Origin of the sequence: Chryseobacterium phosphatilyticum (assembly GCF_002899825.2) — a bacterium.
In the GTDB taxonomy this organism is placed as follows: domain Bacteria; phylum Bacteroidota; class Bacteroidia; order Flavobacteriales; family Weeksellaceae; genus Chryseobacterium; species Chryseobacterium phosphatilyticum.
In genome coordinates this window covers 588,481-646,151 of the sequence record NZ_PPED02000004.1, presented here as the reverse complement: position 1 = coordinate 646,151, position 57,671 = coordinate 588,481, and the positions used below count along the sequence as shown (strand labels likewise).

The following is a 57,671-nucleotide window of genomic DNA, read 5'->3' as shown; positions in this document are numbered from 1 at the left end:
CACTGAAAGCAATTAATAAGTACTCAGTTACCAGAAACGGTGAAGAGAAGAATAAACAAATCTTTGATGCTTATATCATCCTTGCGCAGTCAAGAATTTATCAAAATAAGCCGCTTCAGGCACTGGATGCCCTCAATTATGTTTTCACTCATATGAAAGATGATAAGAGAGTTCCATTGGCCAGAATATACCAGGGAGTTGCTTTTGATAAAATCAAAGATTATCACAGAGCCCATGAAACTTTTGCTAAACTGAAAGGGGAAAATATCAATAAAAGCTATGCAAAACTACTGAGTATCTACTATTCAGAATCCTTGTTGGATGCAGGGAAAAAAGAAGAGGCAGCCAAAGAGCTTGATGTGGCTTTTGACCTGAACTCTGATAGAAAACTCAAAAGTAGAATTGCGTATCTGAGGGGCCAGGTAGCAGAAAACCTGGGACAAAATGATAAAGCAAGAGAAAGCTATACTGCTGCCTACAAATATGCGAATGATTTTGAATTTGAAGTAAAATCTCAAATTGCCATTGCGAAAACTTTCAATGGAAAAGGGGATTATAATGGGGCAAAAAGTTATCTGGAGGGAATCAGCAAAAAAGGAACTTATGCTTCCCGAAAAAACGAGTTTTACTATGCTCTGGGACTGATGGCCAATAAAGCAGGAAAAAAGGACGAGGCACAGGATTTCTTCAGAAAATCCTTATTTGAAAAGGTTTCAGATCCGCAAATACGTGGATTGGCTTATTATGAAATCGGGAAAAGCTACCTTGAGAAAAATGATTATATCGGTGCCGGTGCTTACTATGATTCTGCACTTGTTGTGATGACCTATGAGCCGTCTAAGATTCTATTGAAAGATCAGTCCGAATACATCAAGAAAATATCAAAAAATTATTATCTGATCAAAAAGAATGATAGTATTCTTTCTCTGGCTAAGATGAATGATAGCCAAAGAACTGATTTCTTTGCCAAATACATTACGAAACTTAAAGCCAAAGAAGAAAAAGAAGAATTGGAAAGAAAACGTGCAGAACGAAGCAAAGGTTTTGATACCGGAGACTACAATGCCAATTCCCTTTTTGCTAAAAGCGGTAATTCATTCGAAGATTTTGGGGTGACCACTAAAGGTTTTTATTTCAGTAATATCGGAACGGTAAGCAAAGGAACTTCTTCGTTTAAACAAATCTGGGGAGAAAGAGGGCTTTCGGATAACTGGCGATATTCTAAAAAAATGGCGTCTATTGAAGATCTGAAAAATGAAGCTTTGGGAGTAACTTCTGCTCCTAATCCAAGACGTTTTGAGCCGGCTTTTTATATTGAGCAGATTCCTACAGATCAGGGAAAACTGAGCCAGTTAAAAAAGGATAGAGATACGGCTTCTCTGGGGCTTGGTATTATGTATCAGAATTATTTTACCAATACTCCCCTGGCGACAAAAACGTTATATGATCTTGTAGATGTAAAACCGGAAGAAAAGGTAATGCTTCAGGCTTTATATGAGATTTTTGCCATGAACTACGAGAAAAACCCGCAAATTTCCGAGCGGGCCAAACAAATTCTTTTAACCGATTATCCTTATACTTCATATGCAGAGTTTGCAAGAAATCCTAAGAATAACTCTTTCGTAAAATCAACAGAAGAGGTAGAAAATGAGTATAAAAAAGCATATGCATTATATGAATCGGAAAAATTCGGGGAAAGCATACAGGTAATAGATCAGGTTCTTCAAAAGTATCCGAAAGATGCACTGGTTCCTAAACTTAATTTATTGAATGCTTTCAATGCGGGTAAATCCAGTGGCAAAGAAGTCATGATATTACAGCTTGAGCAAATTGCCCTCAATTATTCAAAGACACCTGAAGGCATAAGGGCTAAGGAAATGCTCAACTATCTGAAAAGTGATCTTAGCTTCCAGGCAACCGATAATAAGGGAAATACTATACCTCAACAACCCGGAATGCCAAATCAGCCGAATCAGAATCAGCAGCTCAATAATAATTCCCAGATGATGAATAATTCTCCTCAAAAACCGGGAGAAGCAAACAATTCGCAGATTTTGGATCCAAGTTATCAACAGGGACAAAAACCAAATAATAATCAACAGCAGGCACCAAAAAAACCTAATAATTCGAATGCTCCTGCTAAACCACAATAAAATAAAAAGCGAAGAAAAAATCTTCGCTTTTTATTTTTATAGACAATACCTCTACCCTACTTTATGATTTCTTTTTTACCCCATGGAAGTCTTTTAAATAAAATGGCTCAAAATAGGCCATATCCTCCACTTCCTTATTCTCAATTTTTTCAAGAGTTCTTTTGATGAGATATTGGGCAGAAGGATAAACATCCTCTTTAAAATCTGCATCCGGGAGGTTCAGAATTTCTTTAGCCTTCCTGGCACCATCTCCCAAGAATACCACTTTTTTATCTTTGAGTTCTTCAAAAGAAGTTTCGTCCAGAATTTTGGCTTCGGTCTCAGAAATTTCTTTTCCTGTCTGACCGTCATACGTGGCCGTATACACCTCCATTCTCCTCGCGTCGACTAATGGCACTATCAAATCATAGTTTTGTCCTAAAAAAGGCTCTATCATGCTTTCCAGAGAATTTACCGCAATCAGAGGAACTTTCAGTCCATAGCAGAAACCTTTTGCAGAAGAGGCACCGATTCTTAATCCGGTGTAGGAACCTGGCCCTTTTCCCAAAGAAACAGCCTCAATTTCTTTAAGTGAAATTCCTGCTCCTTCCAGTGCCCATTCCACATAGGTGTGCAGGCTTTCAGACTGTTTATAATTTTCAGAAACTTCCTCACAGAGGCACAGTAGTCTTTCATTATCTGATACTGCTACTGAACAGTTTTTTGAAGAGGTTTCAAGATATAGAATTTTCATTTTTTTGTTTTAAGCTAAATCGTGAAATTGGTATAGACAAAATCACTTTCTAATTTTTGCAAATTTAATCCTTTATTTTGATACTACTTTCGGTAGATTGTTCTGGGCTCAGCCTGTGCGCTTGGATAGATTGTCATATCAGCAATGGTAACGTGTTTTGGGGCATTGATGCAATAGGCAATAGCATCAGCAATATCTTCTGCCTTCAGAGGTTCATATCCTGCATATACATGGGCTGCTTTTTCGCTGTCTCCCTTGAACCTGATCATCGAAAAGTCTGTTTCCACAGCTCCTGGCTGAATATTGGTTACTTTGATTCCAAACTCGGTAAGCTCAAGTCTCATTCCTTCCGAAATTACATCTACTGCTTTTTTAGAAGCACAATACACCACACCGTTTGCATAAGTTTGTCTTGCTGCCACAGAACTGATGTTAACGACATGACCTAAATTCTTAGTTTTCATGAGTGGGATGATCATTTTGGAAACATACAAAAGTCCTTTAACATTTCCATCGATCATAGAATCCCAGTCATCCGTCTTTCCCGCAGAAAGAGGATCTAAACCATGTGCATTACCTGCATTATTGATCAGAACATCAATATCTTTCCAGTTCTCAGGAAGGGAGTTAATGGCAGCTTCAACTTCTTCCAGATTTCTAACGTCAAACACTAAACTAAATATTTCGGTATATTGAGATAACTCTGCTTTCAATGATTCCAACACTTCAATTCTTCTTCCACAAAGGATGATTCTGTTTCCCTGTTTAGCTAATAATTCTGCGGTGGATTTTCCTATTCCGGAAGTCGCTCCGGTGATTAATATTGTCTTCATAAAACGAATTAATTATTTGATGTAATAATGTGTGATCATTATTGTAACACTTATAGATTGCTAAACTGATACATTATTTACTATATTTTTTAAGGTCAATTTGCGTCGAATGCCTGAAAAGCATCGGCAATATGATCAATACTTAAATTTTTATTTTCATCCGGCAGAACGGAAATAATATCAAACCTCACTTCATTATCTTTTTTAAATTCTTCCATATAATGGTTAGCAGCCAAAACAATTGATCTTATTTTGGTTTTGGTAACCGCTTCATGCGGTAGCATAAATACATCTGTAGATCTGGCTTTCACTTCTATAACAATAATCAGATTATCTTTTTCAGCAATAATATCGATTTCTGCTTTTTGAAAACGAAAATTTCTGGCCAGAATTCTATAGCCATTTTTTTGAAGATACTCCGCAGCCATATCTTCTGCAATTTTTCCAAAATCATTATGATCTGCCATAGCTGAAGTGGGAGAGTTATTGAGTTTGAAAGCAGGAGTGAGCTACCATTCGATTTTTACTTTTGAAGCGATATTCAACTTCGTTTTGCTACCAATAACAAGAGGCCTGTTATCTTTAATATGCCCATTAGGGAAACCAAAAACAACAGGGAATTTATATCTGGAAAGTCTTTCTGATATTAGTTTATAGGCAAATTTATCAAAGCTAGATTCAAAGTCTTTATTGTCTTTTTCATCCCCCATATTGGTCATCCCACCAACAATAAGTCCCTTAATTTTTTTAAAAACCCCAGCGAGCTCAAGGCTCATGATCATTCGGTCTAATGCATAATAATTTTCTCCAATATCTTCAATGAATAAAATCTTATCCTTAAACTCAAAAGAGTAGGAGGTTCCTAAAAGGGCATAGATAAGGGCTAAATTTCCTCCGATAAGTTCTCCCTCAATATTTCCTTTTTTATTAAGTGCATGAGATGGTAAGCTGTATTTTAGCGTTTTCCCTTTCAGGATATCAAAGATGAGATTGTAACTTTCGTCAGTCACTCCAAAGCTTGATGTTTTTATGGTTTGTCCGTGAATGGAAGCAACGCCTTTTTTCAACAGGTAACTTTGTATAACGGTATTGTCAGAATATCCGATATACCATTTTGGGTTTTCAATAAAATTTTTCAGCTTCAGATGCTGAATCAGGTGCTGGCAACCATAGCCTCCTCTTGAGGCCCAGACTGCACTGATTTCTTTATCATTTAAAGCCCAGTTGATATCCTTTATTCTTTCCTTTTCTGTACCTGCATAATTGTAGCCGTTTGAAAATCTGGTGTAAAGATGTTCTCCCAAAACGGGTTCGAATCCCTTGTTTTTAATCATTTTTATTCCCTTTTCCAGCTGAGAAGGTTCTACTGCTCCCGCGGGAGAAATTACGGCAATTTTGGCCCCTTTTTTCAGGGGTTTTGGAAAGATTATTTTTTTCATTTTGTTTTTTGATATTTTACTTCTTTTTTCTCGGCTTCTTCAAGTCTTCTATCAAATTGATTGAACTTTTTGAAACTCTGTAAAAAGATAAAGAAACTGAAAATAATAAGAATCACACCAACAATTCTTCTGATCCGGTTGGCCAGTTTCTGGGTAAGTTTATCGTGAAATTGTTTTGCAAGAAATATTTTAGCAAGATCAATACAAAGATAGGTTCCGATCACAATGCCTATATATAAAATAAAACTACTGGTGTCCGGATATTGATTCCTTACAGAAATAACCGTTACCAGCCAGAAAAGAATGACTCCAACATTTAAAAGATTAAAGAAAAAACCATTGAAAAAAGTTTTAATATAATTTTGGCTTATGATCTTATCTTCACCGGGCATGTGCATCTTGGTTTTAGTGACCAGCATTACAATTCCGTATACGAAAATAAGGATAGAAGTAATCCTGTAAAACCCCGGATGTTTATCAATTAAAGTAACAATATCAGCACTGGCATAATAGGCTGCTACAATACATAGTAAATCTGCAGTGATAACTCCAAGATCCAGTGATAAGGCATGTTTTGGGCCTCGGGAAAAGCTGGTTTCAATTAAAAGGAAAAAAATAGGTCCTATAAAAACCAGACTCAGCATGAATCCTAATATAATGGCAGATAGTACAAGTTCAAGCATTTAATAAATTTTAAAATGAAAAAAAATTCATTTCGTTTCATACAAAGTTATACTTTATGATTTAATTATTCAATAAAGATGTGATATATCAACTTTATTTTGACCCGGGATCAGGAAAAGATTTTTTGGAAGGAAGGCGGAATCCCGGAAAGGGAAGGAGTTATAGAAAATGAAACAGAGATAAGATATCTAATCAGTCTAAAGCTCATTAATAACAAAGAGGTCATTCCTGTTTTGGAACAACCTCTTGTATAGTTAAACTTGATTGTTAATTTAATCAACAATCTTAAAGTCCAATTGCTTTTGAATTAAATTGGCTTTCACCACTTTAATCTGTACTTCATCTCCCAACTGGTATTTATTTCCATGTCTTATTCCGTATACAGCATGAGTTTTTGCATCATACATATATGAATCATCTACCAGGTCTCTCAACTTGATCAGACCTTCAGCACCATTTTCAGGGATTTCTACCCAGAAACCAAATTCAGCAACCCCGGAAATAACACCCTTAAATGTTTCACCAAGGTGTTTTTCCATGAATTTTACCTGCATATACTTAATAGAATCTCTTTCTGCATCTGCCGCAAGTCTTTCCATAGCACTGCAGTGTTTTGCCTTTTCTTCAAGCTCCTGTTTTGCCGGAGATTTTCCTCCATCCAGATAATGCTGAAGAAGACGATGGGCAAGTAAATCGGGATAACGGCGGATAGGAGAGGTGAAGTGGCTATAATACTCGAATCCAAGACCATAATGTCCGATAGGTTCTGTGGAATACACCGCCTTACTCATACTTCTCATCGCCAGTGTTTCAATCATATTTTCCTCACCTTTACCTTTTACGTCATGAAGTAATTTATTCAGGGACTCTGCTACTTTTTTGGTATTGGCAAGGTCCATTTTATATCCGAAGGTAGAAACAAAGTCTCTTAACGCTTCTAATTTTGCAGGATCCGGATCATCATGAACTCTATAGATAAATGTATTATTGGTAATCTCACCTTTTCTGGTCAAAGAAACAAATTCAGATACTTTTTTATTGGCTAGAAGCATGAATTCTTCAATCAGGTGGTTAGAGTCTTTACTTACTTTAAAATATACCCCGATCGGTTGATTATTTTCATCCAGATTGAATCGTACTTCACTTCTGTCGAATGTGATTGCCCCTTTTCTGATCCGCTCGTTACGCATGATCTTCGCAAGTCCGTCAAGAGTGTTAATCTCCTCAGCCAGATCTCCTTGCCCTGTCTCAATGCGCTCCTGTGCTTCCTCATAAGTAAACCTTCTGTCAGAATGAATGACTGTTCTTCCAAACCATTGTTTCTGAATCTCCGCCTTATCATTCAGTTCAAAAACCGCAGAGAAAGTGTATTTATCCTCATTGGGACGAAGTGAACATACATCATTACTCAGCACCTCCGGCAACATAGGTACCACTCGGTCTACCAAATATACCGATGTAGCTCTCTGATATGCTTCATCATCCAGAATTGTTCCCGGAACTACATAATGAGAAACATCGGCAATATGGACACCGATTTCCCAGTTTCCGTTTTCCAGTTTTCTCATAGACAGGGCATCATCAAAGTCTTTCGCATCTTTCGGGTCTATGGTAAAAGTACAGATGTCACGCATATCCCAACGTTTTGCGACTTCCTCATCCGTGATACTTCTGTCGATCTTATCTGCATCCAGCTCCACCTCCTGTGGAAATTCGTAAGGAAGTCCATATTCAGCGAGGATAGAGTGGATCTCTGTTTCATGTTCTCCCGGAGCCCCCAATACCTGGATAATTTCTCCTTCAGGGTTTTTATCTCCCGGTCTCCATTCGGTCATTTTTACGATAACCTTGTCACCATCTTCGGCATTATTAAACTTTGTTTTGGGAATAAAAATGTCGGTATTGATTGATTTTTTATCACAAACAACAAAGCCAAAATCTTTGTGGGCAACCTTTTGAAAAGTTCCTACAAATTCAGTTCTGGTTCTCTCCAAAACTTCTAAAACGGAACCTTCCAGTTTCTTTCCTTTATAATGATAAGTTATAATAAGAACCTTATCTCCTTGTAAAGCATCCTTTACATTTTTCGCATGAATGAAGACATCGTCTTCCAGTCCTTCCACCTTAACGTAGGCATTGCCACTTTGATTGAAATCGATAATTCCGGTAAGGGTTCCGGCGATTTTCAAATTCACAATATATTTTCCTTTTTCGACTTCCTTAATTTTTTCGGAACCCTGAAGTTTATGCAGTGCCTGGATGACAAGTTCCCGCTGTCTTGGGTTCTTGTAATCTATCCCATCTGCGATCTGTTTATAATTATAAATCTTGGATGAATTTGCATTCATAAAACGGAGAATCAGTCTCCCGATCTCCATCATCTTTAAATCATTTTTATGACTTATATATTTTCTTTTTTTTGGCATTCTAAATTTTTTAAATTGTTTTAGGTCCTTTTCAAAATTGAACCCAGTCTGAATTTTTTCTCTCTATAATAATATAAAGGTAATTCAATTTTTATTATTTGATTTGCTATCGTAATTCATTAGCAATTTCCTTGCTATTTATTTATAACGGGAGCTTTAGTTTTGTATAAATTTACTACAAATATGGAGAAGTAAAGAGAAAAACCTTCTATTAAATATCCTTTAAATTGAAGAAGGGTTCTGTAGAATAATAGACTGTAATTTCTATTGGACACTGCAAATGTACAAATAAAAAATAAATAAGGCCTGTAAATCGATTTACAAGCCTTAGTATATTTAGCAAACTGCAATTTTGTCAACCCTGTTCTGGTGTCTTCCACCTTCGAAATCCGTTGACAGAAATTTATCTACAATTTCAATAGCCAGTTCCTTTGATATAAACCTTGCCGGCATTGAAATCATATTGGCATCATTATGTTGTCTTGCCAGTGTTGCAATCTCCGGCATCCAGCAAAGAGCACATCTGATCTTTTGATGTTTGTTCGCAGTGATCTGAACACCGTTTCCGCTTCCGCAGATCAAAATTCCCAATTCATTTTCTCCGTTTTCAACAGAAGTTGCCGCAGGGTGTACAAAGTCCGGATAATCCACACTGTTTGTGGAAAACGTTCCAAAATCCTGAACTTCAAACTTTTCTGAAAGGTAGTTTTTAACAATCTCCTTATATTCATAGCCTGCATGGTCCGCTGCAATAGCAATTTTTCTTTTCATAATACTTGTATTAAGCCTTTTTAGATTTTATTTCCTTACAAAGGTAAGAATAATAACAATTCGTGTTAGTAAACCGGGGATTAATTGTGAAAAGCGATGTTAGTAAGTGTGGAAAACTTTTACCAACTTTCTATTTTTAAACTTCAATTTATTTCGTAATAGAAATCTTTTCCGGAATTTTTAACCACAACTTTCCGGATGTTTTCTTCAGCTATCCCCAGGCTTTTCCATAATAAAATAACTAATATTATCATTTATCTTAAGTTATCCACAATTGTTAATAAGTGCCTGAAAATGCAGGTTTACAAGGATTTATGTTGTGAATTAAATATGAATTGAGTACGAGTTGAGTATGGTAAACTTTAAGCCTAAAACTTATCCCCGATACTAACAATACATAACAACAACAGCATTATTCTTTTTTTAAAGAGATAAAAAATGTTGATTAGTGAATGACTGACTTCGGGGAAAGTTTTTGAAAACTTTTAATTTAATCAATCTGTTGAAAAAGTTTAAAACCTTACATTTGTGAAACGAAAATTCAATGAAATGTATGAAATCGCGATGGAGAAAAATCCTGCAAAAGGAAACAAGTTGGATGGCAGCGATGATATATGATCTTTGAGAAAAATAAATCTACAGTATGAAAACAATCAATGATTTTAATTTTAGAGACAAGAAAGCTCTGGTAAGAGTGGACTTTAATGTTCCGCAGGATGATCAATTCAAAGTAACCGATAACACAAGAATCGTAGCAGTGAAACCTACGGTTGAGAAAATTCTTAAAGATGGCGGTTCCGTTATCTTAATGACTCACCTGGGGAGACCAAAAGGTGAAGCTAAAGATGAGTTTTCTCTTAAACATATTGTAGGTGAAGTTTCTGCAGTTCTGGGTCAGGAAGTTAAATTTGTTGATGAATGTGTAGGAGAAAAAGCTGAGAAAGCCGCTTCTGAATTGAAAACCGGGGAAATTTTATTGTTAGAAAATATGCGTTTCCACAATGAAGAAGAAAAAGGAGATGAAGGGTTTGCTGAGCAACTTTCTAAACTGGGAGACGCTTATGTAAATGATGCCTTTGGTACTGCTCACAGGGCTCATGCTTCTACAGCGGTTATAGCTAAGTTCTTTAATTCAACTAAGTTTTTCGGTTTATTAATGGAGAAAGAATTGAAAGCAATAGATAAAGTCCTTAAAAGTGGTGAAAGACCTATTACAGCTATTCTGGGTGGATCTAAAGTTTCAACTAAAATTACCATTATAGAAAATATTCTTCCTGCAATAGACAATTTGATCATTGGAGGTGGTATGGCATTTACTTTTATTAAAGCTCTTGGTGGTAAAATAGGAAACTCTTTAGTTGAAGAAGATAAGCTTCCGTTAGCTTTAGAGATTTTAGGAAAGGCTAAAGAAAATAAAGTAAAAGTATATCTTCCTTCTGATGCAATTATTGCCGAAAGTTTCAGTAATGATGTGGAAAGAAAAGAAGTTGATATTTATGCGATACCCGAAGGTTGGATGGGATTGGATGCTGGTCACAAATCCAGAGACCAGTTCAATGATGTGCTATTGAACTCAAGAACAATACTTTGGAACGGACCAATCGGTGTTTTTGAAATGTCAAACTTTGCCGGAGGAACCATTGCATTAGGTGAAAGCATTGCAGAAGCAACAAGATTAGGAGCTTTTTCTTTAGTAGGAGGGGGTGACAGTGTTGCTTTCGTTAAGCAATTTGGATATGCCGATCAGGTGAGTTATGTTTCTACTGGTGGTGGAGCAATGCTTGAAAGTCTGGAAGGACTCGAGCTTCCCGGGGTAGCCGCAATCAACAATTAATAAAAGAATTTCTATAGATAAAACCTGCTAATTAAATTAGCAGGTTTTTTTTATTTTCCATCTTATTTTTAGGATTCATTTACGATCGTTTACAGTGGATTTTCCACCATATTATCTTTAGAATATTTCATTTTTTCATCAATTTTGGCCAGTTATCCTGTTGTTTAGAATCAGGTAATTATTATTATATTAATTGTATTTGGTATTATTATTTGTCATTTGTATAATGATTAAATCATTTTTTAAAGATACTAATTGATACTAATTCCATGTGCTGGTAGAGAATTTCGTAAAATATTTTGGTGATAAGGATTTCTTTTTTACTGTTATTTTAGAGATATGCTATTTGATTTCCCTTTATTTTTCCGGCTCATCTGCTAGTAGCATTGACAGGTCATAACGTATAGTTATAATTAAAAGTTATAACATTTGTAAGTTAGATTTTTAGTAAGAACGTCTTATTCGCCTGGATTTTTCTTGTAAAATTTAATTTTTTTGCGAAGATGAAATTTTTTTTATATCAGTTTTATTTGTTTCTCTGCAGAATTTAAAAGTATTTTTTCACGTTTTTTTTAAGTCGGAATGTTTGTTACAAGGATTTTTCTTGGGGAAATTTTTCATTCAAGATAAAAAAGTTTGTGAAGTATTTTTGAAATTGGCAACCAGAGAATTTTATGAAGTTTTTTATTTTTTTTTAATAATGACTTTTTGATAAGATTTTTTTTGACAGGAAATGAGATTATTTTTTAAAAGTTATTTGGTATCTGATATTAATTTTAAAAAAGAGTAGGGGAGTGCATTGTTTTTCTATCTTAATATTTTTATGTTACTAAAAAAATGGTTTGCGAAGATATTTTCTTTTGGAATTTCTATTTTCTTATATTTTGACGTGTTTGATTTGCTTGAATTAATTATACTGGATTTTGTAGCATAATTTATTTGCTTAATTTTTACTCTGAGATGTTTTTCTAAAATCATAAATCAAGCAATAGTCTTCAGATATTTTTCTGGTCATGTTTTGATCGTTGTGTCTTATTCATTTTGTTTTTTTATTTTTCTTAGGTAGAGTAGGAGGAGAAAAAATATTTAACTCCTTGATTTAAAATTATTTTTTGTTCATGGTTATATTTTTTGAGAAAATACATTATATGCATAAAATAAAAAACTCAGGACAAATTCCTGAGTTTTTGTTTTTTTTGAAGAAAATGCCGAAAATTGACCATCAGAAATGGCTCAAAAATCAACTTTCTATCTTTTTTCAATAATATATATCAAACTTGAAAATTCGTTTGAAAAAAGAGCTTTTATGTTCGAAATCGTTCCGTAGATCGTCGCCTTAAGCCAAAAAAGAGGTGATTTTTTATATTTTTCGCTCAACATAGAGATATAATACGAGTCCAGAATCAATGGTTTGATTTTTCTCATTTTCCAGTGTGAATTTTTGGAAATTAAATTTTCCATTCCATTTTTTGAGAAATGATAGATATGTCTGGGTACATCATATGCTGCCCAATATTCTTTATAATGTATAGCATCATATGAAGTTGGGTTAGGAACTGCTATAATGAGTAATCCTTTTTCTTTTAACTTTCTGTGAAAAATATCGAGCATCTCATCTTGATTTTCGATATGTTCAAATACATGCCATAAGGTGATAGCATCCAGGCTATGATCTTCGATTTTTTGAATATTATCCAGAATTTGAGCTTTGGTTATCTTACTCTCCGCGGCTTTTCTTGCATTTGTATTGGGTTCGAAACCGAATGTTTCAAAATCTGTTTCTATGTATTTTACAAATTCTCCCGCACCACATCCATAATCGAGAACTTTGGATCCCTTTTTTATTCTATCTACCAGTATATTTTTTTTATACTGAAGATTAAAAGACTGAAGAAATTTATATAATTTTTCTTTTAGGCTTCCTGAATCTTGATGGTGAGAAATATAATCTTCACTTTCATAGTACCTGGAAATATTGGATGGAATAGGGGAGGTTTTGAATACACCTTTCGTTTCTGTTTCTTTGATTTCAAATATTTCCTGTGAAAGAAAATGATCTTTTATTTTCATTAGAACTCGTTATCTTTTATATTAAAAAATTAAGATATTCAAAAGCAATTTTAACGCTTGTAAATACCTTAATTTTTGTTTTAAATTATAAAATGTTTCACGTGAAACATTTCTTTTTTAACGTCCTAAATACACTAGTAAAACGTTTATATCGGCTGGTGAAACTCCGCTTATTCTTCCTGCTTGTGCAATAGTCTTTGGACGTACGTTTGTCATTTTCTGTTTTGCTTCTGCAGAAAGGCTGGATAGCTTCGTATAATCAAAGTCATCCGGAATTTTAATGTTTTCCAGTCGGTTTAGTTTGGCAACATTTTCTTTTTCCTTCTCGATATAGCCTCTGTATTTGATATTAATTTCAGTTTGCTCCCTTACTTCATCGTTGTATTTTGATGAAGCTTCTTTAATAAAGTCAATTTCATCGAGTTTTTCTAAAGTCATATTAGGTCTGGTAAGAATCTGGGAGGCTCTATATGCCTGGTCTACGGGTCTGCTTTCTATAGATTCTAATATAGGATTAATGACTCCTGGTTTTAAAGAAGTTTCACGTAAAAATTCTTCAAGTAGTTGACTTTCAGATATTTTAGATTCTACTTTGCGTAATCTATCTTCTTTTGCGAGTCCTAACTGGTATGCTTTCTCCGTTAATCTGATGTCTGCATTGTCTTGTCTTAAAAGAAGTCTGTACTCGGCACGTGAAGTAAACATTCTATAGGGCTCTTCTGTTCCTTTTGTAATAAGATCATCAATTAATACTCCAATATAGGCTTCGTCTCTGTTCAGAATAAAATCACCTTTTTCATGAACTTTATTATGAGCATTGATACCAGCGATTAATCCTTGACCTGCAGCTTCCTCATATCCGGTTGTTCCATTGATTTGGCCCGCGAAATACAAATTATCGATTAATTTTGTTTCTAAGGTATGTTTCAATTGGGTAGGAGGGAAGTAGTCATACTCGATAGCATAACCTGGTCTGAAAACTTTCACGTTTTCAAATCCTGGAATATGTTTCATTGCTTTGATCTGTACATCTTCAGGAAGGGAAGAGCTGAATCCGTTTACATAAATTTCAACTGTTTTCCATCCTTCAGGTTCTACGAAAAGCTGGTGTCTGTTTCTTTCTGCAAAACGGTTAATTTTATCTTCGATACTTGGGCAATATCTTGGCCCTAAACTTTGAATTGTTCCGTTGAACATTGGACTCCTGTCGAAACCTTCTCTTAAAATATCATGTACTGTTTCATTCGTATAAACGATATGACAACTTAATTGTTTAGTTAATTTAGGAGTATCAAGATAACTGAACTTTTGAGGATTTTCATCTCCTTTTTGTTCTTCCATTTTGGAGTAATCTAAACTTCTTCCATCTACTCTTGGGGGAGTACCTGTTTTCATTCTTCCGGCTTCAAATCCTAAAGAAACTAATTGTTCAGTTATTCCAAAAGCTCTCGGTTCACCCATTCTTCCTCCACCTAGTTGCTTATCTCCAACATGAATTAATCCATTAAGGAAAGTTCCGTTGGTGAGTACAACAGATTTTGCTTTGATCTCAATTCCTAAAGAAGTAACAACTCCGGTTACTTTATTATTTTCAACAATTAACTGTTTTACCATATCCTGAAAGAAATCAAGATTGGGAGTATTCTCTAATGCTAAACGCCATTCTTCGGCAAAAAGCATTCTGTCATTTTGGGTTCTTGGTGACCACATTGCAGGACCTTTTGAAAGATTCAGCATTTTGAATTGGATGGCAGATTTGTCTGCTACAATTCCGGAATATCCTCCCATTGCATCTATCTCTCTTACGATTTGTCCTTTTGCGATTCCACCCATTGCGGGGTTGCAACTCATCTGTCCGATGGTCTGCATATTCATTGTAATTAAGAGTGTTTTTGAACCCAGATTGGCGGCAGCTGCTGCTGCTTCACAACCGGCATGTCCGGCACCTACTACAATGACATCATATATTTCTGAAATCATTTTTATCTCGCTTGTTAAGCTTTAAACTTTATCTTTTTTAAACCAATGTTTCACGTGAAACATTTTTGGAGAATGCACTGTAAGTAAACTTATATTGTTGCTATATTTGAGTACTTTACATCAGGGACTTTAAGTGATTGTTCAATTTTAAATCGCTGAATTCCGATATTTGGTTAAGTACAAATCCTCCATTCTTCGCATCTCTTTTTCCTCTTCTTCTGTCTTGTCTTTATAGCCTGCTAGGTGTAAAATTCCATGGGCTAAGACTCTTCTTAGTTCTTCTTCATAATCTCTTGAAAGGGTAGAGGCGTTATCAGAAATGCGCTGCAAAGATACAAAAATCTCGGCGCTTATTGTTTTACCTTTTACATAATCAAAAGTGATGATGTCGGTATAATAATCATGCTGTAAATAATCCTGATTGATCTTTAGAAGATATTCATCATCGCAGAAAATATAATTGATTTCACCTAGTTTTTTTCCTTCTGAAAGAATGAGATCTTCCAACCATTTTTTGTAATCTGTATTTACCGACTCTGGTAAATTTTCGTAAAAGAATTGTATCATTTTTTTAAAACCAGTGCCCTAATATAACACTGAATATACCTTTTTGATTGTTTTTAAGTGAGTGGCTAAAGTTTACCTTAATCTGCCCGAAAGGAGATTTGTACCCTGCAGTAATTCCTAATGAGCTATAATTTACTTTAACTGCATCCTCAAATTTGATGTCGTTGGAAAGATTGGCAAAGCTAAAGTTTCCGCTGATAAAATAGTTTTTATTAAACCTGAACTGGATATCATTTGAGGCAATAATCACATTATTAGTATGAAGCTGGGCAAAATAAAACCCACCAAAGCTTTTAAAATTAATAATATTTTGCTCAAAGATCCCTCCCAGTCTATATTGGTAGAATTGAGGAAGATTTTCACCAATAGTTATTCCTCCGAATAAATTAAGACGATAGGTAAATTGTTTCCAAAGCGGAATATTTATTCTAAGATCTGCTTTTATTTGAATGATCCTTTTATCTACTTCCGATTTTAAAAGATCAATTACTTTTCCTTCAGCTGAAAAATAAACCCCTTTTGTAGGGAATTCTTTATCGTCCTGGGTATCGCTCTTTAAGAATATGTAGGGGTTTAGAAAGCGTCCGTTACGCTTATTATCGCCATTAATTTCCGCTGTAAAGTAATCGTGGCTTATTCCACCTCCAATAGCGAATTTGTCCTTCCAGATTGACTGTATATAGGCCTCATTTCTGGTCCATGACCATTTATCGGAAACATTATTGTCTACATTTTTAAGATCAAAGCTCATTCCGGAAGAATAAATCCCAAATCCCGGAATATATCCGTTATCAATAAAGTAATTCAGGTAATATCTGAGTCGGTCTCCTACAATAACATCCACGGATAAATTCGAATTTTTAAACAAAAGTCTCTTGGCTGAATAATTCAGAAGAAGTCCTGTTTTGAAAACTTCATCATAATGTAACCCGAATTTTAAAAAGTGTCGGTCATCGTCTTCGGTGACATAGAGCTTTAAATAATTGGCATCATTTTCCTGAACGATATCATAGTTGATGAATTTGTAGTTGTTGGTAGCAACCAGCTTATCTACCATTTTATTGACATTACCATAGGTCTGAAGAGAGGGGAGACGGAGCCCCATTTTCCCTAAAACATAGTTTTTTCCGTATATTTTGCTTCCTTCAATAGAAATACTGTCTATTTTATAAACATTGGAATAAATAGGGTTTACACGCTGTCTCAGGCGGTCAAAAGGACGTTTTGGGAGCTCATCCAGTATTTTGGTGTATTTTAAGCCTTCCGCATAGCCGCTATCGAGGATCTTTTTCTTATCATCATAGCTGGTGGCAGACATGCCCTTCAGGTTAGGTTTGATGTTGATATCTGTATATTTATACTGTTTTCTGGTATCTTTTTTTATTCCAAAATCGATAACCTGGTTCAGAATAGATATAATATTATTTAAATCTTCTCTTTTTGAAAGATCCTGATTCAGATCAACACCGATGACAATATCAATGCCTTTGTCTTTTAAAGGTTTTGATGGATAATTTACCGTCATTGCACCATCAATATAAATACTGTCACCAATTTTAACAGGATCCATTAAAGATGGAAAAGCGGAACTGGCCATAATGGACTGTACCAGATCTCCTTTCTCAAAAATCTGCATATTTCCACTTTCAAGGTTAGTAGCAACGCATAAGAAAGGAATAGGCATTTTAGAAAAGTCGTCAATATTGGCAACATTTTTAAAAAGCTCCTTTAATAAATATACGTTTCTTTGTCCTGTGCTGATGGAAGAGGGCAGTGATATCTTTCCATTTTTAAGGGGAATGGATAAAAGATATTTATCTACAGATTTATTGAAAAAACTTGCTTCCTGTCGGGATTTGGGATCCATAATTAATGAATAGAAATCGGTATCCATCACAATTTTTTCAATTTCTTTTCCTGAATATCCCGATGCATAGAGTCCGCCAACAATGGCTCCCATACTGGTTCCTGCAATATAATCTACTTTTACTCCTAAAGAATCCAATACCTTAAGTACTCCTACATGCGAGAAACCCTTGGCACCACCACCGGCAAGCGACAGTCCTATTTTTGGATTTTTCGGTATTACTAAATTCTTTTTTACCTGAGAATGGATCAAAAGCAGCTGGAATACAAAAAGTAGAATCAGGAGTTTTCTCATAGTTAATCTTTTATATAGATCCTTTTCACCCGGGGCGAAATGGAAGTTAAAACTTCATAGGTTATTGTTTTGCAATAATCTGCAAATTCTTTTAAACTTGGTTTTGAGTTGAAAACAGTTACCGTATCACCTTCCTTTATGTTGGGAACATTTTCTACATTAATCATCATCATATCCATACAGATATTTCCTACGATAGGTGCCAATGTTTTATTGACTCCCAGATGTCCAATCTGGTTTCCGATCAATCTTGGAATACCATCTGCATAGCCTACAGGAACAGTGGCAATTTTTGTCAGATGATCTGCTTTATATCTTCTGCTGTAACCCACGGATTCTCCACTTTCAACCATTGATATCTGTGAAATTACGGTTTTAAAGCTTACCACAGATTGTAATTGTTTCTGAATTTCAGGATTTGAAGATTCTCCCAACATTCCGATTCCGATTCTTACCATGTCATATTGATGATCAGTATAGCTGGTAATTCCTGAAGAGTTCAAAATATGACGGATAGGAGTGTACCCCAACTTTTCTATTAAGTCGCTTGAATTTTTTTCAAAGACCTCAAACTGTTTCAAAGTAAAATCTTTTTCTTCAGGCATGTCTGATGAAGATAAATGAGTAAACAGGCTCTGTACTTTAAGGTTTTTGTCACTTAAAGTTTCGCTGAGCTGATCCAATTCAAAATCTTTAAAACCAAGACGGTGCATTCCTGTCTCCAGTTTAATATGAATAGGGTATTTTTTATCATATCCGGATTTTTGTACAGCTTCGTAGAATAATTCCAACACTCTGAAGCTATAAATTTCAGGTTCCAGATTGTATTCAATAATAGTTTGATAGCTGTGTTGCTCAGGATTCATTACAATGATTGGAGTTGTGATTCCCTTTTTACGAAGTTCAACTCCTTCGTCAACATAAGCCACCCCCAGATAATCTATATGATGGTGTTGTAAGAATTCTGAAATTTCATAACTGCCCAATCCGTAAGCATTGGCTTTTACCATCGCCATCATTTTGGTGTTGGGTTGCAATAATGATTTATGATAGTTAATATTATGAAGAATTGCATTAAGGTTAACTTCCAACACGGTATCATGTTTTCTGAGCTCAAGAATATCTTTAAGCTTTTCGATTTCAAATTTACGGGCTCCTTTCAGAAGGATAATCTGATTTTCTAATTCAGTAAGATGTTTACTTTCGATGAGTTCTCTGGTATCAATAAAAGTATATGTTTCAGATTTAAATAATTCACTAAACTTTGAAATCTCATCACCAATGAGAAACACCGAATCAAAATGCTGTTCATTTACCAGCTCAGAAACTTCTTCGTACAATTCTTGTGAGTTGGCATTCACTCCTACAATATCTGTCAGTACCAAAGATTTTTTAGATTTGTTGTACTCGTTCAAAAACTGAAGGGCAGTCTTTAAAGAGTCAAGATCTAAATTGAAAGAATCGTTGATGATAATATTGCCTTTAATTCCTTCGATGGATTCAAGCCTCATTTCAACGGCTTTTAAAAGGTTGATTTTTTCGACGATCTTTTTATTTTCGATGTTCAATACCTTAAGGATGGTAATAAGCGCCAGAGCATTGGTTAACGTGGCTTCGTCTCTCTGATGAGCCGGAAAACTGATTTCTTCCCCAAAATATTCAACAATAATATTTTCATCTTTGGAAATATTGTTTTTGATGAATACGTTGTTCTCTTTTTGTAAGCCGTAAGAAATTAATTTTCTCCCGGCATATAATTTTTTTATTTTTTGGTCTACTATCGGATGGTCCCCATTATAGATGATGACTTTGGAATCTTTAAAAAGTTTAATTTTTTCATCAATCAACTCTTCTTCGGAAGAAAAGTTGGCGGCATGTGCCGTTCCGATGTGAGTCAGCAATCCGATCTCGGGATGGAAAATATGTTCAAGTTTTTCCATTTCTTTCGGATGAGAAATTCCTACTTCAAAAATTCCCAGCTGATGAGAATTATTAATTTGAAGTAAAGAAAGGGGAAGACCAATCTGAGAATTAAAACTCTTAGGGCTTTTTACCGTCGGAAATTCGTTCCATAAACATTGGTACAACCATTCTTTTAAAATAGTCTTTCCATTACTTCCGGTAATTCCTATCGATTGTAAATGAGAATTCTCGAAATGATACTTTGCTAATTTTTGAAGAAAAGCTATCGAATTTTCAACGATAATCCAGGTAATATTTTCAAACTGAGGATATTGATGTTCCGAAATAATCACATTGATTCCCCTATCGATTGCAGCTTCAATAAATTTTTCACCGGAATTTTTATGTGTATTGATGGCGATAAAAGCAGTATTTTTTATCGAGTAAATAATCCTGCTATCATAAGCAATATTTTTGATCAATACATTTTTATCACCAATAATCTGGCTATGGGTGATTTCTGCAATTTGTTGTACTGTATAGTTCATTGGTGCCCTTTCTGCTTTATTTTTTTTGGTGAAATTGCAAAAAGGTAAAATCACAAAGAGATTGGAACCGATCAAATGAAATGAGGTCTCCTTTTTGAAATTCTACAATATTGCTTTTTCGTTTTTCATTAATATTGAGTATATATTCTATAGTCTTAATCCGGCTTTTTGCCATATAACGCTCTACTTCCTTTTCGAAAGGACCTCGTCAATAAAAACACGGCGGCTTACTGCCTCATAACTTTCTGTTTCTCCCAGCTCTACAAGATTATCTCCCTGCGAAGTTCTCATAGAATAATTGGCCAGATTACCTGTTCTCTTACAAATAGCATGCACTTTTGTTACATATTCTGCGGTGGCCATCAGATTTGGCATTGGTCCGAACGGACGGCCCAGAAAGTCCATATCCAATCCGGCAATAACCACTCTTACTCCACTATTGGCAAGCTGGTTGGCAACATCAATAATACTATCGTCAAAAAATTGAGCTTCATCAATAGCAACTACATCACAATTGGAGGCTAACAGAAGAATTTCGTTGGGATTTTCTACTGCTGTACTGCGTATTTTATTCTGATTATGAGAAACAACATCCTCTTCAGAATACCGGATATCCAGTTTCGGTTTAAAAATTTCTACATTCTGTCCCGCCATTTCTGCTCTTCGTAATCTTCGGATCAGCTCTTCGGTTTTACCGGAAAACATAGAGCCGCAGATCACTTCCATCCAACCGCTTTGTTTGGAATGATTAATTGTATTTTCTAAAAACATTTGTTAAATTAGCCGTATATTTTTAACATCAAAAGTAAGCAATTTTAATAAGAATCTTATTATGCAGAATATCCAAGATTTAAAGGAAAAGATTTTTTTTGAATCCATGAATATCATTGATAATCTGGACAAAATAAATAACGTAGACGAATTACTTTCCAAGCAAGATCTTGTAGATGAGCTTGCTAACAGGATTTCTTTTTTAAAACTCCTGGAAAAAAATATTGAATATTTCGTCACAGATGAACATCAGGTACATCATGAAAATACTCCTGTTTCTTTTGTTGCCGGAGAGGCAGATCATCATCATGAACATCATCATGAAGTGACAGAAGAAGAAGCTATTTTTAATAATGAGCTGAACGAGATTGATGAGCATGAAAATGATCATTTTATTAATGAAGCCGATGAAGAAGCGATATTCAATAACCAGCTCAATGAAATTGTTGAAAATGAATTCCACGAAAATGTCATGAGTTTTGTGGAAGAAAATCAGGAAGATAAAACCCCTGAAAATAACCAAAACCCATCTTCTCACGAAAGAACAGAAGATGAAGATGTTTTTAATAGTCAGTTGGATGAAATTGAAAATGAGCCTCTTGAAACCCATGAGATTGTTTTCAGTTTTGTAGAAGAAGAGAAAATTCTTGCTGATGCCCAACCTGATTCAGATGAAGATATCAACGAAGATATGTTTAATGATGATGTGACAGAAGAAGAAGCGATATTCAATAACCAACTGAATGAAATAGACCATGAAGATAACATTTCCGAGCAGGAAAAAGATACAGCTGATTATGCAGCAGTAAACAATGTAAAAGAGAACGGGGTTACAGAGACTATTCCAAGTATTTTTGATACGGAAATGCTGGAAGATGAAATCCTGATTGAAGAAGATGAAGCGAAATTTGTTGCTTCAGTTTCCTCAATAGAACAGGGTGAACTGGCTACGGATACTTCCAATGTAGAAAATGTTTTGAATGAGATTAAAAATGATCATTCTGAAGAAAATAAAAAGGAAGAAAGTATCCTGGCAGAAGTATATGACAGAAGAAAAATCGTAGAAATTGACAAGCCGGTTCCCGAAGAAACAGAAAAACATCCTTCTGATGAAAGTTTTGAAAATGTAGACGAATATCATCAGGAGAGAAAAATAAAATTATCCAATATCAAAGGATTGAAAGCAGTTCAGTCACTTTTTGATGATGATCCTTTGGAAAGAGAAATACCAACGGAAAATCAGAAACCGATAGTAAAGGAAGATTCCGGGACGATTCTTAAATCAAATATTCCAACAAATCTGATGGAAGCTGAGAAGCAGAAACCGGAATTTAAACTGGATCTTAATGACAGGATTGCATTCTCAAAAATGTTGTTTGAGGGAAGCCAGACTGATCTCAATGATACAGTAGCTCAGCTAAATCAATTTAAAACGCTGGAAGAAGCAAAAGAATATCTGAGTGATCTTTATTACGATAGAAAATGGAGTAAGGTGGATGAATATGCACAGAGACTTTGGATATTGGTGGAAAATAAATTTTTATAATTTTGAGCGGAATCTTATATTTTGTTCCTACACCGGTTGGGAACCTGGAAGATATGACTTTCAGGGCAGTCAATGTCCTTAAAGAAGTTGATTATATTTTATGTGAAGACACGAGAACTTCCGGAATACTGTTGAAGCATTTCGAGATTTCCAAGCCTTTAAAATCCTATCATTTACATAATGAGCATCAGGCTACTGAAAAAGTTATTACAGACCTTAAAAGTGGCCAGAACATTGCCATTATTACGGATGCGGGAACCCCGGGGATTTCAGATCCTGGTTACCTTTTGGCAAAAGCGGGTGCAGATCATTCTATTGAAATGATTTGTCTTCCCGGAGCAACAGCGCTGATTCCCGCTTTGGTGGTTTCAGGACTTCCGAATAATGAATTTTTATTTGCCGGGTTCTTGCCTCAGAAAAAGGGAAGACAAACCAAACTGAAACAGCTTGCTGAAGAAAAGAAAACAATTGTTCTTTATGAAAGCCCGCATAAAATCAATACAACATTAGAGCAAATCAAAGAATTTTTCGGGGAAGAAACCAAAGCGAGTTTAAGCCGTGAAATTTCTAAAAAATTTGAAGAAACGAAACGCGGAACAATCAATGAACTGATTGAATTTTCCAAAACCAAGACTTTAAAGGGAGAGATTGTTCTTATTGTCAATAATGCTATTTAATTTTCATTGAAAAGATTAATTCTGGTTATGTGCTCTACGGTTTGTACAGCACAGACTAACCAATATATGAAGATTCTTTTGTCTGATAAAACAGGGAAGGAGGTTATTTCCTATGCAGATGGGTATGGAACTACTTACGATGTCAATTCAAAAAAACAGGGAATTGTAGACTCATTGGGTGTTGTTACCTTTGAATCTCCTTATAAAGGCAATATTTTTCATGTTTTTAAAAACAGATTTGTTCTCTATTCAGATGATGTGGGAAGCAATAGAAAATCTGCGATTATTGATGAAAAAGGAAATGAGCTTATTCCTTTGGATCATCAGGATTTTAATACCCCATGGTGGCATAAAGAACGTATTATTTCTTCCAAAGGAGGAAAGGAGGCTGTGTACGATTATAGTGGAAAGGAAATTATCGCGTATTCAGACAGAATCCGATTTTCCGGAAAAAACAGATTTTTTGTTTTAAAAGATAAAAAGTGGTTTTTGTATGACCTGAACGGAAAGCAAATCAGTGATAGAGAATTTAAAGATGATTATAGTTTTGAAGATGGCAGAGCACTTATTTTTAATCAGGATAATCAAAGTGAGATCATTGATCAAAACGGAAAAACTCTTCATAATTTTTCACAGCAGATTTCAGATATTAATGCGTATCCTTATTTGATTACCAGAAATAAAATTTCCGGAAAATATGGGTTGATAGATTCAGCAGGAAACACCATTGCTGAAGAAATTTTCACTGAGATCACCCCGGAATATTTTGGAAAAAAAGAATTTATTTATCTTAGAAAAGGCAGTAAAACAACAGTTTTCAATAAAAAAGACCAACAGCTTTATTCTGTTAATTTTAAATATCTCGATGCCTTATTTAATAATCTTTTTACCGTTTATAGCGATAAATCACAAAAATCGGGTATTGTCGATTTAAAGGGAAATATCATAGTCCCTCAGGAATATGATTTTATAAAGAGTTTTACGGTTTCCGGAAGCGAAGTTATTTATCTTAAAAATGGGAATGAGGAAAAATTATTGGATAAGGATTTTAAAAATCTAATAGAAGATGGTGTCCAGGTGTTGGGGATCTATCCTCAAAACCTTATTATCAGAAAGCAGGAACAGTACTATGTGTTTTCTGTATTGAACAGGTCAATGACCGAATTGAAACAGGTAAGCCATATTAAAGCCCACACCACAGATTATTTTAATCCTTTAAACAGGTATTCAAAACCTCTTGTTTGTAAAAATAAGACTAATCTTTATGGAGTTCTGGATGGGAGGGGCTTTGAAATTGTTCCCTTCGAATATGATGATATAATAGCATTTGATAATGCAGAAAATGAAATCGTCGTAAAAAAAGAAGGAAAATATGGGGTCATCAACTTTCAAAACGAGCCTTTGAAGGAAGTTGTTTATGATAGCTTTTTTTGGGAGAAAGAAGTATTAAGATTGGAGAAAAATAAAAAATGGGATCTCATTTATTTCACCAGATTTCGAAATAATTTATAATAAATTTAAAAAAAATCATAAAAAAGTCTTAAAAAAGGAAGGTATTTTATTCATTTAAATGTATTGAATAACAATTTATAATATCTTTGCACACCGTTTAATTCCGGTAACGAATTATATATACCGGATCAGTCAGCTGTCATGAGCTGAACAAGTTATAAAGAAAATAATTGTTAAGACATATGAAATTATTAGAAGGAAAAGTAGCACTAATTACCGGCGCTACAAGAGGAATTGGGAAAGGTATTGCTGAAATGTTTGCTCAACAAGGAGCAAAAGTGGCATTTACCTACGCAGGCTCTGTAGAAAAAGCTAAAGAATTAGAAGCAGCTTTAAGTTCTGTAACCCAAATTAAAGGATATCAGTCCGACGCATCAGACTATGATGCTGCTCAGAAGTTGGTAGAAGAAGTAATGACGGAATTCGGGCAGATTGATATTTTGGTAAACAATGCAGGGATTACAAAAGATAACCTGTTATTGAGAATGTCCAAAGATGACTGGGATAAAGTAATCAAAGTGAATTTAGATTCAGTTTTCAACCTTACAAAAGCGGTAATTAAGCCAATGATGAAGGCAAGATCAGGATCTATCATCAATATGACTTCTGTAGTTGGAGTAAAAGGAAATGCTGGACAGGCAAATTATGCTGCCTCTAAGGCTGGTGTGATTGGATTTACAAAATCTGTAGCATTGGAATTAGGTTCCAGAAATATCAGATGTAATGCTATTGCTCCGGGATTCATTGAAACAGAAATGACTGCTGTTTTAGACGAAAAAACCGTTCAGGGATGGAGAGAAGAAATTCCTATGAAGAGAGGAGGACAGCCTGCAGATATTGCCAATGCATGTGTATTCTTTGGGAGTGATATGTCTGCATATGTTACAGGGCAGACCTTAAACGTTGACGGAGGAATGCTTACTTAAAAAATGAAGACAGTACAGAATATACTATTATTCTTGTCGATTATATTATGCATCGGTCTGGTTTACATTAATTTGTTTAATGTATACCAGACCGATGATTATATATGGTCGTACTCAACCCGAAAACTGGGACTTCTCGGAAGTTTTAAAGAAACATATATGCATTGGGGAGGGAGGTATTTCGGATACTCCATCAATATGTTTAATCCTGTTTTTTATGATAAAAATGGAATTTTTCCGAAAATTTATCCTGTTTTTTTAATCCTTTCCTTTATCGGAGTTACCACCCTTAATTGTAAAGAATACTTCAAATATTCATTAGGAGAATCTTTAAAAAAAGCTTTTATCTTTTTTTTCTTTTATACCATTCTTTTGATCAGTATTCCTGAACATTATTTTTGGATTACAGGTTCCAATATATATTTCATTCCCGTTATCCTAGCCGGTTTTTTGCTTTATTTCTTTAAGAAAAATGAAGAAACCGGACGCAAAATATGGTTTTACCTTTCGGTATTACTCATTATAGTTTTGATGGGATCTAATGAAATTTTAGCGTTGATTCTTCAAGGTTTACTGATGATACTATATGATCAGAAACGAAATAAACAGAATCTGATTTTTCTAGGGGTAGGAAGTCTTTTCTTACTTGCAAGTTTTCTGGCTCCCGGAAATTTCAGCAGAATGGGAGAAACAGAAGAAGGAATTGTAAAATGGATAAAAAGAGCTGGTATTTTTGGAGCAAATACAATGTATATAGTTTTTAAAACACTTTTAGTAATTCCATTATTTATAAAAGTTTTTGAGAAAGAGCTTCATGAGATCAGAGAAAAAATAACATTCAGAAAAGCTGTGGTAATCTGGGCGGTCTCCTTACTTCCATTGTTGTTTACAGGTTATATTGCCAATACCATTGCCAGGCAATTTGAAAGTGTTCTTTTTTACTTTTTTATTACTTTTTCATTGATCTTTGTATTTAAGTTTGAAGAAATTAAAAAGTTCTGGTGGGTTTCTGTGATGGTTATTTTTCTTCCTGAATTCAAAGTTTTTCCTAAGAAATATTCGAATTTCGATGTTGATTATAATCTGACAAATATTGCAAAAGAGATTACTGAAACAGATCTGAAGGGGTACGAAAATCAAGTGAATAATAGAATAAAACTGATTGAGAAGACTCCCGGGGACTCTGTGGTGGTTGACAGAATAAAAGCAGTTCCCGGTGTTTTATATTTTGATGAAATGGCTTCTGTGAACGAAGATGAAACCTATGTGAATGACCAGCTTCAAAAATATTTCAATAAAAAATATATCAGAACAAAAGAGTAGAATGATAAAAAAGCCTTTAGATATTCTATCCAAAGGCTTTCTTATTTTTAATCTTTAAAAATCTGATTTTCCTGTTCCTGAACCCTGATAAAGGTGGTTCTCTTGGATAATTCTTTAAGCTTTGAAGCACCTACATAGGTACATGTGGAACGCACACCTCCCAAAATATCTTTTACTGTGTCGGAAACAGGTCCCTTATAAGCTACCTTTACTGTTTTACCTTCAGAGGCACGATATTCTGCAACCCCTCCGGAATGTTTATCCATGGCAGTTTTTGAGCTCATTCCATAGAATAGGCGGTATTTTTTACCATTTTCCTCGATCATTTCGCCACCACTTTCATCATGGCCGGCAAACATTCCGCCCAGCATGACAAAATCTGCTCCACCACCGAAAGCTTTGGCAACATCTCCCGGAACTTTACAACCCCCATCTGCAATAATATGTCCTCCTAATCCGTGAGCGGCATCAGAGCATTCAATAATAGCAGATAACTGAGGGTAGCCAACTCCTGTTTTTACTCTGGTAGTGCAAACTGAACCCGGGCCAATACCGACTTTGATAATATCTGCACCTACCAAAAGAAGTTCTTCTACCATTTCTCCCGTTACCACATTTCCGGCAATGATAATTTTATCAGGAAAATTAGCCCTTGCATTCTTCACAAATTCAACAAAGTGCTCAGAATAGCCATTGGCTACGTCAATACAAAGAAACTCGATTTTTGGATGCTTTTCAACGATCTGTCTGATCTTTTCTTCATCCGCTTTTCCGGTTCCGGTACTTAAAGCAATATATTGATAGATACTTTCAGGTTGACTCTCAAGAAACCGGCTCCATTCTTCAACGGTGTAGTGTTTGTGGACCGCGGTTATGATTTTATCTTTTGCCAGTTCTACAGCCATTTCAAAAGTACCAACCGTATCCATATTAGCTGCAATAACCGGAACGCCATTCCATTTCTTTTTGGTATGCTTGAAAGTAAATTCTCTGTCAAGATCTACCTCGGAACGAGATTTTAATGTGGAACGTTTCGGGCGGAACATTACATCCTTAAAGCCCAGCTTTATGTCATTTTCTATACGCATTTTGTAATTATTTGTCAGAATAAAGGTAGTAAATAATATGAAATAGAGTATTTTTGAAATAATGGATTTTCCTGTAACTTTTGATATTTTCGGCAAAACAATCCTCGCACATCCTCTTTTTGAGGCTGTTGGAATGTTTTTGGGGATGAGATATTATTTTTATCTGAAACGTAAATCCAGAGAAAAACTCTCTTTCAACACTTCTGCTGCAGTGTTAATAGGAGCTACTGCGGGTGCGCTGATAGGTTCCAAACTGATTGGGAATCTGGAAAATCCCTACACATTATTTGAGAATTTTAATATTAAAACATTCTGGTCAAACAATACCATTGTCGGCGGGCTTGCCTTTGGTTTACTGGGAGTTGAATTGGCAAAAAAAATAGTACATCATAAAGAAAGCACAGGGGATCTTATTGTTTTTCCATTGATGTTTGCCATTATTATTGGGAGAATAGGATGTTTTCTTACAGGAATCTATGAGGAGACCTACGGCGTTCCTACTGATTCTATCTTTGGAATGTACCTTGGAGATGAGTATCTCAGGCATCCGGTTGCCTTGTATGAGATTGGCTTCTTAATTGTCCTTTGGTTGGGTTTAAAATATATTCAACATAAAAGAAACTATCCGTCAGGTTTTCTTTTTCAACTATTTATGCTGAGCTATTTTACCTTCAGATTCTCTTTAGATTTTATTAAACCAAGGGTAGAAATTGCAGGGAATCTTGGAACCATCCAACTTGTCTGTATATGTATAATTATTTACTACATTTATAGTATTAAAAAAAACAAATATTTATAGTAAAATATTCAAAATGAAAACTTTAACCATTTTAGAAGTAGGCAACCTGGCAGGTGTGGTCGTTATGATCGTTGGGATGATTATCCTGGGAGCCCTCTTTATTTCCCTGATTGTCGCCTTTGTAGCCAAAATCATCTACGAATGGAAAGGAGACAGAAAATTCAGTAAAAAACAATTTATCCAAACGATGCTTATATGCCTTTTGATCTGTGGATTGATCAGCGGTTATATTTGTGGAGGAGGATTTTAAAACTTTGCCATGCCAGTAAGAAATTATACCTACTACGATTATACCATTAGCCTTTGCCCCGAATGTCTTAAAAGAGTTGGTGCCAAGATAATCATTGAAGATGAAGCTGTTTTTATGACCAAAAGATGTCCTGATCATGGCTTTTTTAAAACAAAAATAGCTTCCGATGTTCACTACTATAAAAACATAAGAAACTATAATAAAGCTTCGGAAATGCCTCTGCATTTCGGAACTGATGTTGAATATGGCTGTCCTTATGATTGTGGACTTTGTGTAGATCATGAGCAGCATAGTTGTCTTTCTATTGTGGAAGTAACAGATCGTTGTAATCTTACTTGCCCCACATGTTATGCCATGTCTTCTCCACATTATGGAAGTCATAGAAGCCTGGAAGAGATTGAAGCAATGTTTGATGTCATTGTGAAAAATGAAGGCGAACCGGATGTCGTTCAGATCAGTGGAGGAGAGCCTACTATTCATCCTGAGTTTTTCAAAATTATGGATATTGCAAAGTCTAAACCGATTAAGCATCTGATGCTGAATACCAACGGGGTCAGAATTGCCAATGATCCGGGATTTGCAGAGCAGCTCGCAACCTATGCTCCTGAATTTGAAATATACCTTCAGTTTGATTCTTTTAAACCGGAAGTACTGGAAGATTTCAGGGGAAAAGATCTCACAGCGGTCCGAATGAAAGCTTTGGAAAAGCTCAACGAACTTAATCTCTCTACAACGCTGGTTATTGTCCTTCAAAAAGGTAAAAATATTGATGAAATTGGGAAAATCATAGAATTTGCCCTGAAGCAGAAATGCGTAAGGGGGATCACGTTCCAACCTGTAGAAATTGCAGGAAGAAACAGGGAAGATTCAGCTCACGAAAAGATTACATTGACTGAGGTAAGACAAGAAATTATCAATCAGTTTCCTTTATTGAATTCTGATGATATGATCCCTGTTCCGTGTAATCCGGATGCTTTGGCTATGGGATATATATTAAAGCTTCAGGGAGAAATAATTCCCTTAACCCGATACATCAATCCTGCTGACCTGCTGAATAATGAATCAAGAAATACCATCGTATATGAACAGGATAAAGGACTTCATATGCAATTGCTGGATATATTCAGTACAGGAATCTCCGTTGATAAAGTAAAACCTAAAGTAAACCAGTTACTTTGCTGTTTACCGGAAGTTTGTGCTCCTGATCTTGATTATGATAATTTGTTTAGAATTATTATTATGAATTTTATGGATGCTCATGATTTTGATGTAAGAGCAGTAAAAAAATCCTGTGTTCATATTGTCAATAAAGATCTGAAGTTAATTCCTTTTGAAACAATGAATCTATTCTATAGAGATGATAAGAAAACTTATCTGGAAGAACTGAGAAAAGAAGATAAGGTACTATTTTAAAGAAGTATTCTTAAGGCTCGGTCATCTTAATTTGCGAAAATAATGAGTTGTTTTTTATCATACAAATGAGCAGATATAGATAAGTCTGCTCAGTCTGTGAGAGGTAAACAATAAAAAAAGTGTGAAAGGTAATTTCACACTTTTTTATTCTTCAACAGAATTTTATTTAGTCTCTTTTACAGTATCAAAAGCCATTGTTTCTTCTAATGTTTTCATGTATTCGTAAGCCGTAAGGTCAAACTTAACAGGGACAATAGAAATATATCCGTTGGCCAAAGCCGTTTCATCAGCATCATCAGAATCATCCATATTGTTGAAGTATCCTGTCAGCCAATAATATTTTTTACCATGCGGGTTTACTCTTTCGTCAAAGCTTTCTTCCCATTTGGCATGAGCTTGTTTACAAACCTTAACCCCTTTTATTTCTTCTGCCGGAAGTTTTGGAATGTTAACATTCAGAACAATTCCTTTTGGCATTGGATTTTCAAGAGTTCTTCTAACAATATTCTGAATATATTCTTTGGCTTGAGTAAAATCTGCTTCCCAGCTGAAATCCAGTAAAGAGAAACCGATAGCAGGAATTCCTTCCACACCTGCTTCCACAGCAGCAGACATCGTCCCCGAATAGATGACATTGATGGAAGAGTTTGCCCCGTGATTAATTCCGGAAACAACAATATCCGGTCTTCTTTTGAGAATTTTGTCAAGAGCAATTTTCACACAATCTACAGGAGTTCCGCTACATGAAAAATCAATTTGAGGACCTTCCAGATTTACTTCTTCATAGCTTAGGGTAGAGTTAATAGTAATAGCGTGGCCTTTTCCGCTTTGCGGAGAGTCTGGTGCTACCACAATAACTTCTCCGATTTCATTCATAAAACTGATAAGATTTCTGATACCAGGAGCTGTGATTCCGTCATCATTCGTCACCAGAATAAGTGGTCTTTCCATAAATTAATTTAATTTTTTAATAAAGTACAGTGCAGTTTGTCCATTCAAAAAATGGAACAAAAAGAATTTTCAACACATCAAATGTAGTTAAAAATAACATGTTATAAAACAATAGATTTATTATTAATTGATGTGAAGATCGCTGCACTTTAACCCACAAAACAGACCGGAGAGCGAAAAAAAATATGTTTCCTCTTTCAGATAGAGTCAAATTGAAGTAGCAATTTTTTGTACCGGATCACTACAATTTTGTGCAAACTTAATCTAAGGGTTTTCTTCCTGTAATAATATTATAAAGAACAACAATAATAGCAATAACCAGTAAAACATGAACCAAATAGCCAGTACTGATCCCCGGAATAATTCCTAACATACCTAAAAGCCATACGACGATGCAGATGACTGCGACTAACCATAATAAACTTCTCATAATAATATATTTTAAAGTGATTTGATTAAATATTAGCATATTTTATGCCTTTTTGTAAGATAATTGCTTGATGTGGTATCTGTTTTTTAGATGTTAAAGAAAATTTGACATTTTAACAAATGCAGAAAAAATACAGATGATTTCCATAATATTTCAATAAAAGCATTGACAATCGGGGAATATCAGAATTCTGTTTTAGTATTTATGAGTCTCTTTTAATAAAAATGTTCAAAACTATTCGATATTTGTAAATAAGGTATTAAATTTGATCGTTTGTAACAGTCTGGTAGTTCTTGCTACTTATTACAATACTACTTTTTTAAAAAATTAATAAATAAAGGCAGTTTATGTGGAAAAATTTCAAACTGAATAAATTTTTACTCCTAATTCCATTAACCAGTCTAATGTTTTGTTTCAACTCGCCAAAGAATGACGATGAAAAGATGCAAACAATAATGGTGAGCGTAAAAAATACACTTTCTTATCTTCATTATAGCCCAAAACCTATCAATGATGCTTACTCAAAAGATGTTTACAAGCATTATTTTGAATTGGTAGATCCGGCCAAAAGATACTTCCTGCAATCCGATATGGATGAATTCAGCAAGCATGAAACCAAACTGGATGATTATATCAATCTTGGAGATCTTACTTTTTATAAACTTACGATTGACAGACTTTACCAAAGGGTAGATGAAATCGATAAAATCACTCAGGATATTTTCAGTAAGCCAATTAACCTTCAGGAAGATGAAACTCTTACGTTAGAACCGAAACTTAAAAAGGTACCTGCCAACAAACAGGAACAGTATAACGAGTGGAAGAAATTTATCAAATACAATATCCTTCAGGAGATTGAATCGATGAACAGCAAGGAAGAAGCACAGAAAGTAAAGAAAGACTCTGTTCAGAAATATAAATTAAAGGATACCATCAAGTTTAAAGCTCTTACTCAGGACGAGAAGATCAAAAAGGCTACCGATGAGGTAAAAGACCTTGTAAAGGATACTTTCACAAGATTCAAAAAGAGAAAGAAAATGGATTGGTTTACGGTGTATATGAATGCATATACGGAAGTATTCGACCCACATACCAACTACTATTCTCCAAAAGATAAAGAGGATTTTGATACCCAGTTTACCGGAAAAGTAATTGGTATAGGAGCTATTATTCAGGAGAAAAAAGGGAATCTGTATTTAGGTGCTCTTACTATTGGAGCTCCGGCATGGAAATCTAAGCAGCTTTCGGAAGGAGATAAGATCTTAAAAGTAAAATCCAAACCGAAAGATGACGCCGTAAACGTTGTAGGAATGCTTTCTGATGAGGCTGTACGATTAATCAGAGGAGAAAAAGGAACTCCGGTTACCTTAACTGTTCAGAAGAAAGACGGGTCTATTAAAGATGTAACCATGATTCGTGAGGAGGTAGCTATTGAAGATACATTTGCAAGAAGTATCGTGGTAAATGCTCCTAACGGAAAGAAGTATGGCTTTATTAATCTTCCAAGCTTTAATGCCGATTTTGAAAATTCTAAAGGTAGAAATGCTTCCGATGATATTAAAAATGAAATCATAAAGCTTAAATCTCAGAACATCGAAGGAATTGTTCTGGACCTTAGAAATAATGGAGGCGGATCTTTAACAGAAGTAGGGGATATTATGGGGCTTTTCATGGAGGCAGGTCCTTATGTTCAGGTAAAAGACGGAAACGGGAAAATTCAGACTTTAAAGAATAAAAATGAAACTCCTATTTGGACAGGGCCATTGGTGATTATGCAAAACGAGCTTTCTGCATCAGCTTCTGAAATTTTAGCCGGCGTAATGCAAGATAACGGAAGAGCAATGATTATCGGATCACCACAGTCTTTCGGAAAGGGAACAGTTCAGACATTCGTAGACTTAAATAGATTTTTAAATACGGAAGATGACTTTGGATCTTTAAAACTGACGATTCAAAAATTTTATAGAATTACCGGAGAATCTACACAGAGAAAAGGAATTGTTTCTGATATTCAGATGAAAGATTTCTTTACCTATGCAGAAGTGGGAGAGCGATATGACGACTATGCATTGGCTTGGGATAAAATACCCCCAACAAAATTCCAGAAACTGAACTATTTTAATACTCAGGCTCTTGAAAAAGCAAGTGCAGACAGAATGGCAAAAAATAACAATTACCAGTTATTATTAGAATCTGCTCAATGGAGAGAGAAATTGGATAAAGAAGAAAATATTACATTGAATATTAATAAATTCAATGATCTGATGAAACACCGGAAATCTCAGATTGAAAAGTTCAAAGCCTTAACTAAATTTGAGAATGGACTTCAATTTATTATGTATCCGGCTGAGGTTGAAAGAGAGAAAAAAGATGAAGCTTTCAAGAAAAAATCTGAAATGTGGATCAAGAATCTGAAGAAAGACCTTTATCTGCAGGAAGCAATGAATATTGTTTCGGAAATGGGAACAAAATCATAAACATAAAAAACCGCTAAAGAAGAATTAGCGGTTTTTTTATTGTGTAAAAAATGATTACTTAATTTCTATACATCCCACTCTTCCTCCGGCATTTCCGGTAGGCTGAGTATGGAAATCGTCTGCTGCTGCGTGTACAATAAGACCTTTTCCTATAATGTTTTTGGATTCATCAGTACAGCCAAGACACCATTTCTCTGTTTTGAAGATAAGGGTTGCATTACCGCTTTGGTCTGCCACTAAATTTCCTATATCTCCCATATGGAAGTGTTCCGCACCCCATTTTCCATGATCATCTTTGCCCGGATTCCAGTGACCGCCTGTAGAGGTTCCGTCTGCAGCAGAACAGTCTCCTTTTTCATGAATATGTACTGCATGGATCCCAGGAGTAAGGTGCGTCACATCAAGTTTCATAATTACATTGTTTCCCTGCTGAGTAAACTTTGCTGTTCCCCCTGTTTCTGTTCCGCTCTTGGCGTTTACGGCGTACGTTTTTGTGGTTCCACATGATGCGGCTAAAAATGCACATCCCGCCAGTAATGCTAATGTTTGTACTTTCATTTTTTAAATGATTTAAAGTGATTTTATGATAAATTTAAAAAAGATTTTTCAAAGAGCTTTATGATTTCAATCTTTTTTCTGAACCAACCAGAGGTAAGAACTGAAAATCACTTTGTTTGGTACCTCTATTTTTGAATGGACCTAAAATGCATACAAATAGCATAGTGGATGGTAAAAAAAATGTATTTTTAAACGTAATGCTAAACAAAAAATTATACCTTACTTTAATCAAAAATAGCATCATCGGATATGATAGTTTTGCATACCCTTATTAACGAAGAAAGACATCAGGCGATTTTAGATCAATATCTGGATACATTTTCTGAAGACTTTAGATCCCATATTCTTAACTACAGAAGATGGCAGGATGCACAACTGTCGCTGTCAGGAAGAATTCTTTTGCAACATGGACTCAAAACATATTTTCACATATCAGAGCCTGATATTCGCGTATCGCCCAATAAAAAACCTTATTTGCGAGGAAATCCGGTTTATTTTAACATCTCGCATTCCCGGGATCGGGTTGTATGTGCTATTGCAGAATTTCCTATAGGAATAGATATCGAATTTTTAGATCGCACAATTAATTACTATGACTTTCAATTTCAAATGACAAAGGGGGAATTTGAACAGATTGAGCACGCTGAAGATAAGATAAAAAGCTTTTTCAACTACTGGACAAGAAAGGAAGCGGTAATAAAAGCTCATGGTGACGGAATGATGATTCCATTAGATACTTTTGAAATTTTGAATGATGAGTGTACGATTATGGAGAAGAATTTTTTCATAAAAGACCTTTTTTTGGATGAAAATTATCAATGTTGCATAGCTTCTGATGATAAAAATATTAAAAATGTGGTACCTTTTTTCGTTCCTGTAAAAGTTTGAGTTAATTTTATTTTAACGTTTACTAGTCTCTTATGTAGATGAATTTCAGTTATTTAAAATTTATTTAAAAGTCCTTTTTTGGTGAGTAAACTTGGATTTTTTTTCTTTTTTTTTTTGCAAATTCAAAATTAACATATATCTTTACTCGGAGAAAAAAATTATTTTAGAACACAACACTAAGATTTTAACAAATGATAAAAAAAGTATTTCTACTGCTTACCATCGGTATCAGTGCATTTTCCTTTGCGCAGGTTGGAATTAAGACAGATAACCCTTATCCTAGTGCTGATCTTGAACTAGGTTCAACCAACAAAACTTTAATTTTAAACAGAGTTCCTAACACTAGTGCCGTTGCCAATGCGATTGATGGGATGATGATTTATGACATCTCGGAAGAATGTGTAAAAGCCTATCAAGCCAATAAATGGTCTAAATGTCTTGGAAAAGGTCTTAATAGCCGTACTGCTGTAAGTCCTGTTTCTTTTTCATGTAATTCCGCCACTATTTCTCCTGTTCCAACTTCCGGAAAAACCTACAGAGGTACTTTATCGATCCCTTATACGGGAGGAAATGGAAGTACTTACGAAGCGCAGTCAGTCCGGAGCAGTGGATTGAATGCTGTCTTACCGGCAGGAACATTTGCTCTGGGAAATGGAAGTTTAGAATATTCGGTTACCGGTACTCCTGACCAGACCGGAAATATCACATTTAATATCAATGTCTCCGGAAACACGTGTTCAGTGACGTTAAAATAAGGTGATAGATATTTCCTGTGACCAGCTTTTATCATAAAAACAAAGTATGATCTCTAAATTTCATGTGGCCTTTGAAATGCAGGCTTTGTATTACTTTTGCCCATAATCTTTGTAATTATTACTGTTATCGTAGTCCAGATTGAGGGTGATCCATATCTGTTTTTTTGGTATACATGCTGTTAGCATATTTTAAACCTGCTCGTAGGATTTTCTGCCCTTTCATTTTCATTGAACCTTAATGAGAAAAAATTTTTATAAATAAACCTTAATAAACCACAACAACATCAACATGAAAAAAAAATTATTTCTATCTATCTATTTTAGTATTAGCTCGTTTGCTGTTGCTCAGGTAGGGATTAATAAAGCTAATCCCTACCCAAGTGCCGATCTTGAACTAGGATCTACAAACAAGAGCTTATTACTAAATAGGGTTCCTAACACCGGAGCGATTAATGCTCCGATTAACGGAATGCTGATCTATGATGTATCAGAGCAATGTGTAAAGGCATTTCAAGGCGGTGCCTGGTCAAAATGTTTCTGGAAAGATAACCCTTCGTTCACTTTAGTGTGTAGTTCTGCTTCATTTACTCCCACTTCTGCAACACAAGGACAATCATATACCGGAACTCTGACAATCCCTTACACGGGAGGAGACGGAAGTGCATATCCTGGACAGACTTTTCAGGCTAATGGTTTGACTGCTACACTGGCACCGGGAACTTTTGCCGTAGGAAACGGAACATTGCAGTTATCTGTAACAGGATTTCCCATCAGCTCAGGAAGTGCAGTATTTAATATTACAGTGAACGGAAGCACATGTTCTACAATCACACTCCCTGTAAATCCTGGAACCCCTATTATTCCAACCAATATAACAATCGAAGGACGATATTTTATCGCTTCTGTCTATGATCAGGATTATTCTCCGTTTACTATTCCTACCGGACCTGCTACTACAGCAAGACCTGTTGCTGCCGACGGTATCAATGAAACATTAGTAGACCTTCAGGGGATCATTCCTACTTCAGGACTTACGGTTTATATTCCGGCGACAGCGACAGGAAGTGGTACTATCGGAGCATGGAGCCAAACGATTAACATTCCTGCTAATCTTACAGAAGATGGTATTTCGAGAAATATTACCCTGTCATGGAACTCACAGTCATACAATGCTTCTACTAAATCAATTACCGCAACTCTAAAATCTGAAGTAGGAACTTTAAACGCCCGTAAACTTGATGTGAACGCCGGGATTGGAAATGATTATCTTGGGGTATTACTAGGAAAATTCTTACTCCCTAATTCAGGAGCTCAGAAAGGATATGAAGTTCGGATCATTGCGGCCATTCCGGACAGAATGTTTAATGAACCGGATGTTCAAGGAAACTTTAATCATAACTTCCTGTATCTTCCTATACAGGCTGAAGATAATAATGTATGGCTAAATCATAATTTAGGAGCAGATTATACGAATGTAAACGGACCCAACTTTAACCTTGGTCAGAAAGCAACCTCTTCATCAGATTATCGTGCTTATGGATCATTATTCCAGTGGGGAAGACGGCCGGATGCTCATGAACTGATTACGTGGACAGGACCGAATAATGGAACTCCGGTGAACGGGAATACAAATACGAAGAGTGATGTACCTGCTAACCCATTGTTTATTGCAGTAGGAGGAGATTGGAGAGTAAATCCGAATTCAAATCTATGGGATAATTCAACTTCAACAAATAATCCTTGCCCGGTTGGATTTAAAGTTCCAACACGTGCACAATTATCGAATTATCTGAACTCTAATGTCATCAATGGTGCTTCAGGAGCATCAGCGAGTAAACTGGGATTAACTGTCCCTGGAATACGAGACGCAGGCCAGGGAACATTATCCTCTGTATATACTGGACAACAAGGATTCTACTGGAGCAGTACAACTGATGCTGTAGCCAATCCTGCAGCTTATGTATTACAGATTCCAACCTTTGGAACAGCCAATACAACCAGTGGATCTTCCAAATCGCAGGGTAGTTCCGTTCGTTGTATTAAGGAATAAAAATATGACACAAAATATGAAACTTAATCGTTTAATAGCTGCCAACATTGTTGGCAGCTATTGAATGATTATTTACAACAAAATATGACATTGTTATTGTGAGAAAGATTGCATACTGAAATGTTATTTTTGAAAAAACACCTGATAGATAATAATTATCTCTTTTTAAGAGTCCGGAATTTGCCAAATCTAAAGTTTAATATCAAAACCACAGGTATAAAATGCGCCATGGGTTTCTGTTAAACTGAATCATAATGTCAAAACACAACCCGGTTCAATTCGATATAACATTGTTCTTATATGTGAAAGCTTCTCCTAAACAAGGCCTAAAATTATTCACTTTTTATGATATCAAAAACCCTTTAGAATAGTACGATTTACTGATCCTGCTAAAATTACAGGTAAAGCAAAAAGTGAATAAAAACATACCTATACCTAACCTAACCTACTATCCTTCGGGATACATTTGCTATGAAGCTGACACCTTATCAATCGACCTTTTATAATGAATGGATATTGAATCCATTCAGAAGTGACTATAATATTATTTTTGATCAGTCTATGTCCGGATATGTAGATATCCAGAGACTGAACTCAAGCTTAGTCAGATTTGTTAATAACAACCTGCTGTTAAACAGTAATGTTGTAAATGAGTCTGAAGATTTAATCTGGAAAAGCAGGCCTTTGCTTTCAGAAGATGCACAAATCTTAACATTTATTACACAAGAACCCAACCCTGATGAAATCTTAAAGCTGGCTTTACAACCATTTGATCTGGAAAAAGAACAATTGGCAAGATTTTATGCTATTAAGCTGAATAATGGCGGTTATAGGATTATTCACATTTTTTCTCATATTCTTGTGGATGGTCTAAGTGCAAACAGTATTTATGCAGAGCTTAGTACTTTTTATAATGATCTAAGTTATGTAAACCCCATTAGCCTTACAGAGCAGGAAATACGATACAATAAACTGAGAAATCAGCTTGAAGGCATATTAACTACAGGGAAAACAGAAATGTCCGATTTTTGGAAAACAGGCTTGAAAGAAGTCGAAAATATTGGATTTAAATTTTTACAAAATTCAGACTCTTTTCTCCTTGATTCGAAAGAAGAACATACTTTGGCTAATCCGGTAAGTGAACTAAGGTTTAACTTCTCGGAACCGGTATTTCTTAAAGTAAGGCAACTGACATCAAAATATAAACTTACCCCATATACCTATGGACAGTTGGTTTTTGCTGTTTTACTTCATAAAATTTCAGGAGTGAATAATCTCGTGATCAATTACCCTGTCGGGATTACAGAAGGGCAGGACTTTATATATGGAGCCCACATTAACACAATTTTAAAAGGATATAGATTCGATTTGGAATCTTCGCTTCAGAATCTTATCGATCAGAACATAGAATATACAAACCAATTAAAAACAACAAAAGCCAGATATCTGCCTATTGAAGAACTTATCAGCTATGCTCCAACATCAAATATATTGGAGTTCGGATTCGTTCAGACAAGTTTGAAGGACGTAGTTATTTATTATGAAGGGGCAAGTAATGTTGTTATTAACAACGATTTGAATGTAGATTTAGTAGGGAAACTGTCATTTGAGCAAGAAGTAAGAGACGGGCAGATTAACTACAAAGTTAGATATGCCAATCAGAAACTTGATCGTGAATTGATATACAATTTCGTGGATATTTACAAGAGATTGTTTATTGAAATACTGGAAGATTTATTAAAAGGGAGTACAGATAAGCTGATTTCAGAATATGAGCTTTTAAGTAAAGATTCTTATCAGACTGCAGTAGAAGCATGGAATAAAATAGGAATAGATAATCAACCGGAAAAAACAATTCATCAGTTATTTGAAGAACAGGTTTCAAGAACACCTGATGAGATTGCTCTGGTTTTTCAAGATGTTACCTTAACATACAAAGAGCTTAATGAACGCTCAAATCGTTTGGCAAATTATTTACTGATGACTTTTGGCCTTCAGCCTGATGACCTGGTTCCCTTGTGTCTGGAAAGATCAGAAAATATCTTAGTTGCTATTTTAGCTGTATTGAAGTCGGGAGCAGCCTATGTTCCTATAGACGCTTCATATCCTACAGATCGGATAGAGCATATTCTCCAGGATACAGCAGCCAGAGTTATCCTTACAGAAGAAAATACAACAGGAAAAATAAATCATTTCCCGGTAACGTCTGTTTCTTTAAATGATATTAATTTCAAGACGATAATAGAATCACAGGAATCAACCAATCCTGTAACTAAAGTTTCTGCAAAAAATTTGGCTTATGTAATCTATACAAGTGGAACGACCGGGCTTCCGAAAGGAGTAATGGTAGAACACAAAAGTGTAGTTAACGTACTGGATAAGGTAAGAGAAGCATATGGTTTTTCAAATGGAGTAAGGATAACAGCCTATACTTCTTATGTTTTTGATGTATCTGTATCAGAATTTTTTAATGCCCTGCTATACGGGAATGAGCTTCATTTGTTGGACGAGGCAACCAGGAAAGATGCAGACTTAATCAGTCGTTATTTGCTAAACAATGAGATTGCTTATGCTTACCTGCCACCCGTAATGTTATCTGTTTTACCCCGTGTGGATTATAGCGCACTTAAAGGACTTCTTTATGCAGGAGAACCCTGTGACTATGAAACCGGTAAATACTGGTCAGAAGAAAAAGTACTTTATAACCTTTACGGGCCAACCGAAGCAACCATTTATGCAACCTACAAACAAATAGAGCATGGAGATGTGCATCTGATCGGGCGTCCGGTGGAGAACAATTCAGTGTATGTACTGGATTCTTCCCATAAACTGACTCCCGTAGGAGCCATAGGAGAACTTTACCTTGGAGGAGCCGGGATCGCCAGAGGGTATTTGAATCGTCCTGAGCTTACCGAAGAACGTTTTGTAAATAATCCTTTCCAAACAGAAGAACAAAAAGAAAGGGGTGAAAACAGAAGACTGTATAAAACCGGAGATCTGGTTCGCTGGCTTCCGGACGGAAACATAGAATATATTGGCAGAAATGATTTTCAGGTTAAGATCAGAGGATATAGGATAGAACTGGGAGAGATTGAGGAAAAACTATCCCAGCATCCTAAGGTAAAACAATCTGTGGTTTTGGCTAAAGAAAGCAATACAGGAATGAAATTCCTTGCAGGGTACTATGTATCCGGAGAGGAGCTCGATAATGAAAAATTGACGGAGTATCTTTCATCCGCTTTGCCGGAATATATGGTACCCAATGTTTTTGTTCATTTAACAGCTTTACCTTTAACGATTAATGGTAAACTGGACAGAAAGCAGCTTCCAGAACCAGAATTTAGCGGGAACAGAGAATATACTGGCCCTGAGAATGAACTACAGGAAAAACTATGTGGGATTTATGGACAAATTTTAGGACTTAAACCAGCAAATATCGGTATTCATGATGACTTTTTCCGACTTGGGGGGAATAGTATTATGGCAATTAAACTCATCAGCAAGATTCAACAGGAACTTGCGATATCAGTAAATGCCGCAATGGTATTTGGTCATAAAACAGTGGCTTCATTGTCTCATTTACTTGATAGCCAAAACAATGTTTCGGAACAAATAATTATAAATCCTGTATCCGTTTCCCAACCGGAAGAACAACGTCTGTCTTTTGCTCAGGAGAGGCTTTGGTTTATAGAATCTTATGAAGGAGACAGCAGCGTTTATAATGTTCCAATGATTTTTAAATTAAGAAAAAATGTTTCTCAGGAACTTCTGCAAAATACTTTTGATATATTGCTGCAACGTCATGAGGTATTGCGAAGTCTTATTCTTACTACAGAAGATGGAGTAGGATATCAGATGGTTACCGACTATAGGGTTCAGATCCATACTGCCTATGCAGATACCAGAGCAGAACTTGATCGGACCATAGATTTCACCGCCAATAAAGTTTTCCATCTGCATGAAGAGCTTCCCATATATGTGTCTCTTTTCAGCATGAAAGAGGATTATTATTTGTCAGTGGTCATTCATCATATTGCTTTTGACGGATGGTCTACGGAAGTTTTTATCAATGAATTTAATACTATTTATCATGCTCTTATTGACGGGAATAATCCTGAGCTTCCGGAATTAAAAATTCAATACAAAGACTTTGCTTTATGGCAGAGAAACTATCTTTCTGGTGAAGTTCTTGATCATCAGATGTCTTATTGGAAAAATAAGCTGGAAGGGTTCCAGACGCTGGATCTTCCTTTAGATTTTAAAAGGCCTGCCCATGTTTCGTATAAGGGAGCAACTACATACTTTGATCTTCCGGTGAAACTGGCTTCTGATTTACATCGTCTTTCAAAAGACCTTGAAGTAAGTTTATACAGTGTCATGCTGAGTGGTTATTATCTCATGCTATCTGCTTATTCGGGTCAGGATGATATTATTGTGGGAAGCCCTGTTGCAAACCGTCATCATGCCGGTCTTGAAAATATCATTGGTTTCTTTGTTAATACCTTTGCTTTAAGGGAAAAAATAAATTCTGATCAACCCTTAAAAGATTTTATTTTACAAGTTTCACAATCCATAGCAGATGCTCAATCGCACCAGGATCTTCCTTTTGAAAAGCTGGTAGAGGAAATGGGTGTAGAACAGGATAATTCAAGAAACCCAATATTCCAGGTGATGTTTGGAATTCAAAGCTTTGAAGGGGAGGTTTTTCGGAAAAATGAAGAAACAATACTTCTTCCTTTCGATGGAAATATAGATTACAAATCTGCTAAGTTTGATCTGACCATGATGATTGATGTTCAGGGAGATACCATTCGGGGAATCTTTAACTATGCCTTGTCTCTTTTCAAAGGAGAGACTATCAGCCGGATGAAAGAGACCTATATGCTTATTCTGGAACAGTTGGTTGAAATTGGAAATGCATTCCCGAAAGATGTTAAGGTTAAGAATCTTCATCTTTTAACGGATGGAGATTATCAGAAGATTATACTGGATAGAAATGGGGTTGAAAACTCTAATCCTGAAGAGCTTACCATTCAAAAATTATTTGAAGCTCAGGTGGTAAAGACACCCAATGCGACTGCATTGGTGTATCAGGATATAAGACTGTCTTATCAGGAATTGAATGAAAGAGCCAACCGGATCGCCCATGTTCTCATTGATACCTACAATATACAGCCTGATGATCTGATTCCTATGTGTCTGGAGCGGTCGGAGAATATGATTGTTGCAATTTTAGGAGTTTTAAAAGCAGGTGCGGCATATGTTCCAATGGATCCGCATTACCCCGCGGACAGAATACAACATATTCTTAATGATACCCAAGCAAAAATAGTATTTGCAGAAGAGAGTTCGAAAAGTAAGATAGAGACAGAATATACAACTGTTATATCTCTGGATGATATCTTATTCAAAGCAATACTTGAAACGAAAGAGTCCGATAACCCTCTGACAAAAACTACTTCAGAAAATCTCGTTTATGTAATTTATACCAGTGGGACTACCGGTATGCCTAAAGGAGTAATGATAGAGCATCAGAATGTCATTAATGTTGTTTCACAGATCAGGGATGCCTATGGATTCAGTGAAGGAGAAAAAATAACAGCCTATACTTCTTATGTTTTTGATGTTTCAGTATCTGAATTTTTTAATGCCTTGCTGTACGGAAATGAATTGCACCTCCTTGATGAAGCACTTAAAAAAGACGCAGATTCAATAAGCCAATATCTTTTAGATCATGATATTGCCTATACCTATCTGCCACCTGTAATGCTTTCTGTATTGCCAAGACTACAGTACCCCTCTTTGAAAGGAATATTATATGCAGGAGAGCCATGTGATTATGAAACCGGTAAATACTGGTCAGAATATACAAATCTTTATAACCTTTATGGGCCAACCGAAGCAACCATTTATGCAACTTACAAACAGGTAGAACATGGAGATGTACATCTTATCGGACGTCCTGTTGGTAATACCTCAGCTTATATCCTGGATGGATGTTATCGTCCCGTTCCTGTAGGAGCAATTGGTGAGCTGTACCTTGGAGGAAATGGCATCGCAAGAGGATATCTGAACCGTCCTGAGCTTACAGAAGAACGTTTCATTTCAAATCCTTTCCAGACTTCTATACAGAAAATCAGGAAAAAAAATATAACAATCTATAAAACCGGAGATCTGGTACGTCTTCTCGGGGATGGCAATATTGAATATATTGGTAGAAATGATTTTCAGGTAAAGATTCGTGGTTATCGTATAGAATTAGGCGAGATTGAAACTAAGATGCAAGAACAGGTTGGTATTAAACAAGCTGTGGTTCTTGCCAAAGAAAATAAAGCAGGAATAAAGTTCCTTGTCGGATATTATGTATCTGATGATGTCGTGGATGAATATAAACTTTCAGAGTTTTTATCGGAAACATTGCCGGAATATATGATTCCTTCTGTGTATGTGCCTCTTGAAGCCCTTCCTTTAACGATTAACGGAAAACTAGACCGAAGAGCCCTACCGGAACCTGAATTTACAGGAAACAAAGAATATATGGCTCCGGAAACAGAGCTTCATGAAAAACTTTGCAGGATTTATGGCGAAATATTAGATCTTGATTCTGAAACTATCAGTATTCATGATGATTTCTTCCGTTTGGGAGGAAATAGCATCATGGCTATAAAACTGATCAGTAAAATCAAGAATTCCCTTGATAGGCGTATTCAGGTGGCCTCTGTATTTAATCATAAGACGATAGCTTCCCTTGCCTTATTTCTGGAAACGGAATCTAAGGAAGAAAATATACACATAGAGGCGGTGACGGTTTTCTCACCTGAAGAACAGCGTTTATCATTTGCACAGGAAAGACTTTGGTTTATTGAAGCGTATGAAGGGGGAAGCAGTGCCTACAACATTCCTATGGTGCTCACTTTGAGCCAGGATATACAGTTGGAAGAACTTCAAAAATCTTTAGACATAGTCATTAGACGTCACGAAGTCCTTCGCTCTGTCATTAAAACAACAGAAGAAGGGATGGGATATCAGGTCGTTACAGACTCTAAGCCGGAATTCAAAATAGTAAAAGTAAATAGTGAACAAGAGCTGGAAAAGGCTATTAATGCTACAGCCAATAAGGTTTTCCGTCTGGAAGAAGAAATTCCTTTAGATTTAACCCTGTTCATATTCAAAGATCGGTATTATTTATCTCTGGTAGTACATCACATCGCATTTGATGGCTGGTCTGTAGATATTCTTTTCAAAGAAATTCAGGCTGTGTATGAAGCTCTGATTAATAAAATCCCTCATCAGCTTCCTAACCCTGCCGTTCAGTATAAAGACTTTGCACTCTGGCAAAGAAATTACCTGAAGGGAGAAGTCCTGGACAAACAAATTAATTATTGGAAGAATATATTAGAAGGTTTTGAGTCGCTAAATTTACCGTTAGATTTCAAACGTCCGGCTCAGATTTCTTATGAAGGTGCTGCCATTTATTTTGACCTCTCTCCGGAGGTAGCCTCGGGATTGAGAAAAATATCCAAGGATCTTGGAGTAAGTTTATATTCTGTGATGCTGGGCGGATATTATCTGATGCTTTCCGCATATTCGGGGCAGGAAGATATTATAGTGGGAAGCCCGATCTCCAACCGTCATCATGCAGGTCTTGAAGATATTATCGGTTTCTTTGTCAATACACTCGCCCTGAGAGGGAATGTCAATTCCGGTCAGAATTTTAAAAACTTTATTCTTCAGATCTCTACGTCCATAGCTGAGGCACAGTCTCACCAGGACCTTCCGTTTGAAAAATTGGTTGAAGAACTGGGGGTGGAGCAGGACATGTCCCGTCACCCGGTATTTCAGGTAATGTTTGGGGTTCAAAGCTTTGGAAGAGGAACTGGAAAAGATGCTGTATTCTCACTCTTTGAGGGCGAGATAGATTATCAGGCAGCAAAGTTTGACCTGACGACCATGATTGACGATGGTGAAGAGAATATAAAAGGGATGTTTAATTATGCTGTATCTCTTTTCAGTGAAGAGACCATTCTGAAGATGAAAGATACCTATGTTCTTTTGTTGGAACAGATTGCAGCAATAAGAACTGAAAATGCTGAAAATATCAAAATCAATGACTTCCATTTCCTTAAGAATACGGAGTATAAAAAAATAATACAAGACTGGAATAATACCGCTTCTGAATATCCATCTGATAAAACCATTCATGAGCTTTTTGAAGATCAGGTAAGAAAAACTCCGGATCACACTGCTTTGGTATATCAGGATATTCAACTTTCCTATAAAGAATTAAACGAAAGGTCAAATCGTTTAGCCAATTATCTGATTGAAAAATATAATATTCAACCGGATGAAATTATCCCGTTATGCCTGGAACGATCTGAAAATATGTTGATTGCTATTTTAGGAGTTTTGAAATCAGGAGGGGCATATGTACCAATTGATCCATCTTATCCGTCAGACAGGATCAGACATATTCTTGGCGATACCCAAGCCAGACTTGTAATAGGACAAGAGAGTACATTTGATAAATTAAAGGATCAAAACGTTGAATTTGTTTCTTTAGATGAGGTTCAATGTAAAGATCAACTGGAAATAGCAGATTCAAAGAACCCGACAACTGACACAAAGCCCGGAAACCTGGCGTATGTAATTTATACAAGTGGAACAACGGGACTTCCGAAAGGAGTAATGGTAGAACATCTGGGGGTAGCCAATCTTGTAACTCAATTTGCTGAAAGCCTTGGGTTGATTTCTAATGAATCTGACCGCAAAAACTGTCTTTGGTATGCCAATTATGTTTTTGATGCGCATGTAGCAGAACTTTTCCCTGTTATTACCCATGGTCATAGTATCTATCTGCTGGATAAAGAAAAACAAACTGATATTGTTGCATTGCAGCATTATATCAGTGAAAATGATATTTACCTTGCAACCATTCCTCCGGTACTTCTTACCAGAGATTATATTTTACCATTACAAAAATTAATGGTAGCCGGAGACGTGACCAATCCTCAGTTGATGGCCCTTTATCAGTCTGAAGGAGTGGATGTTATTAACGCCTACGGACCTACCGAGGGAACGGTATGCGCTACGCTACATGAGTACAAACAAGACAACAATCCGTTGAATATTGGGGGACCAATTGGAAATATGACTTCTTATGTACTGGATGAACATTTGCGTCCGGTTCCTGTTGGAGCAGTAGGAGAACTTTATATCGGTGGGGTCGGAATAACCAGAGGATATCTGAATCGTCCTGATCTTACGGCAGAACGTTTTATTATAAATCCTTTCCAAACTTCAGAAGAAAAAGCAAAAAGGCAAAACAATAGATTATATAAAACCGGAGATTTAGTACGCCAACTTTCAAATGGAGAGCTGGAATACATGGGAAGAAATGATTTTCAGGTAAAAATCCGTGGCTATAGAATCGAATTAGGAGAGATAGAAAATACTTTATTGGGATATTCAGGCATTCGTCAGGTTGCAGTATTAGCTAAAGAAAATAAAGTCGGATTGAAATATCTGGCCGCGTATTATGTTTCTGATTCTAAAATAGATACTCACCTGCTGACTGAATACGTATCGGAATCTTTACCGGAGTATATGGTTCCCGGAGTTTTTGTTCATTTAGAGACTTTACCGCTTACGATTAACGGAAAATTAGACAAAAAGCAGCTTCCGGAACCTAATTTCACAGGCAATAAAGATTATATAGCTCCACAAACCGAACTTCAGAACAGATTGTGCCACATTTACGGCAATGTATTGGGTATTGATGCTGAAACTATTGGTATTTATGATGATTTCTTCAGATTGGGAGGAGACAGCATTATCAGTATTCAGTTGGTAGGAAGAATCAGACAGCAGCTTGAAGTAAAGGTAAGTGTAAAAGAGGTATTCACATCCAGAACAGCAGCAGCACTGTCTTTGCTTATTGAAGAGAAGAGACAGAGTGAACAGACTCAGATTTCAGCAGAACAGGGGCTTCTTATAGGAGAAGTATCCCTACTTCCTGTTCAGGAATGGTTCTTTAGCCAGAAAGAACATGGATATCTGGGTGATTTCAATCATTGGAATCAGGCTTTCCTTGTCAATGTTCCTCAACTTGATCAGAAAGTACTGGAAGAATCTGTTCGATATTTGATCGAAAGACATGATGCATTCAGATTAAAGTTTGAAAGGAACAATAATAGCTATATTCAATCCTACGGAAATACTCAGATTCTCTCTTCTATCAAATATTTGAATGTTTCCAACCAGAATACAAAAGACCTGGCAAAAATCCTTACAGAATGGCAATCGGGGTTTGATATTGAACAAGGCCCGCTGTACCAGATAGGATACATCAGTGGATACGAGGATGGAAGTGCCAGACTTTATTTTGCGTTTCATCATTTGATTATTGATGCCGTAAGCTGGAGGATTATTACAGAAGATATAAAGAATATTTATCAATCTCTTGAAAAAGGAGATAGAGAAAAAGTTTTATCTCACAAGAAAGGAAGTAGTTATCGTCAATGGGTAGATGCTGTAAAAAATTATCGCTCTGAGGATACTGAATCCAGAGCCCAGGAATTATTGTACTGGAATACATGTGCAGATACTACAGAAGTTCTGAATAAAGCTTTAGATAGATTCATCATAAAAGATTCTTACCGCAGTAGTCTGATTTTAAATAAAGAAATAACTGAAGCTTTAATCCGAAATACTCATCATGTTTATCAGACTCAGATTAATGATCTGTTACTGTCTGCTTTGTCAATTTCTCTTTCAAAATTAACGGGAGAGGAGTCTCATGCTGTTGTTTTAGAAAGTCATGGTCGTGAAGACGTATTTCAGCATCTTGATATAACAGAAACGGTAGGATGGTTCACTACAATGTTCCCTTTACTTCTGAAAAACGGAAAAGGATTGACAGATACCATCGTTATGACCAAAGAATCTTTAAGAAAAGTTCCTCATAACGGAATTGGCTATGGTAGTCTTATAGGATATACGGAACGCGATCTGCCAAAGATTAGTTTCAATTATTTAGGACAGTTAGATCAGGAAGCAGGAGATAAAAGCTGGTTTATTTCCACTGAAGATGCAGGATCGGGGATCGGGAAAAATAATAGGGACAGCCATTACATTAGCATGAATGGTGCTGTTGTGGATGGACAATTACGTTTCGAAATTGCAGGCTACCTGACGGAGGAGCTGATTAATCAGTTTACAGAAGATTTTAAAACAAGTATTGAAGCGATTGTTGAAACCCTTTCTCAGGAAACACAAAGTTATCTTACCCCTTCAGATGTTGATGATGTAGTAGGCTTTGATCAACTGACAGAAATTCAAAAGCATGAAGAAATAGAAGGAATTTATCTTGCCAACAGTTTGCAGGAAGGGTTCGTGTATCATGCTTTGAATCAGGGAGAAAAAGACGATGCTTACAGAGTACAGCTATTATGGGATTATAATGCGGTTCTTGATATTGAAAACCTTAAGAAAGCCTGGCTGCTTACCCAAACGGCTTATCCTTCATTGAGGATGAGGTTCGACTGGAATGGAGAGATTGTTCAGGTTATTAATAAAAACGGAAATGTAGACTGGCGCTTTCAGGATATCAGTGAGATAACTGATTCTGCTCAGGAAGCATTGATTAAAGAAATTACCGCAAAAGACCGTTTTGAAGGATATGATCTTTCCAAAGGAGATCTTTTCAGAGTGTATCTTTTTAAACGTTCACAAAACCAATATACCTGTCTGTTCAGTAACCATCATGCGATCCTGGATGGATGGAGCATACCTGTTATTTTGAACAGTATTCATACGAATTACCTGAATCTTACTAAAGGCCAGGAGATTACTGTTATAAAGGACCGCGCTTATACAGATACCCAGAAATATCTTCGGGATCATAAAGAAACAGGCAGAAAGTTCTGGAATACTTATATGAAGTCTTTGGAAGATCATGAGGATTTAAGCGGATTAATTAAGGCATCTCAGAGACCTGTCGATTTAGGAACATATCGTCATATTCAAGATCCTCAACACATAAAAATGAGGATAACAGGGAATCAGTATGACTTGCTTAAAGCCTTTACAAAAACTCATGGATTAACCGTAAATGCTATATTACAATACCTGTGGCATCAACAGCTGAGAATCTATGGCGGGTTGAGTACAACAATTGTAGGAACAACAGTATCGGGACGAAGCTTACCGGTAGACGGAATAGAATGGTCTGCAGGACTATACATCAACACATTACCGTTAATCGTTACCCATGAGGAAGGACGAGTAATTGATCATATCAAAGAACTTCAGAACAGGATCAGTGATATTAATACCCATAGTGATATCAATCTGGCAGAACTTCACCATGATGGACGCAGAATTTTCAGCAGTTTATTTGTATTTGAAAATTATCCAGTACCAGAGGGAGAAGATCATAATGAACTTGGCTTTGTATTTAGAGACGCCGTGGAGAAACTGGATTATCCATTGGGAGTTGTGGCATTTGAAAGAGGAAATGAAATTTCATTTACCTTAAACTACGAAGGTTACCTGTTCGAAAAAGATACGATGGATCAATTGATTGAAGGAATGGAAATAATCCTGAATCAGATTATGGTCAATCAGGGTATAACTTCAGGTCAACTTTCTCTTTTAACGGAAAAAAAATATAAAAACCTTACAGAGGACTGGAATGATACCTGGAATTTTATTTCCACACAAAAGACCATTCATCAGTTATTTGAAGATCAGGTTTTAAAAACTCCGGATCATACTGCGCTGATATTTAAAGAAACACAGCTCTCTTACAAAGAGTTGAATGAGCAGGCTAATCGTTTAGCTAATTATCTTACAGGAAATTATAATATTAAGCCAGATGACCTGATACCACTTTGCCTGGATCGTTCCGAGTACATGCTTATTGCAATTCTTGCTGTAATGAAAGCAGGCGCAGCCTATGTACCGATAGATCCGTCATATCCTGCGGAAAGGATCCATCATATCCTGAAAGACACAAACCCTTTGCTTGTTCTTGCTCAGGAAAGTACAAGAGAGATTATATTTCAAAATTCAGAAGAACAAATAGATGTCCTGTCTCTTGATAGTTTGTCTTTCAGTACTACGCTTGCAAGGATGAACGCCAATAACCCAATTACTGTGGTTGGTGAGAAAAACCTTGCGTATGTGATCTATACCAGTGGAACAACAGGTATGCCTAAAGGGGTAATGATAGAGCATAAAGGTGCTGTTAATTTAATTCATGATCTCTATCCTCGTTACGGATTAAACAGTTCCGATGTTATTTTGCAGTTTGCCAACTATGTGTTTGATGCCTCTATAGAGCAGATGTTACTGGCTATATTAAATGGAAATACGTTGGTCTTTATAGAAAGCCAGAAGCTGTTACTTAATGAAGAGGTATTTGTAAAAACGTTGACAGATCATAACGTTTCTTATATCCACCTTACTCCGTCAGTATTGCAAAGTATTGATATCACTAAGGTGAAGAGCTTACGTATCCTAAACTCCGGAGGAGAGGCTTTGCCTACAGATTTACACAACAGATTAAAAGACAGATCATTCAGATTTGTCAATTCTTATGGTCCTACTGAGACTACCGTTACTTCGCTTGTTAATACCAATACCAAAGTAAATAATATTGGACGCGCTATCAGCAATACCAGTATTTATGTGCTTGATGATTATCATCGTCCGGTACCTGTAGGAGCTGTAGGAGAACTTTATATTGGTGGAGAAGGGGTAGCCAGAGGGTATCTGAACCGTTCCGAACTCACTTTAGAACGTTTTCTGGAAAATCCTTTTCAGACTGAAGAACAGAAAGAAAGAGGGGAAAACGGACGTATTTATAAAACAGGTGATTTGGTACGCTATCTGCCTTCCGGAGAGCTTGAATATATGGGAAGAAATGACTTCCAGGTGAAGATTCGTGGGTATAGAATAGAGCTGGGAGAGATTGAAAACAGACTTCAGGAATATCCGGAAGTGAGACAAACTGTTGTATTGACTAAAGAAAATAAAGCAGGTCTTACATATCTTGTCGCCTATTATGTTTCAGACTCTTCAATAGATTCTGGGGAGCTTACTTCGTTTTTATCCCAGACGTTGCCGGAGTATATGGTGCCTGCGACATTTGTACATCTGAATTTACTACCGTTAACCATCAATGGAAAACTGGACCGCAGAGGTCTGCCTGAACCTGAATTTACAACAGGATCGGATTATACAGCTCCTGAAAATGAGTTGCAAAAACAATTATGTCAGATCTATGCTCAGGTTCTCGGTCTCGATGCAGCCAATATTGGTATTCATGATGATTTCTTCAGATTAGGAGGAAACAGTATCATGGCAATTAAGCTTATCAGCAAGATGAAGCAAGTGCTTGATATCAGGGTAGAAGTAGCTGCCATTTTCAGTCATAAAACAATAGCTTCTTTATCTGAAGTGCTAGTTGATGGAACTCAACTTAAAGAGCAGGTTACAATCATCCCTGTAAAAGTAAGTGCTCCTGAAGAACAAAGATTATCATTTGCACAGGAAAGGCTTTGGTTCATTGAAACTTATGAAGGCGGAAGCAGTGCCTACAATATCCCAATGACGGCAATTCTGGATGAAAAAACAGATATTTCAGTATTGCAGAATGCCTTTGATGAAGTGGTTAAACGTCATGAAATCCTTCGTTCAGTGATTAAAACTACACAAGATGGGGTAGGCTATCAGGTGGTTACTGATCAACTGCCTGAATGGAACATGACGGAAGTAAGCACAAGAGAAGATTTAGAGGAAGCCATCAACAGATGTGCAAATAAAATCTTCCAACTAGAGATAGAAATTCCTATTCAGGTTAACATTTTCAGGTTTGAAAGCAGACATTATCTGTCAGCAGTCATTCATCATATTGCATTTGACGGATGGTCTACCGATATATTCCTTACAGAAATCCAGACGATCTATAAAGCACTTCTCAATAACGAAAAAGCGGAGGATCTTTCTGACGTAAAGGTTCAGTACAAAGACTTTGCTTTATGGCAGCGTGAATATCTTTCAGGGCAACGTCTGGAGCAGCAGATAAATTACTGGAAAGATCAGCTTGAAGATTTCCAGAATCTGGATCTTCCGACAGACTTCAGAAGACCTTCTCAAATTTCTTACGAAGGAGAAAATCTATATTTCAGCTTGGATGAAGAACAGAGTGAAAAGCTGAGAGCTTTATCCAAAAATCTTGAAATAAGCCTGTATTCTCTTATGCTGGGAGGGTATTATCTGATGCTTTCCGCTTATTCAGGGCAGGATGATATTGTGGTAGGAGGTCCTATTGCCAACCGTCATCATGCAGGTCTGGAAGACATTATAGGATTCTTTGTCAATACATTGGCGTTGAGAGAAAAACTGGACTCTAAGCAAAACCTTAAAGATTTCCTCCTGCAGGTTTCAAAATCAGTGACCGATGCTCAGTCTCATCAGGATCTGCCATTTGAAAAATTAGTAGAAGAACTTGGAATAGAACAGGATACCTCAAGACACCCTGTTTTCCAGGTGATGTTTGGGCTTCAGAATTTTGGAGGTAATTCCTCTTCTCAAAATAGCCAGAATAGCCTGTTTTATCCTTTTGATGGGGAAATAGATTATCAGGTGGCTAAATTTGACCTGACGACGATGATTGATGATGGCGGAGTTGAGATTAAAGGAATGTTCAACTATGCTAAAGCCATTTTCTCAAAAGAAACGGTAAGCAATATGATCCGTTCCTATGAGTTTTTACTGGAACAAATGACAGAAATTGAAGATCCGGGAGAAATTACCCTTGCTGATATAAACCTCGTCACTCAAGATCAGTATAAAAAATTAACAGAAGATTGGAATGCAACCTATAAAGAATATCCATCAGAAATAACAATTCATCAGCTTTTTGAAAATCAGGTAAAAAATATTCCTGATCAGACAGCACTGGTCTATCATAATACCAGATTCTCTTATCAGGAATTAAATCAGAAAGCCAATCAGCTGGCTCATTATCTTATTGAAAATTACGGGCTTCAACCTGATGATCTGGTTCCTATTTGTTTAGAACGGTCTGAAAATATATTGATCGCTATACTTGCCATCTTAAAATCCGGAGCAGCCTATGTTCCGATGGACCCTTCTTATCCTTCAGACAGAATACAGCATATTTTGAATGATACCGAGGCAAAACTGGTGATCGGACAGGAAAGTACAGCAGAAAAACTGGAAAATACGTATGTTGAGGTTCTTGCTTTAGACAATATCAACCTTAAAGCAAAACTTGAAATAGCATCAACTGAAAACCCTGTTACACAAGTAGGTGCAGATAATCTTGCTTATGTGATCTACACCAGTGGAACCACAGGCTTACCGAAAGGAGTAATGATTGAACATTCAGGGGTGATAAACCTCATTGAATCAATGATAAAGGTTCATCTACTTCAAGAATACCAGGAGGTAGGATGCTACTCAAACTACGTATTTGATGCCTTTGTATATGAAGCATTTCCTGTATTATGTAATGGAAATACTTTGTGGTTATATAGCAATGATCTCAGAACATCTGTTGGTGAACTTAATGACTATATCAAAAAAAATAATATCGAAGTTTCATTTATTCCGCCTGTTCTGCTAAGAGAAGTTGTAGAGCATGGAACTAATCTGAAACTCATATTTGCCGGGGGAGAGAGCTTCCCTGCTTTAGATAAAAATATTGGCGATATTATCCTTGTAAATGAATACGGTCCTACAGAAGGAACTGTCTGTGCGACACTTCATTATTATAAAGAAGATAGAAATCCATTGAACATCGGTGGCCCAATTCAAAATACCTTTGTATATGTTCTTGATGAGCAAAATCGCCTGGCTCCTGTAGGTACTGTAGGTGAATTGTATATTGGAGGAGCTGGGATCGCAAGAGGCTATCTGAACCGCCCTGAATTAACAGAAGAACGTTTTGTTTCAAATCCTTTCCAAACAATTATTCAGAAAGAAAGAGGAGAGAACAGCCGTTTATACAGAACCGGAGATTTAGTACGCTGGTTACCCAATGGAGAACTGGAATATGTAGGTAGAAATGACTTCCAGGTGAAAATCCGTGGCTATCGTATCGAATTAGGGGAGATTGAAAATACACTGTTAGGGTATTCTGAAATTCGCCAGGTCGCTATATTAGCCAAAGAAAACAAGTCCGGATTGAAATATCTGGCAGCGTATTATGTTTCGGATTCACCTATAGATTCAGAATTGCTTTCAGAATATTTGTCAACATCCCTTCCTGACTATATGGTTCCTAATGCTTTTGTTCATTTAACTGCTTTACCGGTAACCATCAACGGGAAATTAGACAGAAAAGCATTGCCTGAACCGGATTTTACAGGCAGTAAAGAATACACGGCTCCGGAAACAACCCTTCAGAAACAGCTTTGTAAGGTTTATGGAGAAGTATTAGGATTGGATGTAGACACCATCAGTATTCACGATGATTTCTTCAGACTGGGTGGAAACAGTATCATGGCCATCAAGTTAATCAGTAAGATTAAACAGGCACTACAGATACAGGTAGAGGTTTCTAAGATATTCAATCATAAAACCATTGCTCTATTATCAACTGTTTTATCGGATGAAAACCATAGCAATGAACAGGTTACGATTACCCCTGTAAACGTTAACACTTCTGAAGAACAGAGCTTATCCTTTGCCCAGGAAAGATTGTGGTTTATTGAAAATTACGAAGGCGGAACCAGCGCCTATAATATTCCAATGGCCTTCCTTCTGGATCAAAAAACAGATATTGAAAGCCTTTGTAAAGCTCTGGATGTTATTGTAATGCGTCATGAAGTACTTCGTTCAGTCATTCGTATGACGGACGAAGGAAAAGGCTGGCAATTGGTTATGAATGATATTCCTGCTATTCATCAATATGAGGTGAAAACAATGCAGGAACTTGAAGAAAAAGTGAGCCGTGTAGCCAATAAAATTTTCAATTTGGAAGAAGAACTGCCTATAGATATTAATATCTTCAAACTTGAAGAAAATTACTATTTATCAGTAGTGATTCACCATATTGCATTTGACGGATGGTCCACAGATATCTTCTTAAAAGAATTAATCAGTATTTACAATACCATTAAAGAAGGTAAACCACATGAATTACCTGCATTAAAGATCCAATACAAGGATTTTGCATTATGGCAGCGTAATTATCTTACCGGAGAAAAACTTGATCAACAAATCGGTTACTGGAAAGATAAACTCAGCGGATTCCAGAATCTTGACCTGGCTACAGATTTCAAGAGACCGGCTCAAATATCTTACGAAGGAGAAAATATCTATTTTAGTCTTGATGCAGAGCAAACCAAAAAGCTAAAAAATCTGTCAAAAGATCTTGGAGTAAGCTTGTATAGTATTTTGTTAGGTGGATATTACTTAACACTTTCAGCTTATTCCGGGCAGGATGATATTATTGTAGGAAGTCCTATTGCAAACCGTCACCATGCAGGGCTTGAAGATATGATCGGGTTCTTTGTCAATACACTGGCACTCAGAGAAACTATTGATCCGAATCAGCAGATAAAAGACTTTATTTTACAGGTTGCTCAGTCAGTAACGGAAGCACAGTCTTATCAGGACCTTCCTTTTGAAAAATTAGTGGAAGAACTTGGTGTTGAGAAAGATACTTCAAGGCACCCTGTATTCCAGGTGATGTTTGGGCTTCAGAGTTTTGGAGAAGACGTTTCTCAACCGGAAAATGAAACCACATTGCTCCATCCTTTCAATGGAAATATTGATTATCAGGTAGCTAAGTTTGATCTGACGACGATGATTAACGATATCGGCCATAGTTTACAGGGAATGTTCAACTATGCGAAATCTGTTTTCTCAAAAGAATCCGTTCAGAATATGCTGAATACGTATCTGTTCCTGCTTGGTCAGATCGCAGAAATCAATGATATAGAAAGCCTTGCTATATCCGAACTGGATTTAATTTCTGAAGAACAGAATACAGCAGTTTCCAAATTATGGTCTTCGGGAGTTCATTATCCGAGTGATACAACTATTCATCAATTGTTTGAAACCCAGGTTGAAAGAACACCAGATCATACAGCCATTGTTTACCAGGACATTAGATTATCTT

At 36.1% G+C, this 57,671-nt stretch carries 32 protein-coding genes (1 of these 32 running past the window's edge); 15 read left to right on the top strand and 17 right to left on the bottom strand.

Going from position 1 to position 57,671, the window contains the following annotated elements; translation table 11 throughout:
- Positions 1-2,153 carry the 3' portion of a type IX secretion system periplasmic lipoprotein PorW/SprE gene (porW, locus tag C1631_RS18455; RefSeq protein WP_109713663.1) on the top strand. The gene continues 445 nt to the left of window position 1, outside the view, so 2,153 of the gene's 2,598 nt are visible here — the last part of the coding sequence; its start codon lies beyond the left edge, outside the window; it ends in the stop codon at positions 2,151-2,153.
- 61 nt (positions 2,154-2,214) lie between these two features.
- Here the strand turns inward: porW and tsaB are convergent, their stop codons facing one another.
- From tsaB to rpiB, 7 genes are all read right to left on the bottom strand, one after another.
- Positions 2,215-2,886 carry a tRNA (adenosine(37)-N6)-threonylcarbamoyltransferase complex dimerization subunit type 1 TsaB gene (gene tsaB / locus C1631_RS18450; RefSeq protein ID WP_103248483.1) on the bottom strand — a complete coding sequence of 224 codons (672 nt, stop codon included), beginning with the start codon at positions 2,884-2,886 and terminating at the stop codon, positions 2,215-2,217.
- A gap of 83 nt (positions 2,887-2,969) precedes the next feature.
- Positions 2,970-3,719, bottom strand: a complete 750-nt coding sequence (locus C1631_RS18445; RefSeq protein WP_103248482.1) for an SDR family NAD(P)-dependent oxidoreductase — start codon at positions 3,717-3,719, stop codon at positions 2,970-2,972.
- 95 nt (positions 3,720-3,814) lie between these two features.
- The gene (locus tag C1631_RS18440) at positions 3,815-4,186 is read right to left on the bottom strand and encodes a YraN family protein (RefSeq protein ID WP_103248481.1); all 372 of its coding nucleotides are present in this window, start codon (positions 4,184-4,186) and stop codon (positions 3,815-3,817) included.
- 42 nt (positions 4,187-4,228) lie between these two features.
- Positions 4,229-5,158 carry a S66 peptidase family protein gene (locus tag C1631_RS18435; protein ID WP_103248480.1) on the bottom strand — a complete coding sequence of 310 codons (930 nt, stop codon included), beginning with the start codon at positions 5,156-5,158 and terminating at the stop codon, positions 4,229-4,231.
- Entirely contained in the window at positions 5,155-5,841 is a 687-nt protein-coding gene (locus C1631_RS18430; protein ID WP_103248479.1) for a LysE family translocator, read from the bottom strand. Before C1631_RS18430 ends, C1631_RS18435 begins: the two co-directional genes overlap by 4 nt.
- A 273-nt stretch (positions 5,842-6,114) precedes the next feature.
- Entirely contained in the window at positions 6,115-8,268 is a 2,154-nt protein-coding gene (gene rnr / locus C1631_RS18425; protein WP_103248478.1) for a ribonuclease R, read from the bottom strand.
- Positions 8,269-8,604: 336 nt separating this feature from the next.
- Positions 8,605-9,039, bottom strand: coding sequence for a ribose 5-phosphate isomerase B (gene rpiB, locus C1631_RS18420; protein ID WP_109713661.1), 435 nt, complete (start codon positions 9,037-9,039; stop codon positions 8,605-8,607).
- Positions 9,040-9,682: 643 nt separating this feature from the next.
- On the opposite strand from rpiB, the gene C1631_RS18415 reads away from it, so the two are divergent.
- Positions 9,683-10,873, top strand: a complete 1,191-nt coding sequence (locus C1631_RS18415; protein ID WP_109713658.1) for a phosphoglycerate kinase — start codon at positions 9,683-9,685, stop codon at positions 10,871-10,873.
- A gap of 1,248 nt (positions 10,874-12,121) precedes the next feature.
- Here C1631_RS18415 and C1631_RS18410 read toward each other — a convergent pair.
- The 6 genes from C1631_RS18410 to C1631_RS18385 all read right to left on the bottom strand — a co-directional run bounded on the left by C1631_RS18410 (position 12,122) and on the right by C1631_RS18385 (position 20,872).
- A complete protein-coding gene (locus tag C1631_RS18410; RefSeq protein ID WP_103246692.1) occupies positions 12,122-12,943 on the bottom strand; it encodes a class I SAM-dependent methyltransferase in 822 nt (273 codons plus the stop codon).
- A 117-nt stretch (positions 12,944-13,060) separates the two neighbouring features.
- A complete protein-coding gene (gene mnmG, locus C1631_RS18405) occupies positions 13,061-14,923 on the bottom strand; it encodes a tRNA uridine-5-carboxymethylaminomethyl(34) synthesis enzyme MnmG (RefSeq protein ID WP_103246691.1) in 1,863 nt (620 codons plus the stop codon).
- A gap of 147 nt (positions 14,924-15,070) precedes the next feature.
- Positions 15,071-15,490: an rRNA maturation RNase YbeY gene (ybeY, locus tag C1631_RS18400; protein ID WP_109713656.1), complete on the bottom strand. Its 420-nt coding sequence runs from the start codon at positions 15,488-15,490 to the stop codon at positions 15,071-15,073.
- A gap of 4 nt (positions 15,491-15,494) precedes the next feature.
- Positions 15,495-17,651, bottom strand: coding sequence for a patatin-like phospholipase family protein (locus C1631_RS18395; protein WP_103246689.1), 2,157 nt, complete (start codon positions 17,649-17,651; stop codon positions 15,495-15,497).
- 2 nt (positions 17,652-17,653) lie between these two features.
- Positions 17,654-20,101, bottom strand: coding sequence for a bifunctional UDP-N-acetylmuramoyl-tripeptide:D-alanyl-D-alanine ligase/alanine racemase (locus C1631_RS18390; RefSeq protein WP_103246693.1), 2,448 nt, complete (start codon positions 20,099-20,101; stop codon positions 17,654-17,656).
- A 183-nt stretch (positions 20,102-20,284) separates the two neighbouring features.
- Complete coding sequence (locus C1631_RS18385; protein WP_103246688.1) at positions 20,285-20,872, bottom strand: thymidine kinase; 588 nt, start codon at positions 20,870-20,872, stop codon at positions 20,285-20,287.
- A 61-nt stretch (positions 20,873-20,933) separates the two neighbouring features.
- On the opposite strand from C1631_RS18385, the gene C1631_RS18380 reads away from it, so the two are divergent.
- From C1631_RS18380 to C1631_RS18360, 5 genes are all read left to right on the top strand, one after another.
- Positions 20,934-22,418: a DUF8457 domain-containing protein gene (locus C1631_RS18380; RefSeq protein ID WP_103246687.1), complete on the top strand. Its 1,485-nt coding sequence runs from the start codon at positions 20,934-20,936 to the stop codon at positions 22,416-22,418.
- A gap of 2 nt (positions 22,419-22,420) precedes the next feature.
- A complete protein-coding gene (gene rsmI, locus C1631_RS18375; RefSeq protein WP_103246686.1) occupies positions 22,421-23,095 on the top strand; it encodes a 16S rRNA (cytidine(1402)-2'-O)-methyltransferase in 675 nt (224 codons plus the stop codon).
- Positions 23,096-23,101: 6 nt separating this feature from the next.
- A complete protein-coding gene (locus C1631_RS18370) occupies positions 23,102-24,607 on the top strand; it encodes a WG repeat-containing protein (protein WP_123966737.1) in 1,506 nt (501 codons plus the stop codon).
- A 182-nt stretch (positions 24,608-24,789) separates the two neighbouring features.
- Positions 24,790-25,533 (top strand): 3-oxoacyl-[acyl-carrier-protein] reductase, encoded by a 744-nt coding sequence (gene fabG / locus C1631_RS18365; RefSeq protein ID WP_103246684.1) that lies wholly within the window; start codon positions 24,790-24,792, stop codon positions 25,531-25,533.
- Positions 25,534-25,536: 3 nt separating this feature from the next.
- Positions 25,537-26,856 (top strand): DUF6056 family protein, encoded by a 1,320-nt coding sequence (locus C1631_RS18360; RefSeq protein ID WP_123966735.1) that lies wholly within the window; start codon positions 25,537-25,539, stop codon positions 26,854-26,856.
- Positions 26,857-26,903: 47 nt separating this feature from the next.
- Here C1631_RS18360 and C1631_RS18355 read toward each other — a convergent pair whose 3' ends face one another.
- Positions 26,904-27,944 (bottom strand): GMP reductase, encoded by a 1,041-nt coding sequence (locus tag C1631_RS18355; RefSeq protein WP_103246682.1) that lies wholly within the window; start codon positions 27,942-27,944, stop codon positions 26,904-26,906.
- Positions 27,945-28,005: 61 nt separating this feature from the next.
- On the opposite strand from C1631_RS18355, the gene C1631_RS18350 reads away from it, so the two are divergent.
- Genes C1631_RS18350 through C1631_RS18340 form a run of 3 tightly spaced genes read left to right on the top strand, consistent with a single transcriptional unit; the run spans position 28,006 to position 30,406 of the window.
- Positions 28,006-28,743: a prolipoprotein diacylglyceryl transferase gene (locus C1631_RS18350; protein ID WP_185144680.1), complete on the top strand. Its 738-nt coding sequence runs from the start codon at positions 28,006-28,008 to the stop codon at positions 28,741-28,743.
- A 13-nt stretch (positions 28,744-28,756) separates the two neighbouring features.
- Positions 28,757-28,993, top strand: a complete 237-nt coding sequence (locus C1631_RS18345) for a hypothetical protein (protein ID WP_103246680.1) — start codon at positions 28,757-28,759, stop codon at positions 28,991-28,993.
- A 9-nt stretch (positions 28,994-29,002) separates the two neighbouring features.
- Positions 29,003-30,406, top strand: a complete 1,404-nt coding sequence (locus C1631_RS18340; RefSeq protein WP_109713652.1) for a radical SAM protein — start codon at positions 29,003-29,005, stop codon at positions 30,404-30,406.
- A 162-nt stretch (positions 30,407-30,568) separates the two neighbouring features.
- Here the strand turns inward: C1631_RS18340 and surE are convergent, their stop codons facing one another.
- Positions 30,569-31,357 carry a 5'/3'-nucleotidase SurE gene (surE, locus tag C1631_RS18335; RefSeq protein ID WP_109713650.1) on the bottom strand — a complete coding sequence of 263 codons (789 nt, stop codon included), beginning with the start codon at positions 31,355-31,357 and terminating at the stop codon, positions 30,569-30,571.
- Between the two features lie 259 nt (positions 31,358-31,616).
- Positions 31,617-31,787, bottom strand: coding sequence for a lmo0937 family membrane protein (locus C1631_RS18330; protein ID WP_027372130.1), 171 nt, complete (start codon positions 31,785-31,787; stop codon positions 31,617-31,619).
- Positions 31,788-32,134: 347 nt separating this feature from the next.
- Between C1631_RS18330 and C1631_RS18325 the strand changes: the two genes are divergently transcribed.
- A complete protein-coding gene (locus tag C1631_RS18325; RefSeq protein WP_109713647.1) occupies positions 32,135-34,264 on the top strand; it encodes a carboxy terminal-processing peptidase in 2,130 nt (709 codons plus the stop codon).
- A gap of 54 nt (positions 34,265-34,318) precedes the next feature.
- Here C1631_RS18325 and C1631_RS18320 read toward each other — a convergent pair whose 3' ends face one another.
- Positions 34,319-34,822 carry a superoxide dismutase family protein gene (locus C1631_RS18320; RefSeq protein ID WP_103246676.1) on the bottom strand — a complete coding sequence of 168 codons (504 nt, stop codon included), beginning with the start codon at positions 34,820-34,822 and terminating at the stop codon, positions 34,319-34,321.
- A 249-nt stretch (positions 34,823-35,071) separates the two neighbouring features.
- Here C1631_RS18320 and C1631_RS18315 point away from each other — a divergent pair, with 249 nt between their 5' ends.
- From C1631_RS18315 to C1631_RS18300, 4 genes are all read left to right on the top strand, one after another.
- Positions 35,072-35,710, top strand: coding sequence for a 4'-phosphopantetheinyl transferase family protein (locus tag C1631_RS18315; protein ID WP_103246675.1), 639 nt, complete (start codon positions 35,072-35,074; stop codon positions 35,708-35,710).
- Between the two features lie 191 nt (positions 35,711-35,901).
- A complete protein-coding gene (locus C1631_RS18310) occupies positions 35,902-36,465 on the top strand; it encodes a phage tail-like protein (RefSeq protein ID WP_103246674.1) in 564 nt (187 codons plus the stop codon).
- A 289-nt stretch (positions 36,466-36,754) separates the two neighbouring features.
- The gene (locus C1631_RS18305; protein ID WP_109713645.1) at positions 36,755-38,515 is read left to right on the top strand and encodes a phage tail-like protein; all 1,761 of its coding nucleotides are present in this window, start codon (positions 36,755-36,757) and stop codon (positions 38,513-38,515) included.
- 471 nt (positions 38,516-38,986) lie between these two features.
- Positions 38,987-57,671, top strand: an 18,685-nt coding sequence (locus C1631_RS18300) for a non-ribosomal peptide synthetase (protein ID WP_123966733.1), incomplete at its 3' end; no start/stop codon positions are given.

What these genes read in the sequence shown, in the direction of transcription:
- tsaB (WP_103248483.1), bottom strand. Translation starts at nt 2,886, where the DNA reads ATGAAAATTCTATATCTTGAAACCTCTTCAAAAAACTGTTCAGTAGCA.
- C1631_RS18445 (WP_103248482.1), bottom strand. Translation starts at nt 3,719, where the DNA reads ATGAAGACAATATTAATCACCGGAGCGACTTCCGGAATAGGAAAATCC.
- C1631_RS18440 (WP_103248481.1), bottom strand. Translation starts at nt 4,186, where the DNA reads ATGGCAGATCATAATGATTTTGGAAAAATTGCAGAAGATATGGCTGCG.
- C1631_RS18435 (WP_103248480.1), bottom strand. Translation starts at nt 5,158, where the DNA reads ATGAAAAAAATAATCTTTCCAAAACCCCTGAAAAAAGGGGCCAAAATT.
- C1631_RS18430 (WP_103248479.1), bottom strand. Translation starts at nt 5,841, where the DNA reads ATGCTTGAACTTGTACTATCTGCCATTATATTAGGATTCATGCTGAGT.
- rnr (WP_103248478.1), bottom strand. Translation starts at nt 8,268, where the DNA reads ATGCCAAAAAAAAGAAAATATATAAGTCATAAAAATGATTTAAAGATG.
- rpiB (WP_109713661.1), bottom strand. Translation starts at nt 9,039, where the DNA reads ATGAAAAGAAAAATTGCTATTGCAGCGGACCATGCAGGCTATGAATAT.
- C1631_RS18415 (WP_109713658.1), top strand. Translation starts at nt 9,683, where the DNA reads ATGAAAACAATCAATGATTTTAATTTTAGAGACAAGAAAGCTCTGGTA.
- C1631_RS18410 (WP_103246692.1), bottom strand. Translation starts at nt 12,943, where the DNA reads ATGAAAATAAAAGATCATTTTCTTTCACAGGAAATATTTGAAATCAAA.
- mnmG (WP_103246691.1), bottom strand. Translation starts at nt 14,923, where the DNA reads ATGATTTCAGAAATATATGATGTCATTGTAGTAGGTGCCGGACATGCC.
- ybeY (WP_109713656.1), bottom strand. Translation starts at nt 15,490, where the DNA reads ATGATACAATTCTTTTACGAAAATTTACCAGAGTCGGTAAATACAGAT.
- C1631_RS18395 (WP_103246689.1), bottom strand. Translation starts at nt 17,651, where the DNA reads ATGAGAAAACTCCTGATTCTACTTTTTGTATTCCAGCTGCTTTTGATC.
- C1631_RS18390 (WP_103246693.1), bottom strand. Translation starts at nt 20,101, where the DNA reads ATGAACTATACAGTACAACAAATTGCAGAAATCACCCATAGCCAGATT.
- C1631_RS18385 (WP_103246688.1), bottom strand. Translation starts at nt 20,872, where the DNA reads ATGTTTTTAGAAAATACAATTAATCATTCCAAACAAAGCGGTTGGATG.
- C1631_RS18380 (WP_103246687.1), top strand. Translation starts at nt 20,934, where the DNA reads ATGCAGAATATCCAAGATTTAAAGGAAAAGATTTTTTTTGAATCCATG.
- fabG (WP_103246684.1), top strand. Translation starts at nt 24,790, where the DNA reads ATGAAATTATTAGAAGGAAAAGTAGCACTAATTACCGGCGCTACAAGA.
- C1631_RS18360 (WP_123966735.1), top strand. Translation starts at nt 25,537, where the DNA reads ATGAAGACAGTACAGAATATACTATTATTCTTGTCGATTATATTATGC.
- C1631_RS18355 (WP_103246682.1), bottom strand. Translation starts at nt 27,944, where the DNA reads ATGCGTATAGAAAATGACATAAAGCTGGGCTTTAAGGATGTAATGTTC.
- C1631_RS18350 (WP_185144680.1), top strand. Translation starts at nt 28,006, where the DNA reads ATGGATTTTCCTGTAACTTTTGATATTTTCGGCAAAACAATCCTCGCA.
- C1631_RS18345 (WP_103246680.1), top strand. Translation starts at nt 28,757, where the DNA reads ATGAAAACTTTAACCATTTTAGAAGTAGGCAACCTGGCAGGTGTGGTC.
- C1631_RS18340 (WP_109713652.1), top strand. Translation starts at nt 29,003, where the DNA reads ATGCCAGTAAGAAATTATACCTACTACGATTATACCATTAGCCTTTGC.
- surE (WP_109713650.1), bottom strand. Translation starts at nt 31,357, where the DNA reads ATGGAAAGACCACTTATTCTGGTGACGAATGATGACGGAATCACAGCT.
- C1631_RS18330 (WP_027372130.1), bottom strand. Translation starts at nt 31,787, where the DNA reads ATGAGAAGTTTATTATGGTTAGTCGCAGTCATCTGCATCGTCGTATGG.
- C1631_RS18325 (WP_109713647.1), top strand. Translation starts at nt 32,135, where the DNA reads ATGTGGAAAAATTTCAAACTGAATAAATTTTTACTCCTAATTCCATTA.
- C1631_RS18320 (WP_103246676.1), bottom strand. Translation starts at nt 34,822, where the DNA reads ATGAAAGTACAAACATTAGCATTACTGGCGGGATGTGCATTTTTAGCC.
- C1631_RS18315 (WP_103246675.1), top strand. Translation starts at nt 35,072, where the DNA reads ATGATAGTTTTGCATACCCTTATTAACGAAGAAAGACATCAGGCGATT.
- C1631_RS18310 (WP_103246674.1), top strand. Translation starts at nt 35,902, where the DNA reads ATGATAAAAAAAGTATTTCTACTGCTTACCATCGGTATCAGTGCATTT.
- C1631_RS18305 (WP_109713645.1), top strand. Translation starts at nt 36,755, where the DNA reads ATGAAAAAAAAATTATTTCTATCTATCTATTTTAGTATTAGCTCGTTT.